This is a genomic window from Aquimarina hainanensis (assembly GCF_042684685.1).
Lineage (GTDB): Bacteria > Bacteroidota > Bacteroidia > Flavobacteriales > Flavobacteriaceae > Aquimarina > Aquimarina hainanensis.
Genome location: NZ_JBHULX010000004.1, coordinates 1 through 57,671 on the forward strand (window position 1 = coordinate 1; position 57,671 = coordinate 57,671).

General features: G+C 33.0%; 39 protein-coding genes (1 of these 39 running past the window's edge). 32 read left to right on the forward strand and 7 right to left on the reverse strand.

Features of this window, described 5'->3' with window-relative positions; translation table 11 throughout:
• Nucleotides 1–268: 268 nt before the first annotated feature.
• From ACFSTE_RS05465 to ACFSTE_RS05475, 3 genes are all read right to left on the reverse strand, one after another.
• Nucleotides 269–1,231 carry an SPFH domain-containing protein gene (locus tag ACFSTE_RS05465; RefSeq protein WP_176028183.1) on the reverse strand — a complete coding sequence of 321 codons (963 nt, stop codon included), beginning with the start codon at nt 1,229–1,231 and terminating at the stop codon, nt 269–271.
• A 155-nt stretch (nt 1,232–1,386) separates the two neighbouring features.
• Nucleotides 1,387–2,901: a glutamate--tRNA ligase gene (gene gltX / locus ACFSTE_RS05470; RefSeq protein ID WP_378257793.1), complete on the reverse strand. Its 1,515-nt coding sequence runs from the start codon at nt 2,899–2,901 to the stop codon at nt 1,387–1,389.
• Between the two features lie 80 nt (nt 2,902–2,981).
• Nucleotides 2,982–4,037, reverse strand: coding sequence for an alkane 1-monooxygenase (locus ACFSTE_RS05475; RefSeq protein WP_378257791.1), 1,056 nt, complete (start codon nt 4,035–4,037; stop codon nt 2,982–2,984).
• 101 nt (nt 4,038–4,138) lie between these two features.
• Between ACFSTE_RS05475 and ACFSTE_RS05480 the strand changes: the two genes are divergently transcribed.
• From ACFSTE_RS05480 to ACFSTE_RS05520, 9 genes are all read left to right on the forward strand, one after another.
• Nucleotides 4,139–7,534, forward strand: a complete 3,396-nt coding sequence (locus ACFSTE_RS05480; protein ID WP_378257790.1) for a hypothetical protein — start codon at nt 4,139–4,141, stop codon at nt 7,532–7,534.
• Nucleotides 7,527–7,946: an rRNA maturation RNase YbeY gene (gene ybeY / locus ACFSTE_RS05485; protein WP_176028187.1), complete on the forward strand. Its 420-nt coding sequence runs from the start codon at nt 7,527–7,529 to the stop codon at nt 7,944–7,946. The genes ACFSTE_RS05480 and ybeY overlap by 8 nt, the downstream gene beginning before the upstream one ends.
• A gap of 120 nt (nt 7,947–8,066) precedes the next feature.
• Nucleotides 8,067–9,938 carry a tRNA uridine-5-carboxymethylaminomethyl(34) synthesis enzyme MnmG gene (gene mnmG, locus ACFSTE_RS05490; protein WP_378257787.1) on the forward strand — a complete coding sequence of 624 codons (1,872 nt, stop codon included), beginning with the start codon at nt 8,067–8,069 and terminating at the stop codon, nt 9,936–9,938.
• A gap of 156 nt (nt 9,939–10,094) precedes the next feature.
• A complete protein-coding gene (locus ACFSTE_RS05495) occupies nt 10,095–10,949 on the forward strand; it encodes a class I SAM-dependent methyltransferase (protein ID WP_378257785.1) in 855 nt (284 codons plus the stop codon).
• 175 nt (nt 10,950–11,124) lie between these two features.
• Nucleotides 11,125–11,655 carry an OmpH family outer membrane protein gene (locus ACFSTE_RS05500; protein ID WP_176028189.1) on the forward strand — a complete coding sequence of 177 codons (531 nt, stop codon included), beginning with the start codon at nt 11,125–11,127 and terminating at the stop codon, nt 11,653–11,655.
• A 542-nt stretch (nt 11,656–12,197) separates the two neighbouring features.
• Nucleotides 12,198–14,234, forward strand: a complete 2,037-nt coding sequence (locus tag ACFSTE_RS05505; RefSeq protein WP_378257783.1) for a T9SS type B sorting domain-containing protein — start codon at nt 12,198–12,200, stop codon at nt 14,232–14,234.
• Between the two features lie 30 nt (nt 14,235–14,264).
• The gene (locus tag ACFSTE_RS05510; protein ID WP_378298025.1) at nt 14,265–17,717 is read left to right on the forward strand and encodes a PorP/SprF family type IX secretion system membrane protein; all 3,453 of its coding nucleotides are present in this window, start codon (nt 14,265–14,267) and stop codon (nt 17,715–17,717) included.
• A 51-nt stretch (nt 17,718–17,768) separates the two neighbouring features.
• Nucleotides 17,769–28,286, forward strand: coding sequence for a T9SS type B sorting domain-containing protein (locus ACFSTE_RS05515; RefSeq protein ID WP_378257779.1), 10,518 nt, complete (start codon nt 17,769–17,771; stop codon nt 28,284–28,286).
• A gap of 5 nt (nt 28,287–28,291) precedes the next feature.
• Nucleotides 28,292–29,251: a PorP/SprF family type IX secretion system membrane protein gene (locus ACFSTE_RS05520; RefSeq protein ID WP_176028194.1), complete on the forward strand. Its 960-nt coding sequence runs from the start codon at nt 28,292–28,294 to the stop codon at nt 29,249–29,251.
• Between the two features lie 159 nt (nt 29,252–29,410).
• Here the strand turns inward: ACFSTE_RS05520 and ACFSTE_RS05525 are convergent, their stop codons facing one another.
• From ACFSTE_RS05525 to ACFSTE_RS05535, 3 genes are all read right to left on the reverse strand, one after another.
• Entirely contained in the window at nt 29,411–30,295 is an 885-nt protein-coding gene (locus ACFSTE_RS05525) for an alpha/beta hydrolase (protein ID WP_378257777.1), read from the reverse strand.
• Nucleotides 30,296–30,554: 259 nt separating this feature from the next.
• Nucleotides 30,555–30,953, reverse strand: coding sequence for a DoxX family protein (locus tag ACFSTE_RS05530; RefSeq protein ID WP_378257775.1), 399 nt, complete (start codon nt 30,951–30,953; stop codon nt 30,555–30,557).
• Nucleotides 30,954–30,966: 13 nt separating this feature from the next.
• Complete coding sequence (locus tag ACFSTE_RS05535) at nt 30,967–32,121, reverse strand: DNA polymerase III subunit (RefSeq protein ID WP_176028197.1); 1,155 nt, start codon at nt 32,119–32,121, stop codon at nt 30,967–30,969.
• Nucleotides 32,122–32,566: 445 nt separating this feature from the next.
• Here ACFSTE_RS05535 and ACFSTE_RS05540 point away from each other — a divergent pair, with 445 nt between their 5' ends.
• The 4 genes from ACFSTE_RS05540 to ACFSTE_RS05555 all read left to right on the forward strand — a co-directional run bounded on the left by ACFSTE_RS05540 (nt 32,567) and on the right by ACFSTE_RS05555 (nt 38,953).
• Nucleotides 32,567–33,754 carry a phosphoglycerate kinase gene (locus ACFSTE_RS05540; protein WP_378257773.1) on the forward strand — a complete coding sequence of 396 codons (1,188 nt, stop codon included), beginning with the start codon at nt 32,567–32,569 and terminating at the stop codon, nt 33,752–33,754.
• A 415-nt stretch (nt 33,755–34,169) separates the two neighbouring features.
• Entirely contained in the window at nt 34,170–35,732 is a 1,563-nt protein-coding gene (locus tag ACFSTE_RS05545; protein ID WP_176028199.1) for a LysM peptidoglycan-binding domain-containing protein, read from the forward strand.
• Nucleotides 35,729–36,736 carry a DUF4837 family protein gene (locus ACFSTE_RS05550; RefSeq protein ID WP_378257771.1) on the forward strand — a complete coding sequence of 336 codons (1,008 nt, stop codon included), beginning with the start codon at nt 35,729–35,731 and terminating at the stop codon, nt 36,734–36,736. The genes ACFSTE_RS05545 and ACFSTE_RS05550 overlap by 4 nt, the downstream gene beginning before the upstream one ends.
• A gap of 90 nt (nt 36,737–36,826) precedes the next feature.
• Nucleotides 36,827–38,953, forward strand: a complete 2,127-nt coding sequence (locus ACFSTE_RS05555; RefSeq protein ID WP_378257769.1) for a Tex family protein — start codon at nt 36,827–36,829, stop codon at nt 38,951–38,953.
• 448 nt (nt 38,954–39,401) lie between these two features.
• On the opposite strand, the gene ACFSTE_RS05560 is transcribed toward ACFSTE_RS05555, so the two are convergent.
• Nucleotides 39,402–39,593: a twin-arginine translocase TatA/TatE family subunit gene (locus ACFSTE_RS05560; protein ID WP_176028202.1), complete on the reverse strand. Its 192-nt coding sequence runs from the start codon at nt 39,591–39,593 to the stop codon at nt 39,402–39,404.
• A 251-nt stretch (nt 39,594–39,844) separates the two neighbouring features.
• Here ACFSTE_RS05560 and ACFSTE_RS05565 point away from each other — a divergent pair, with 251 nt between their 5' ends.
• The 19 genes from ACFSTE_RS05565 to ACFSTE_RS05655 form a co-directional block, all read left to right on the forward strand.
• On the forward strand, nt 39,845–40,714 hold the full coding sequence (locus ACFSTE_RS05565) for a M23 family metallopeptidase (protein ID WP_176028203.1): 870 nt from the start codon (nt 39,845–39,847) through the stop codon (nt 40,712–40,714).
• Nucleotides 40,715–40,716: 2 nt separating this feature from the next.
• Nucleotides 40,717–42,219 carry a GH3 auxin-responsive promoter family protein gene (locus tag ACFSTE_RS05570; protein WP_378257766.1) on the forward strand — a complete coding sequence of 501 codons (1,503 nt, stop codon included), beginning with the start codon at nt 40,717–40,719 and terminating at the stop codon, nt 42,217–42,219.
• 25 nt (nt 42,220–42,244) lie between these two features.
• On the forward strand, nt 42,245–43,936 hold the full coding sequence (locus tag ACFSTE_RS05575; protein ID WP_378257764.1) for a DUF6909 family protein: 1,692 nt from the start codon (nt 42,245–42,247) through the stop codon (nt 43,934–43,936).
• Nucleotides 43,937–43,966: 30 nt separating this feature from the next.
• Nucleotides 43,967–44,992, forward strand: a complete 1,026-nt coding sequence (rfbB, locus tag ACFSTE_RS05580; protein WP_378257762.1) for a dTDP-glucose 4,6-dehydratase — start codon at nt 43,967–43,969, stop codon at nt 44,990–44,992.
• 117 nt (nt 44,993–45,109) lie between these two features.
• Complete coding sequence (rfbA, locus tag ACFSTE_RS05585) at nt 45,110–45,967, forward strand: glucose-1-phosphate thymidylyltransferase RfbA (RefSeq protein WP_176028206.1); 858 nt, start codon at nt 45,110–45,112, stop codon at nt 45,965–45,967.
• A gap of 10 nt (nt 45,968–45,977) precedes the next feature.
• The gene (gene rfbC, locus ACFSTE_RS05590; protein ID WP_378257760.1) at nt 45,978–46,532 is read left to right on the forward strand and encodes a dTDP-4-dehydrorhamnose 3,5-epimerase; all 555 of its coding nucleotides are present in this window, start codon (nt 45,978–45,980) and stop codon (nt 46,530–46,532) included.
• A gap of 67 nt (nt 46,533–46,599) precedes the next feature.
• Nucleotides 46,600–47,637, forward strand: coding sequence for a hypothetical protein (locus tag ACFSTE_RS05595; protein ID WP_378257758.1), 1,038 nt, complete (start codon nt 46,600–46,602; stop codon nt 47,635–47,637).
• A gap of 6 nt (nt 47,638–47,643) precedes the next feature.
• Nucleotides 47,644–48,504: a dTDP-4-dehydrorhamnose reductase gene (rfbD, locus tag ACFSTE_RS05600; RefSeq protein ID WP_378257756.1), complete on the forward strand. Its 861-nt coding sequence runs from the start codon at nt 47,644–47,646 to the stop codon at nt 48,502–48,504.
• A 10-nt stretch (nt 48,505–48,514) separates the two neighbouring features.
• On the forward strand, nt 48,515–49,180 hold the full coding sequence (locus ACFSTE_RS05605; protein WP_378257754.1) for an acylneuraminate cytidylyltransferase family protein: 666 nt from the start codon (nt 48,515–48,517) through the stop codon (nt 49,178–49,180).
• Nucleotides 49,177–49,641: a YhcH/YjgK/YiaL family protein gene (locus tag ACFSTE_RS05610; RefSeq protein ID WP_378257752.1), complete on the forward strand. Its 465-nt coding sequence runs from the start codon at nt 49,177–49,179 to the stop codon at nt 49,639–49,641. The genes ACFSTE_RS05605 and ACFSTE_RS05610 overlap by 4 nt, the downstream gene beginning before the upstream one ends.
• Nucleotides 49,619–50,404, forward strand: coding sequence for an HpcH/HpaI aldolase family protein (locus ACFSTE_RS05615; protein ID WP_378257750.1), 786 nt, complete (start codon nt 49,619–49,621; stop codon nt 50,402–50,404). Before ACFSTE_RS05610 ends, ACFSTE_RS05615 begins: the two co-directional genes overlap by 23 nt.
• Before the next feature lies 1 nt (nt 50,405).
• Nucleotides 50,406–51,284, forward strand: coding sequence for an NAD-dependent epimerase/dehydratase family protein (locus tag ACFSTE_RS05620; protein WP_378257748.1), 879 nt, complete (start codon nt 50,406–50,408; stop codon nt 51,282–51,284).
• A gap of 3 nt (nt 51,285–51,287) precedes the next feature.
• Nucleotides 51,288–51,971, forward strand: coding sequence for a 6-phosphogluconolactonase (gene pgl, locus ACFSTE_RS05625; protein WP_378257746.1), 684 nt, complete (start codon nt 51,288–51,290; stop codon nt 51,969–51,971).
• A complete protein-coding gene (locus tag ACFSTE_RS05630) occupies nt 51,958–52,641 on the forward strand; it encodes an HAD family hydrolase (RefSeq protein ID WP_378298027.1) in 684 nt (227 codons plus the stop codon). The genes pgl and ACFSTE_RS05630 overlap by 14 nt, the downstream gene beginning before the upstream one ends.
• A gap of 135 nt (nt 52,642–52,776) precedes the next feature.
• Complete coding sequence (locus ACFSTE_RS05635) at nt 52,777–53,712, forward strand: phosphoglycerate dehydrogenase (protein WP_378257742.1); 936 nt, start codon at nt 52,777–52,779, stop codon at nt 53,710–53,712.
• Nucleotides 53,713–53,746: 34 nt separating this feature from the next.
• Entirely contained in the window at nt 53,747–55,072 is a 1,326-nt protein-coding gene (locus ACFSTE_RS05640; protein WP_378257740.1) for a hypothetical protein, read from the forward strand.
• Nucleotides 55,069–56,208 (forward strand): hypothetical protein, encoded by a 1,140-nt coding sequence (locus tag ACFSTE_RS05645; protein ID WP_378257738.1) that lies wholly within the window; start codon nt 55,069–55,071, stop codon nt 56,206–56,208. The genes ACFSTE_RS05640 and ACFSTE_RS05645 overlap by 4 nt, the downstream gene beginning before the upstream one ends.
• A complete protein-coding gene (locus tag ACFSTE_RS05650) occupies nt 56,208–57,293 on the forward strand; it encodes an EpsG family protein (protein ID WP_378257737.1) in 1,086 nt (361 codons plus the stop codon). Before ACFSTE_RS05645 ends, ACFSTE_RS05650 begins: the two co-directional genes overlap by 1 nt.
• A 14-nt stretch (nt 57,294–57,307) precedes the next feature.
• Nucleotides 57,308–57,671 carry the 5' end (the start) of a hypothetical protein gene (locus ACFSTE_RS05655; protein ID WP_378257735.1) on the forward strand. Its footprint extends 941 nt past the window's final position, so 364 of the gene's 1,305 nt are visible here — the first part of the coding sequence; its start codon is at nt 57,308–57,310; the stop codon falls past the right edge of the window.

Below are 57,671 nucleotides of genomic sequence, written 5' to 3' on the forward strand. Positions count from 1 at the left end.
ATTATAGGTCTTTATTTTTAGTATACGTAATAATTTTAAGTATTTATTATTATTAATTATTATTTTGTGTTTTATAATAGATTTTACTTATTAATTATAACCTATTTTAATAAGATATAAACGTTTATTTTTTTTAAGTAAGGTATTTATATGTAAATAGAATTTAAATACAAATACAATATGTTTCTGATGATTTTTATTAAGTAGGCGTAAAAAAAATCCTGTTTCATAAGAAAACAGGATTTTGTATACACGTGGAACAATTTTATTATTCATTAGAAGAATCACCATTCTTTTTTTTGTTGATGATTCCTTTTTTAGCATTTTGTTTTTTTATTTCCTCTCCAATTTGATTTGAAGCAGTAAAAGATGCAATCATATTATTAAGCATATCACTACCGGCTTGTGGAGAATTAGGTAATAAAATTAAATTACTATTTGTTTCTTCTCCGATAGATTGCAATGTATCGTAATGTTGAGTTACTACTATAAGGGCAGAGGCTTCTTGAGAATTGATTCCGACATTGTTTAATACATCAACACTTTCTTCCAGACCTCTGGCAATTTCTCTTCTTTGATCAGCAATACCTTGTCCTTGTAATCTTTTACTTTCTGCTTCTGCTCTTGCTTTGGCTACAATTTTAATCCTTTCTGCTTCTGCTTCGTATTCAGCAGCTATTTTTTCTCTTTCTGCTGCATTAATTCTATTCATAGCCTCTTTTACTTGTAAGTCAGGATCGATATCAGTTACCAAGGTTTTAATTATATCATATCCATAATTAAGCATTGCTTCGTTTAATTCACTTTTTACAGCGATAGCAATATCATCTTTTCTTTCGAAAACATCATCTAATTTCATTTTAGGTACTTCGGCACGAACGACATCAAATACATAAGATGTAATCTGATCATGAGGATTCTCTAATCGATAGAATGCATCATATACTTTATTTTTAATTACTTGAAATTGTACTGAAATTTTTAAACGTACAAAAACATCATCTTTGGTTTTGGTTTCGACGATTACATCTAATTGTTGAATCTTTAAAGTTATCTTTCCTGCTATTCGATCAATTAATGGAATTTTGAAATGTAAACCAGAATTTCTGGTGCTTAAATATTTTCCAAATCTTTCTATGATTATAGCGGTTTGTTGCTTGACGGTGAATATTCCTGTGAAGAGTATAATGACTCCTAAAAATATTAAAAAGTAAAATAAGATTGATCCCATAGTTTTGTTTAATTATTAGATTAAAATTTACAAATTTTTAATTAGACACTTGTCAGTTTGATATATAAATTAGTAGGGGAGGGCTATATATTGGTATATATAAATATAGAATTGTTACAATAAAAAGAAAGCCATCAGTATTGATGGCTTCTTTATTAAGATAATACGGTTTGTAATTGTTGTATTCGTCGTACTGTTTCTTCTTTACCCAAAATAGAAATAATCTCGAAAACATCGGGTCCTTGTAGAGATCCAACCAGGGATAATCGAAGTGGCATCATGATTTTTCCAAATCCTATTTCAGAAGAAGTAATCCATTGCTTTATACTGGTAGTTACCGTTTCTGTATCAAATTGTTTGATATTATTTATTTCATTAATCAGAGAACTCATGAGACTATTAGTATCTTCTTTCCATGCTTTTTTAGATGCTTTAGGATCATAGTTTTTAGGAGCCTGGAAGTAAAATTCAGAAAGATTCCAAAGATCTGTACTAAAAGTAGCTCTTTCTTTTACACTTTGTACAATTCGTGAAAGATCTAAATTTGTAGTGATTTCATGATCTTCTAATTGATTTTTGAAATTAGAAGTTAAAACTTGAAGGCTCAGATTTTGTAAATGCTGTTGTTGAAACCATTTGGTTTTTTCAGGATCAAATTTTGCACCTGCTTTATTTACTTTCTTTAAATCAAATTGCTGAATTAATTCTTCTAATGAGAAAATTTCTTGTTCAGTACCAGGATTCCATCCAAGAAAAGCAAGCATGTTTACAACGGCTTCTGGTAAATAACCATCTTGTTTGTAACCAGAAGAAGTTTCACTATTTTTTGGATCAACCCATTCTAAAGGAAAAACAGGAAAACCTAATTTATCTCCATCTCGTTTGCTGAGTTTTCCTTTTCCTATTGGTTTTAGGATAAGAGGAAGATGAGCAAAGGTTGGAGCTTCCCATCCCAATGATTGATATAGCAATACATGCAAAGCAAGCGAAGGCAACCATTCTTCTCCGCGAATTACATGTGTTATTTCCATAAGATGATCATCAACAATATTGGCTAAATGATAAGTAGGCATTCCATCACTTTTGAACAAAATTTTATCATCTAGTGTTTTGGTTTGTATAGTGATACTTCCTCTTATTTCATCGTGTAGTGATAGTATTTCATCTGCAGGAGTTTTGAATCTGATAACATAAGGTTCTCCAGAAGCTAGTTTTTTATTTATTTGATCTTGTGTTAATGAAAGCGAATTTTGAAGATGTTCTCTATTTGACCAATTGTAAATAAAAGTTTTTTTCTCAGATTCATATTGTTTTCTCAATGTATCAAGATCCTCAGCTGTATCAAAAGCATAATAAGCTTTTCCTTCATTGATCAATTGATCAGCATATTGTTTATATAAGTGTTTTCTTTCACTTTGTCTGTATGGACCATATTTTCCTTCTTTACCAGGACCTTCATCAAATGGAATATTACACCAGTTTAATGATTCTGTAATATAATCTTCCGCTCCGGGAACATATCTTTTTTGATCTGTATCTTCTATACGAAGAATAAAAGTTCCATTATTTTGTTTAGCGAATAAATAATTAAATAAAGCAGTTCGTACACCACCAATGTGTAATGGACCTGTAGGACTAGGAGCAAATCGAACCCTAATATTTTTTGTCATGGTAATTAGTTTTGCCTTTTATAACAATTAAAATAGGATCAAAGATACAATGTAATTATTGTAATAAAATGGTTTCTTAATTATTCCATGTTTTTTTTATCTATAGGTTTCATAGAATTCGGTACATGTTTGTTCATTATATGAAACCATAAAGGAGGAATTAGTGCAATAAGCATACTGGTTGGATATCCATAAGGGAGTTGTGGACTACTATCGTGGTGTTCCAATACTTGATATTTTTTAGAAGTGCGATGATGGTGATCACTATGCCGGGTGATTTCATAAAGCATAATACGACCTAGTAAGTGATTCGAATTCCATGAATGGATTGGTAGTATTCGTTCATATCTACCATTTTTCTTTTTGATACGTACAAGAGCATAATGTTCTACATAATTGATAGTCTCTAAGAGTAGAATAGAAATAATTGCTGCAATAAATACCACAAGTATTCCAGAGATAGTATAGCGATGGTAAATGAAGAAGAGATATAAAGATTGAAGTAATAGATAACACAACATATCATTGTGTATGGATATAAATTTTTTTCCTTTTTGTCGAAGAAGTTTTTTTTGTATTTGCCAGGCACTGATGTATTGACCATAAATAGAGGAAAACCAAAATTGATATATAGGTTGATTGTATTGTGCAGTGACTGGATCTTCTTTGGTAGCGACCCTGTTGTGATGCCCGTAATTGTGTTCGATAAAAAAATGCATATATAGGGTAGGAAGGAGCAGAAGTTTTCCTAAATATTTTTCTGTTCCTTTTCTATGACCTAATTCATGACCTACATTAATGGCATTAGAACTTAATACAATTCCTAATGAAATGGTTAGTCCGATACTTTCTGAAAGGGATAGATTATTTTTCGATGCTTCCAATACAGAGAATAGAATGTATATGATCAGTGGGATATTAATCCATAATAAGATATCAAAAAAAGAATCTTTGCTGTAATCAATAGATCCTTTTTTCATAGAAGATTGTTCTTCTGAATGTGTAAATAATTCAAGAACTGGTATAAGAATGAAACTAAATATAGGTGTTATGTATACAAAATAAGAGAGTTTATGTATTCCAATAAGTAAGGTAGCAGGGACGATAAAGGTCGCGAGGTATTGAAATTTTTTCATCGTTATATAATTTGTGGAAGTGTATTTTAGGAAATATAAGGATTCTATTAAAAATAAAAATGGTAGTTTTAAAGGTTAAAGTGTATAGATAGCTAGTAGACATGAGTAATTTTGAAATTATAAAGAGTAAATTAGAAGCTTTTATTAGAAAATTTTATGTCAATGAATTAATAAAAGGAAGTATTTTATTCGTTTCGATTGGTGTATTATATCTGATCGTTACATTGTTGATTGAATATTTTTTGTGGTTGCCTTCTATTGGTAGAAGTCTATTGTTTTGGTTATTTATTCTTGTAGCTATAGGATTACTGGTTAAGTTTATAATCATACCATTATTCAGATTATTTAGACTTACCAAAGGACTGAATTTTTTGAATGCTTCAAAGATGATAGGGAATCATTTTCCGGAAGTAAATGATAAACTAATTAATTTATTACAATTAAATGATGATGGTAATAAATCAGATTTATTAGCAGCGAGTATAGAACAAAAATCTTTAGAGTTAAAACCAATTCCTTTTAAAGTAGCAGTTGATCTTAAGAAAAATGTGTCTTATGCTAAGTATTTATTGATTCCACTTGCTCTTTTTTTACTAGTATCTTTTTTTGGAGGAATTCATTGGTTTTCGGATAGCTATACTAGAGTTGTTAATTATCAAACTGCTTATGTACCTCCGGCACCTTTCGAATTTTTTGTAGTTAATGAGGAATTGAATGCTTTAGAAAATCATGATTATGTATTAAAAGTAAAAACTGTAGGAGATGTTATTCCAGAAAATGCTAGTATACAATTTAATGATGAAAGTTATTTTTTGAAAAGTATAAGCGCAGGTTCTTTTGAATATAAGTTTACAAAACCTAAGAACGATATCACTTTTAGTATAGAAGCAAATGGTATTCATTCTAAAAAATATAAACTACAAGTAGTTCCTGTTCCTGTGTTATTGAGTTTTGATATGGTATTAGATTACCCTTCATATACAAAAAAGAAAGACGAGGTTATTAAGAGTTCAGGTAGTGCAGTGATCCCAGAAGGGACGAATGTAACTTGGAAGATTAATACAAGAAATGTAGAAAAGGTAAACTTAAAAACAATAGATACTGTAATATCTTTTAAGCAAAATAGAGAACAATTTGAATATACATCAAGAGTGTTTAATAATCTTGACTATTTACTTTCTACCTCTAATGCTAATGTGAGTGATTATGATAATTTATCTTTTTTATTGAAAGTAATAAAAGATCAATATCCGGAGATTAAATTACAAGCAAAAAGAGATTCATTGGGTTCTGAGAAAATGTTTTTTAAAGGAACACTTAATGATGATTATGGATTGCATCAATTAAATTTAGTGTATTATAACACAAAGAAACCAGACAGTAAAAATCGTATACGGATTCCTATTTCTAAAAATGTATACGAGGAATTCATTTATGTATTTCCTTATAATATCGAACTTACGGATGGAATAGATTATGAGTTTTTCTTTGAGGTTTCCGATAACGATGTATTGCATGGATATAAGAAAACAAAGAGTAAAGTATTTAATTATCGTGCATTGACAGAAGATGAAAGGAAAAATAAAGTATTGCAAGAGCAGAACAAAGCGATTTCAGGATTAAATAAATCTTTAAAGGAATTCAAAAACCAGGAGAATGAATTAAAAGAGCTTAGTAAATTACAAAAAGAGAAGAAGAAATTAGACTTTAACGATCAGAAAAAATTAGAGAATTTTTTAGAAAGACAAAAGAAAGAGGAGGAACTGATGATGAATTTTTCTAAGAAATTAAAAGAAAGTTTAGAAAAACATACATCAAAAAAAGAAGAACCTTTTAAAGATGCTTTAAAAGAACGCTTGGAAAGAAATGAACAACGGTTAAAGAAGAATGAAGAGCTTATAAAAAAGATTAATGAGTTATCAGATAAAATAGATAAAGAAAAACTAACCGAAAAGTTAGAGGATCTTGCTAAGGAAAATAAGAATATAAAAAGAAATTTAGAACAATTATTAGAGCTTACAAAACGGTTTTACGTAAAAGAAAAACAGGAAAAGATAGCAGATGACCTACAGAAGTTAGCAGAGAAACAAGAAAAATTGGCTACTAAAAATGAAGATGAAAACACTAAAGAGAAACAGGAAGAAATAAATAAGGAATTTAATGAAATAGAAAAAGAGCTGAAAGATCTTAAAGAACAAAATGAAGATTTGAAAAAACCTATGGATGTGGGAGCAAATGAAAAGGATAAGCAAGATATAAAAGAACAACAAAAGCAAGCTTCTGACAATTTAGAAAAAGAGAAAACTTCTGATGCAAAGAAAAATCAAAAATCTGCTGCTCAAAAGATGAAAGAAATGAGTGATAAAATGAAGATGCAGATGAGTGCAAATGGAGAAATAGAGATGATGGAAGATGAAGAAATGTTGCGTCAGATTCTTGATAACCTCGTTGATTTTTCAATAGAGCAAGAAGATCTGATGAACGATTTTAAAAATATTAAAATTGATAATCCTATATATTCAAGTAATCTTAAATATCAGAGTGTTTTGAGAGAAAACTTTTTACATATAGATGATAGTATTTATGCCTTAGCTTTGAGAACACCTAAAATTACAGAAGATATAACCGATAAATTGACAGAGATAGAATATAATATAGAAAATGCCTTAAAGAAATTATCCGATAATCAATTATTTCCTGCAACTTCTAATCAGCAATACACAGTAAAAGGAGCTAATGATTTAGCATATCAATTAAGTAGAATTTTAGGACAAATGCAAAATGCTACACCTTCTAGTGGAAGTGGTAAAAGCGGAAAGAATGAATTTCAATTACCAGATATTATAAAGAAACAAGGAGAGCTGAATCAAAAGATGGAAGAAGGAATGAAAAAAGGGGAAAGCCAAGGAAAAGGAAGTAAAGGAGAAAAAGAAAATGGTGAAAAGAAAAATACAAGTAAAGAAGGTGAGAAGAAAGGAGAGAATGATAACGGCAAAAAGAAATGGAAAGGAAAGAAAGATGGTAATAATAATGAAGGAGGAAATGGAGATGAACAAAGAAACGAGCAATTGCAAAGAGAAGAATTAGATGGAGAATTGTTTGAAATTTATAAACAACAATTAGAGTTAAGAAATAAATTACAGGATAAGATTGAAGAGATCGGCTTAGGAAATAAGAAGTCTAAAAATTTGCTTAATAGAATGAAACAAGTAGAAAGGGATCTTTTAGACAAAGGTTTCGATAAAGAGACATTAAAGAGAATGGTAAACTTAAAACATGAACTGTTTAAATTAAAAGAAGCAAGTTTTCAGCAAGGAGAAGATTCTAAAAGACAAAGTGAAACAAACAAAAAAGAATTCGATCAAGATAATCCGAGTATATTAAACGATGCAAAACAATATTTTAATACTACTGAAATTTTAAACAGACAAGTATTACCTTTGCGGCAAAAATACAAAGGAAAAGTTCAGCAATATTTTAAAGAGAAGAATGATTAATTTTTATTACGAAACTAGATATAATCTAGAGAATGAAGAACGTTTGAAAGAATGGATTAAAGATGTGATAATATCAGAAGAAAAAAGTATTGGTGAAATATCTTATATTTTATGTAATGATGAATATCTATTAGATATTAATCAACGTTTTTTAGAACATGATACGTATACGGATATTATTAGTTTTGATAACTCTTTAGGAAATCAACTAAGTGGAGATATTTTTATATCTACAGAAAGGGTAGAAGAAAATGCTAAATTATTTAAAGTATCTAATGAAGAAGAGATGCGTCGGGTATTGATTCATGGGGTGTTACATTTCTGTGGATACAAAGATAAAACGACAAAAGAAGAAGAACTAATGAGAAAGAAAGAAGATGAAAAACTTAAAATGTTCCACGTGGAACGTTGAGTAAAACATACAGTATGTTCCACGTGGAACAAATAAAATAAATCAAAATTAAGTGTTCCACGTGGAACATGTAACGAATAAAAAAACAGATGTTCCACGTGGAACAGATTATATAAAGTTATGTTTGAAAGAGAATATGATGTTATTGTAGTAGGAGGAGGGCATGCAGGTAGTGAAGCTGCGGCAGCTGCTGCGAATATGGGATGCAAAACATTGTTGATCACAATGAATTTGCAGAACATTGCTCAGATGAGTTGTAATCCAGCAATGGGTGGAATTGCAAAAGGACAAATAGTAAGAGAGATTGATGCTTTGGGTGGATATAGTGGAATTGTGAGTGACCGAACGGCCATTCAATTCAAAATGTTGAATAAATCAAAAGGACCTGCAATGTGGAGTCCAAGAGTTCAAAGCGATCGTATGAGGTTTGCCGAAGAATGGAGAAATCTTTTGGAACAAACAGAAAATCTTGATTTTTATCAAGAAATGGTAGGAGGATTGGTGATAGAAGGAAATAAAATTAAGGGAGTAAAAACATCATTGGGTGTTGAGATTAAAAGTAAGTCTGTTGTTTTGACTAATGGAACTTTTTTAAATGGTTTAATACATATTGGAGAAAAACAATTTGGAGGAGGAAGAGCAGGTGAAAAAGCAGCTACAGGAATAACAGAAGAATTGGTAACTCTTGGTTTTGAATCTGGAAGAATGAAAACAGGAACACCACCTCGTGTAGATGGACGTTCTTTGGACTTTTCTAAAATGATAGAACAACCCGGAGATGAACAACCCGAAAAATTTAGTTATTCGAATATGACATCCCCTTTGAAAAAACAAAGGTCTTGTCATATGACGTATACATCTCCTTTAGTTCATGACTTATTAAGAGAAGGGTTCGATAGGTCTCCTATGTTTAATGGAAGAATAAAAAGTATAGGACCAAGATACTGTCCGTCGATAGAAGATAAAATTAATAGATTTGCAGATAAAGATCGTCATCAGATTTTTGTGGAACCGGAAGGATGGAATACAGTAGAAATGTATATTAATGGATTTTCTACCTCTTTACCAGAAGATGTTCAGTTTAAAGCACTACGTTCTGTAGAAGGTTTTGAAAAAGTAAAATTCTTTCGCCCTGGATATGCAATAGAATACGATTATTTTCCACCCACACAGTTAAAACATACACTTGAGACTAAAATTATAGACGGATTATATTTTGCGGGACAAATTAATGGTACTACAGGATATGAAGAAGCTGCTTCTCAAGGATTGATGGCTGGAGTTAATGCCGCATTACAAGTTAAAGAAAAGGAACCTTTTATTTTAAAAAGAAGCGAAGCTTATATTGGTGTACTGATAGATGATCTAATTACAAAAGGAACAGAAGAACCTTATAGAATGTTTACCTCTAGAGCAGAATATAGAACATTACTACGACAAGATAATGCTGATTTTAGATTAACACCAAAATCTTATGATATAGGATTAGCTACAGAGCAGCGATTAAAAAGAATGGAGAAAAAAGAAAAAGAATCTTCTAATCTTGTTTCCTTTTTTAAAGAAACAAGTATTTCTCCAAAAGAAGCAAATCCTGTATTAGAGAAAAAAGGATCTTCTCCGATGAGTCAAAGTGGTAAACTTTTTAAATTGTTTGCCAGACCACAAATTACTTTAGAGGATGTGATTACTTTTGAGAAAGTGAAAGAGTATATAAATGAAAATAATCTAGAACAAGAAATTTTAGAACAAGCAGAGATTCAGGTAAAATATGCGGGATATATTGAAAAAGAAAAAAATAATGCAGATAAATTGAATCGTTTAGAAGATGTTCGTATTCCAGAAAATTTTGATTATTCTAAGTTGAAGTCATTATCTTTTGAAGCGAGAGAAAAAATGTCGAAAATTAAACCTAGAACGGTATCTCAAGCATCGAGAATTAGTGGAGTCTCTCCTAATGATATTTCGGTATTATTAGTATATATGGGAAGGTAATAAAAGATGTTCCACGTGGAACTTGATACTAAAAACACAAAAAACTATTAAAAATGATAGTTTTTTGTGTTTTTAGCATTTAAAAAGGAGTTTTTTGTTCAAAAAAGTATTTTTTATTCGTTGTATATATCAATATATACAGTAATTTTTTACATAATGATGAGTAATATAGATAAAAATAGTTTTCATATCCGTTGTATAGATCATACCATAACAAAAGAGGAATTTGAATTACATTTTTATAAAAAATATGAAATATTAGAAACCAGACCCAAATCTTGTATAGAGGAATTGGATAAATATTATGAAAGTGAAGATTATATTTCTCATACCGATTCAAAACGATCTGTTTTTGAAAAAATATATCAGGTAGTAAAGAAATATGCTATTAATAAGAAAGTATCCCTTATTACTAGTTTACATAAGGGAACTGGAAACCTTTTGGATATAGGAGCAGGAACTGGGGATTTTTTATTCCATGCAAAGAAAAACTCTTGGAAGATAAGTGGAGTAGAGCCTAATGATAATGCACGAAAATTAGCAGCATCAAAAAACATAGATCTAGATACTAATACAAGTATATATAATGATCATAGTTTTGATGTAATAACAATGTGGCATGTTTTGGAACATGTACCGGATATAGAAAAACAAATAAAAGAATTAAAGCGATTGCTTACTCATACAGGTAAATTAGTAATCGCAGTACCGAATTTTAAATCATATGATGCACAATTTTATAAAGAGTTTTGGGCAGCATATGATGTTCCAAGACATTTATGGCATTTTTCAAAAAATGGAATAAAAAATATTTTTGAGGAACAGGCTTTTGTTTTGGAACAAATCTTACCTATGAAATTTGATGCATATTATGTTTCCCTTTTATCAGAGAAATATAAGAATCAAAAAATGAATTTTTTTAGAGCTTTTTGGATTGGTTTTCTTTCGAATATAAAAGGAAGACGTTCTCAGGAGTTTTCTTCCCATATATATGTGTTTTCTAAAAAGTAAATAACAATCTATGCAATGTTAGTGTTGTATGATTTTAGAATAAATAATCTATAATTAATATTTATACAAATAGTATTAATTATTGTTTTTTATTATATTATAATAATTTGATAGACAATCGCTATTACATCACATTAACTTTGATATTTTTGTGCTGAAATTAATCTTTATTAAAATGAAAAAGTGTATATGGATTGCAGCTGCTTTTCTTACGTTAGCATCATGTAATCAGCCAGCTGAGAAAACAGGATATGTAAATAACACAAAAGTAGTTTCTGATTACAAAGAAATGAAAGAAGCTCAGGATAAGTGGACAAAAAAGAATGATGAAGTAAGAGCTGAGCTAGAAGCTAAAGCAAAGCAATTTCAAACAGAAGTTCAAGGTTATCAAAACATAATGAAGTCTATGTCTGCTGCGAATAGACAAAAGAAAGAGCAGGAGCTGATGACAAAACAGCAACAACTTCAGCAAGAACAACAATTGAAGATGCAGGAAATTCAAAAAGGAAGTCAGGCAGAAATTGATTCTATTATCACCAAGGTAAAAGGTTTTATCAAGGAGTATGGAAAGAAGAATCAATACACCTACATTTATGGTGATACAGAAGGGGCTAATATTTTATATGCCAAAGAAGCATTAGATATTACAGACGATATCCTGAAAGAACTTAATGGAGAAGAGAAAACATCTGATTCTAAAGAATAAAATTGATTAAAACTTGACAGCCTCATTAAATAAAATTAATGAGGCTTTTTTTTATGATAAATAAATGACTTTTAGGTAGAAAAAAAATAATTTTTATACACTTAAATGAAAAAAAAGAGATTACTATATCGTTATTTTTTTTCAGTTTGTCGTATAAATTTGTCGTTTTTAGCTATTTGAAATTGAAAATTTGTGTAGATAAAAGCACTATTTTTATAGCACATCTAGATGTTCTTTAAAGAAAATTATTATAATTCATAGTCGATATTATAGGATAATTTTTCTTTTTTTTATCTATAACATACTGATTTACTTTTTTTTATGTATATTATAAAGCTTTAAAAGTAATTAGTTGTATAAAGAAATTAGTATAAATAAATAGAGTAGGAATATTATTACAAAAAAAAATTAAAATAAAGTTTGATATAAATAATTAATTTATAAATTTAGGACTTTACTAAAATTATATTAACAATATTATCAACAAGCGCCCCAAATCGCTGAAGTAATATTCCCTTCACCTTTTTAATAAGTGTGATGTTATGAAAAAAAAACTTAACCTGTCGTCCCTAGCATTCGTGCTACTATTTTGTATGTTATCATATAAAATGGTAGCTCAGACTATATCTAAACCTCAGTTTTATATTAATGATATTTCAAACACAGCAGAAATTGCCTGTGTTAATCAAAATACACCCAATCGATCTGCCGTTGCAGAATACAATGGTCCTTCAGGTTTTTTTGGTATTGGAACCAGTTTTATGCTGGAGTTATCTGATGCAGATGGTGTTTTTTCTGATACGACTACCACAGAATTAGCAAGCTTTACGGCTGAATTTCCTATTACACCAGCATTCAAATTAGACTTTGGTCCTTTTACAATTCCAATTGAATTAAGAGGTGAAAATTTTAGTTTACGTGTTAGAGCGGTAAAAACAGACAGTTCTGAATTTATAGGTGATATCAATACAAACATACCTATTTATTATTTCGATACTAGTGTAGGAGTAACTCTATCAGGGCCTAATCCAGATGCTAACAATGTTGCGATATGTCAGGGAGAGTCTGTTACATTGACTGCGCGTCCAGAAGGGTTTGCTGAATATATATGGAAATTTAATGGAAATATATTAGCAGGTGAAACAGGATCTACATTAGAAAATGTTACGCAAGAGGGAAATTATGAGGTACAGATTGATTTTGGTTCCTGTAATTTGCGTTATGATTTTAGTCGTGCAAGTATAGATGTTTTTTATTTAAATAAAACCACTGCCTTTATTGATACCGGAGGAATAACTCCTCCTTTGGAATTTTGTCCGCAACAGGTTAATAAACTATTGAGTTGTAATATTAAAGATGAAGCCTATACGTATCAATGGTTCTTAGACGGTGTTGCAATAGAAGGCGCAAATAGTTCTATTTATCTCTTGCCAGACAGCAATTTCGCAGGGAACTATACCGTACAAGTGGATGCTTCAGATCTTTGTACTGAAATATCAAACCCTGTAGAGGTTATTAATTTAGGTTCTGATATTTTGACGAGACCACCTCCGGAGATGATCCTGATGCCGACAGAAATAATAACACTCGCTATTACTACAAATGCACCTGACGGAAGTACCATTCAATGGTTTGAAAATGGAAATCCGATCACAGGTGCAACTGGTCTTTCTATAACGACCTCAAGTCCTGGTGTATATAGAGTAGATGTTACTACTAATGATGTTTGTAATAGTGTATTACAGTCAGAAACTGAAATTTTTATTCCTACAGACTTTAAACCTGTTATTGCATCAGTTATTGATTGTGATGCCAGTGTTGCTACAATTGCCTTAGAAAACTTATTCGGAATAACACCGGGAAATGTAGAGGTTCCGTTAACACCTGAGCAATATGATTTCTTCTCTTTTGAATGGTTTAAATCAGGTCAGACTACAGGAGAAACAGGAACTACTTATGCTGTAAATGGAATAGATGAAAATGACGTCTATACACTAGAAGTAAGTGTAAAATCAGGTGGATTTCAACCGGATGTATCTAATGAGCTTACTATAGAAATCCTAGAAGATTCAATCGAAATAACAGCTGATCCGGAAACAATCCCTTTTAATGGAAGTGTTACCCTTTCTGTACCACAAAATGCCAATTATATTTATGAATGGTTTAGAGTAGTGGATGGAGAAAATACAAGTATTGAAGGAGAAACAACAAATCAGTTAGTAGTACAGGAAGCAGGAGATTATTTTGTAAGAATAACTTCTGGAGAATGTGTATACGATACTCCTATAAAAGAAATAAGAAATGAAATAGCGTTATCAAGTTTTATCCCAAACGTGGTAACGATCGATGGAAATGGGGTTAATGATTCTTGGAATTTACCAGATGAATTAACGAACAGTCAAGAGGTAGAGATAACGATATATGATTCAAGAGGGAAAGTAGATCTACAGAAAACCAATTTTCAGAATGGAGATTGGCCAGAAAATTCTGGATCATCTGCTAAAGATGGAATATATTACTTTGTGATAACAAAAAACAATTCCGTAATACGAAAAGGTTCAATTACGGTAATGAGATAATCTATGATCAGAAAACTATTTTTGTTTGGTATGTTTTGCACAGTTTTCAATATAACGAAAGCACAGGAAGAGAGTACAAATTTTGGTGTACTTCCTTCGGATATACCTACCCATAATTTGGTAAAGTACAATCGTTTTTACTTTAACCCTACCTTTTCTTTAGTAAGAGAAAATAAGAAATCTATTAACGTTTACAATAAAGTTCAATGGGCTTCTTTCAATGATAATCCGCAGACTTTTTTGATAAACTATACTTCTAATTTTGATGAAAGAATGGGAGTAAGTATTGGTCTGCACCAACAAAACGAAGGAATTTACCGGTATTTTGGAGGGGTTGCTAATTATGCATATCGAGTAGAAATAGACAGAGACATGAATCTTACTTTTGGTATGAACCTAGGGTTTTCTCAAAGTGGTATAAAATCAAATATAGATGCGGCAACCATCGATGATGGCTTTACTCTTAATAATGGATTACAAGTAAACGATCCGCTCATTATTAATTATGAGAAGAGTTCGGTTTTCTTGTTATCACCGGGAATTAATTTTAATTACGATCAATTTGATGTAGGGGTTGCGGTAAGCAACCTTGTTGCGTATAATTTAACTTCTAGTGAATTAGCCACAGATAATATGACTATTTCAGGGCATGCGATGTATACGACTAGTCTTGAGAGAAGATCAGATAAAACAGTTAGAGCAATGGTATATGCCAGTATGCCATCAGAAGGAGATTTGAGATATGGAGCGAATGGAATTGTCGAATTACCAAAATTAGGGTGGGCTCAATTAGGATATAATAGTTTTTATGGAGCTTCGCTGGGAGTAGGAGCTAATATTTCGCCAAAAGTTTCTATTGGATATACCTATGAAACAGGCTTTGGGGACACTAGCAATTTTGGTGCAACTCATGAAGTGGGGTTAGCATATAACTTTAATGTAGATGATAGAAAAGGAAGAAGTAGAAAATCATCCTCTCAAAAAGCATATGAAGCTAGAGATTCAGAAATAAGAAGATTAAAGAAAGAAATATTACAGCAAAATAAGCTAATTCAGGAATTAAGAGAAAAGAATGGAGACTCTTTATCCGAAGCGCGTAGAGCTATGAGTAGGTTAGAAAGATCTATTCAGGAAGCCAAAGAGGAAGAAGCAAGACGAGCAAAAGAATTGGCAGAGCAAAGAAAAGAAGAAGTAGAATTGCTCAATAGAAGGTCACAACTGGAGAGAGAAATGACCGAACAGCAACGTGCAGAAGAAGAACGTTTACGATCCAGAAGTCGATTATCTGTTGATATGACAGCTGAGGAGCGAGCAGCGGAAGAGGAGCGATTAAGAGCAAGAAGAAAACTAACAGCAGAAATGACAGAGCAGGAAATTGCTGAAGAAGAAGAGCGATTGAGAGCGAGTCGAAAGCTAACTGCTGAAATGACAGAGCAAGAACGAGAAGAAGAGGAAAGAAGATTACGTGCAAGTAGAAAGCTAACAGCAGAAATGACAGAAATTGAAATTGCTGAACAAAAAGCTAAGGAAGAAGAAGAAAATTTATCAGAAGAAGAGAAAGAAGTAATTAAAGAAATAGAAAAAGAAGAAGCTGCCAGAGAAGCAATTGCAGCAAAACAACAAGCGGAAGAAGATGCTAGAATAGAAAGAGAAAAAGAAGAAGCAGAGGCTACTAAGAAAAAAGAAGAAGAAGCAAAAGCTGAAGCTGCTCGTGTGGCTGAAGCTACTAAAAAGCAAGAAGAGGCTGCAAAAGCTGCTGCGGAGGAAGAAGAACGCCTAAGAGCACAGCGTAAATTAGAAATGGAGATGCAGGAACAGCAGCTTCAGGAAGAGAAAGAAGAAGAAGAACGTCTAAGAGCTAAGCGTCAGCTAGAAATGGAAATGCGAGAGCAAGAGCTTCAGGAGGAAAAGGCAGCAGAAGAGGAACGATTAAGAGCAAAACGTCAATTAGAGATGGAAATGCGAGAGCAAGAGCTTCAAGAAGAGAAGGCGGCAGAAGAGGAGCGATTACGTCAGGAAGCAGAGGCAGCTCGATTAGCAGAAGAGGAGCGATTACGTCAGGAAGCAGAAGCAGCTCGATTAGCAGAAGAGGAGCGATTACGTCAGGAAGCAGAGGCAGCTCGATTAGCAGAAGAGGAGCGATTGCGTCAGGAAGCAGAAGCAGCCCGATTAGCAGAAGAGGAGCGATTACGTCAGGAAGCAGAGGCAGCCCGATTAGCAGAAGAGGAGCGATTACGTCAGGAAGCAGAGGCAGCCCGATTAGCGGAAGAGGAGCGATTACGTCAGGAAGCGGAAGCAGCTCGACTAGCAGAAGAGGAGCGATTACGTCAGGAAGCGGAAGAAAAAGCAGCAGAAGAGGAGCGATTGAGAGCGCAACGACAACTGGAAATGGAAATGCGTGAGCAACAGCGATTGGAAGAGGAAGCAAGACAAAAAGCAGCAGAAGAAGAACGTTTAAGAGCACAACGACAGTTGGAGATGGAAATGCGCGAACAAAGAAGATTAGAAGAAGAAGCGAAGCAAAAAGCAGAAGAGGAGCGATTACGTCAGGAAGCAGAAGCAGCTCGATTAGCGGAAGAAGAACGAAAAAGACAGGAAGAAAAAGAACCTGAGAATATTCAGGATATCCAAAAAGAATTAGATAACAGTAGTCGTATTACTGATAAGTTAATTGCGAGTAGAGACTCATTACTAACTTCTGGATTAAATGTAGACAAACGTGAATTTAATAAACTTCTGGAATCTCTTGTTAATATGAACCAGGATGCAGATGAAGTAAGAAAAGAAAGAAATCCAATTAGTTCTAAGCGATTAGTTGCTAAAAATAGATTTGTAAAATTTGCTGAAACTTCCAGACCGGAAGCGAGAATCGCTACAAAATACATTGCAGGATATCCAGAAGGATACTACCTGATCGGAAATGTATTTAAAGGAGGAGAATATGCAGAACGATTTAAGTCAGCATTACAAAACGATTTAGGATTTAATAATACACAAGTGATTGTAAATCCAGAAAATGATTTCCAATATGTAGCAATTGAATCATATCGAAGTAAAGATGAAGCGATAGAAAAATACATGAGCAGTATTGATAACAGGTATTTAGGAGATATGTGGATTCTGAATATTGCTAGAAATAGAGTAGAATCATTTAAGCGATTATTACAAGAAACAAGAATTATAAAGGCTACCGTAAAAGAAGATAATGTATTAACAGAAAATTTATCCTTTATCGGAGGTCATAATATAGAAAATGGATATTATTTAATAACAAACATTTTTAAACGAGAAAATTATTTCGAACAAGGAATGGCTAAGTTAAGAAGTCAGGGATTAGAGCCTCAGCACTTTAGAAACCCTAAAGATAATTACATCTATGTGTATCTTAAGAGGTTTGATTCTCTTGACGAAGCTAAACAAAGCTTATTCTCTAATGTCGATAATACATATGACGGTGAACTATATATTTTAAAAGTACAATAGTAGCTTAACTAACACACAAAAAATGAAATTCAACCCCAAAACTAACAGCTTATGAGAACAAAGATATACGTAAAGATAGCTGTAACACTGTTGCTAGTGTCCATTTTCACGATGGAATTTACTACAGCGCAGGTCGCTTTTAGAAAACCGCTAAATAACGCCAGTGATATCACGATTAAAGGAAATATGCAGATGATCGGTAATGCGGTTACCGGACTAAGTGGTTTTCATCATGGAGTAAACTATAATCCAAACGATGATTTTGATTTAGGTTGGTCGAATGACCGTAGAAATGTGGGTTATATTGATATTGATTCGGATCCGACCACCTTTAGTTCGAGTAGTGCTGACCTTCATATTACAAATACAGCCTGTGCTAAAATTGCCTATGTTGGATTGTATTGGGCAGCTACGTACTTTACACAAAAACTAGCAAATGGAAAACCAGTAACAGTTGGTTTACCTCTGCCAGATCCAAGACCTGACTTTAGAACGATAAAACTACGAACTCCGGGAGCTGCAGCTTATGTAGATGTAACTGCTGAAGCGGGTGATGAAGGGGTAATATATGATGGATATAGAAATACATCGACCAACCCTGGAAACGTAGGAGCGAATGATTTGACTTATGTTTGTTATGCGGATCTTACAGAAGACTTTAAAAAATTAAAAGAAGCAGGTGCAAGTATTAATGGAACCTATACTGTAGCCAATGTTAGATCAGCAACAGGGAATAGTGATTCTCCTGGAATTTCTAATGGATGGACATTGGTGATTATCTATGAAGACCCCGCCTTACCCGAACGATATTTTAGTACACGTCATGGGTTTTTAGCAATATCTAATGCGGATAGAAATTTTGTATATGATGGGTTCCAAACCTTACCGCCTCCTAATGATGTAAGAGCGAGATTTGGAGTAGCTACTTTAGAGGGGGATTATGGTATTCCTGGGGATAGATTATCGATTTTACGAGAGCCTTTAGGAGGGTCTGCTTTGAGTTTATTTTCTAATCCTGCTAATGGAGAAGACAATTTTTTTAATTGCTCGATTACTGTTGATGGAAATTATAATACTGCCAGAAACCCAGCTTCGGAGAATACCTTGGGGTTTGATGCAGATATTTTTGATATCCCAAACCCTAAAACTGCACCGGGAGGAGAACCTTCTTCTATTGGCTGGAACCAAACAGAAGTTGAGTTTACTGCAGGAACCACCGGGGATTGGTATCGTATTTTCCTCAATATGTTTAGTGTAGATATTATTGAGCCAGAACTAAAGGTATTTAAACGAGTATTAGATGAAGATTTAAATGACATTACTGGAGGAGGCGTAACATTAGGGCAAAGTTTATACTATGAGCTCACAATTCAAAATCAGGGAAATGAAGATATTATCAATGCTTTCATCAACGATGAATTGCCTGCTAATATTGATTTAAATGAAATGCTCATAACTGTTCCGACAGGAGTAACTTATACTATTGATGATGTTAATAGGTCAATCCGTTTTGATATTGCGGATAACATTGTCGAACGTTTTGATCCTTCATTTACCATTCGATTTGGCGTAAATGTAGTTAATACTTGTCAGGATTTAAGAGACGCCTGTAGTAAGGATATTCAAAATATAGCAAAAGCCACCTACACAGGAGAAATTTCCGGAACAACTAATTCAGGGGAAGATAGTGTCCTTGGACAAGATTCTTGTCAGGCAGATATTGCAGGAGCGTCTAATTTCTTGATTAATCCTGGAGACTGTAATGGAGATTTTGAAGACTTCTTTTGTCAGGGAACACATACATTAACTGCCGGAGGTGGTTTCCCTACCTATGTTTGGACTAATTTAGATAGTGGTGCGGTTGTCGGGAATGCGCAATCATTAACTATCACATCAGGAGGACGATATAGAGTTGATAAAACTGGAAATCCGGATTGTAATGATATGTTCGAAACTTGGACAGTAGATTCATTTACGGATGTAGTAAACCCAATAATTGCTATTGCTAATGACCCTGCAGTAAATGGAAATATCAGGACGTGTGCAGCGGATGGACGAGAAATGCCGGAGTTGTTCCTGTGTGGAGCCAATGATGAAATTGTTTTAGATTCTGGGTTTGCGGCAGCTACCAGTATTCTATGGCAGCGTTTAGATCCGCTTAGTTGTCCAACTGTAGATAGAGATCCAAACTGTCCTACTTTAGATTCTGAATGTAGTGGATTTTGGACTAATGTGGGAAATGCTAATGATCAGGTATATACGGTAACAGAGGCAGGAGAATATAGAATTAGAGCGACTTTTGATAATACTTGTGACATTGACTTCTATTTTAATGTATTTAAAAATAGCTTTGAACCTAATTTAGTTATTGTAAAAGATATTATTTGTGGAAATCCGGGAACGTTAAATGTACAGAATTCTTCAGATCAATATGAATATCAATTAATCACTCCCGAAACCAATACGACTATTGGGTATCAAGATTCTGCTACGTTTAGCGGATTAACAGAAGAAGGAACATACCAATTAAATGTCCGTCAAAAAACAGGAGCCAATGCATGTATTTTTACGGCATCCAGATTGATGGAAGAATTAGAATCAGATGTAGAAATTACCGTGAACAGTCCAGATTGTCCTACCGATCAGGGAAATGTGGTGATTACAGTAACGAACAGTCAGGCAAATTATTTATATACGATTACGAATACAGCAGGAACCTATACAGTCACCACTGGAAATGTAACAAATACGAGTCATACATTTAATAACCTTAATCCAGATGATTACCAGGTAGAAGTAGAATCTTATGATGGAGATTGTATTGAAACCAGAAGTATTACTGTACTAGATGCACCTGATTTTACAGCGACTGCTGCTGTAACAAGTGATCTTAGATGTAATCCGGGCTATCAGCCGGATCCGACACTGAATGATGAAAATCACCCTAATTTTGATCCAACGGCTCCACCTTTTGATGATAGAGAATTTATCGCAGAGATTACAATTACGACGAATGGAGGATCAGGTAATTTTACATATTCTCGAGTAGGAACTACAGAGACGACAGGAGATAACCCTATTGAGGTAACAGTTGCAGGAAATTATACCTATATTGTTTCTGATATAGATACTGGATGTACGGCTACCACAAATGAAGTTACTGTGAATCCGTATGTTCCCGTAACAGGAACTATTGCAGGAACAAATCCTGTGTGTGCCGGAGAAACAGGATCTATTACTGTTACTGTAACAGCAGGAGAAGCTCCCTATACATATGAATTAAAAAATATAACCGATTTAGCCGTTGCCTTACAAACTGAAACTACCAGTAATACGACACATACGTTTGTAAATGTGGCTACAGGAACATATCTGGTAACAATGTCAGACCGTTTTGGATGTCCGGTGGATTCTAATCAGGTAACAATTTCTGAACCAACAGCTATAACAGCAACAGTAGCGCATACTCAAATCTCTTGTGATGTGCCACAGGGTACGATTACGGTTACAAGCCCGACTAATGGTACTCCTCCATATTTTTATAGCATAGATGGTACAGATTATACTAATACTACGGGTTCTTTTACAGGGCTGGCGAGTGGCGATTATAATGTGTATATAAGAGATGGAAATACAACCGCTTGTCCGGTTTTATTATCAACAGTGACAATTGATCCTTTGCAGGAAGTAACAGATATAGATTTTGATATTGATAATATAAATTGTACCACAGGAACAAATCAAGAAGGAACGATAACGGTATCTGCTACTGGAACAAATGGAGTGACAGCCGCTGATTTTGAATATAGAATTACATTACCGCTAGCAAATGCAACTGCCTTTGCTGCTACGACAATTTATACATTACCTGTTGGGACATATACTTTCGAAGCAAGAACAACTTCGGATAATTGTATACGATCAGAACAGATTACGATTAACCCGGTAGATAATATAGCCGTAACAGCTAATAAATTAAGGGATGTTACTTGTGTTGATGATACTGATGGAGAATTTACATTTACGACTACCGATTTTGCAACGACCTATAGTTATACTGTGACAGGACCCCCTACATTTACACCAATATCTGTAAATAATACTTCAGCAGCTTCTCCGGCAACTGCAATTACAGGTGGAGCAGGAACATATACTATCACAGTAACAGATGATTCTACTAGTTGTAGCCAGACAGCAACTGTAGAAATTAATGAACCGGCAGATCCTTTGACATTTACTTTTAATGTCGATGATACAGATTGTGGAGCCTCGAATGGAATTATTACTGTGACAGCTACAGGAGGAAGAGGAGGGTATCAATATGAATTAAGAGATGCTACTAATACGACAGTTATAGAAAACTTTTCTACGTCGAATATATTTTCTCCTTTAGCAGCAGCTACCTATACAATTAATGTTAGAGATGGTAATGATACAACAGCTTGTTTGGCAGTTCCACAACAGGCTACAGTAGATACATCTTCACCTCCGACAATAGCAAGGACAGATGCAGATTGGTGTTATACCAGTGCTGATCCGGCTAGTTTGGAAATTACAATAACAAATGGAGTAGCTCCATATACTTATACAGTAAATGGAGGAGGTGATCAAAATGCAGTGACGAACCCATTTACGATCTCAAACCTTTCACCGGGAATTCAGAATATTATAGTAAAGGATGTTAATGGGTGTACCTCAAATACCATTACCGAAACGATTCAACCACAAATAGCAATTTCTGCTGCTTTGGATAAAAACCTAGACTGTACACCGGGTAATAATAATGCGTCTATTAGTGTTACTCCTACAGGAGGAAACGGAGGGGATGTGATTACAGTTGAGATTGACGGAACTGGTGGTTTTGTGGCAATTCCAGGTACTTGGGGAACCTCTCCTTTTAGTATCGATACAGCAGGAACATATCAATTCCAGGTAACAGATAGTGAATCATGTACAGCAGTTTCTAATATTATAACTGTTACTGATAATCCGTTACCAGTAGCTACAGCTACAGCTAATCACGTAACCTGTAATGGACTATCTAATGGATCAGTTGAAATTACAGTTGACACTTCTGTCGGAACTCCTCCGTATCAGATTAATTTTAATGGTCTAGGAAATAGTAATAATACTTCTTATGGAGGATTAGCTGCAGGACCTTATAATTATGTAGTAACAGATGGTAAAGGATGTAGTGAGACATTTAGTATTACAGTAAATGAACCGGCGGCTATTGGTGCCACCATTAGCAGTACACCATTGGAATGTGATCCAACACCACCACCAACATTAGGTACAATCACTGCAAGTGCGGTAACAGGAGGAACTATTTCTACAACAGGGTATATATATACGATTCATGATAGTTCAGGAGCTTTGGTTACTGATCCTTCATTAACTCCAGGAAATACGATCACAACTACAGCTACTTCAGTTACTTTTGGAGGATTAGATTTTGGTTCATATTATATTCAGATAGTGGATGAAAATGGATGTGAATTTAGATCTCCATTAGAAGAAATATCATCTCCACCAGATGATTTAGATTTTGTAGCAGTTGCTGTGGCTTCTGATTGTAATACAAACGGAGCAGTGTATGATGTGTTCATTACTAATGGAGCAAGAGATTATGAAATACGAATAGTAAACCACCCGGATCCTATTCTAAGTACGTTTAGCCTTACTAACGGGAATGTAGATCCAAGTTCTCCGGTACCACCTGCACCATTTGTGTTAGATGCGACTCCAGGAGGAAATGTACACCAATTTACAGGACTGACATTTTCGATTCCCTATATTATAGAAGTTAGAGATAATGGAGGATGTGTATATCAAGAGCGATTAGTGCCGACCAACGGTCCTTCTGCAATTTCTTCTGTAGAAGTAGCTACTAGAGATATTACATGTAATGGTTTAACTGATGGAGAGTTTGAATATACAGTTAATAATTACACAGGAACTGATATTGAGTGGGAAGTATACAGAAACCCTGGAATATTAGTACCTATATTAAGTGGTTCGAATTCTTCTGCAGGAGCACCGTTTACAAATACAATAACGGGAATTCCTCAAGGAAACTATTATGTAATCACTTTTACCCCTACAGAAGAATTCTGTGGTACAAGGTTAGATTTTACTATAGAAGAACCTCCTTTATTACAATTTAGTCTAGGAACACCGACTGTGGGTAATTGTAATCAGGATTCGCAAATTGTAGTGACAGCACAAGGGGGGAGACCTCCATATCAATATGCTGCTGTATTAGATGGAGTAACTCCGGTAGCAGCTGATTTTGGAGCTGATAATGTATTGGTTTTAGATCCAAATGCAGGAGCTGACTTAGATTGGGATATTTATGTGACGGACGCGTCTAATTGTACCATTGCACATCAAGATGTGACAATTACATACACAGCTGATCCGGCATTTAATTTACCATTACCTACTCATGTAGATGATGCTTGTAATTTTGATGGAAGTTATGAGTTTACTGTGACGGCTACTGGAACAGGTCAGCTGGAATATGGGATTGATGATGGAGATCCAGCGACAACAGATACCCCATCTTTTGTGACAGACACTCCAAATGATGGATCATTTACTTTTACCGTTACAGGACCAGGAACATATAATTATTTTGTAAGAGATCCGAATGGATGTTCGGATACAGGACAAATCATAGTTCATCCAGAATTATTGATTGATGCAGTGCCTGGTGTTATACCTACATGTACCGCAGCAGATGGAACGATTATAGCTACGGTAAGCGGTGGATCTGCAATGGCGAATTGGACTTTTACGCTAATTGATCTTGCTACTGGATCTGCGGCCGTGGGAGTGACACAAGCGCCTGGACCTAATGTAGCAACTCAGGTTACCTTTAGTAATGTACAACCAGGTAATTATAGAGCAGAAGTTGTTGATGCTGTTATAGGGCCTGCGCCAGGCGGTTGTACCGAGACAGATACAATTACTATTGATGACCCTGTACAACCAACTTTATCTCCGGCAACAACTGCTAATGTTAGTTGTAATGGAGGAAATGATGGTAGCATTTTAGTGAATTTAGATGCTGCAACAGCAACGGAAGGACCGTATACGTATCAGTTGTTCGAAACAGCAACTAATACGCAGGTAGGAGTAGACCAGATAGACAATCCATTGTTTGCAATAACAGGAACTCCTTCTACACCAATTACAGCTAGAGAATATAGAGTAGTTGTGACATCTTCTAAAGGGTGTCAGGTAGTAGAACAACCAATTACTATATTAGAACCTTCTCAGGTAACAGCTTCTTCTGCACGGACAAACTATGCTTGTGGAGGGGATAACATACCGAATTATCCGACAATTACTATTACAATCGCAAATGGAACACCTCCGTATTATGTTTCATATACAGGACCGGGAGGGTTGAATGTTTCTGATATTGAAGCGACGGATACAGGAGGAACTTCTCATTCATTTGAGGCAACTGTTAGCGGAACCTATGATATTACAGTAAAAGACAGTAATGGATGTAGTATTTTGACACCATTACAAGAAATTATACCAACATTCCCGATTATTACTAATGAAATGGTAGTAAGGGATGCTACGGCAGTGAATGCAGGAGAAATTTCCTGCGATAACCCAGAAACGGTTATTGTTTCAGTTGCTGATGATGGTTTAGGAACAGGTGATTTCCAATTTGAAGTTGTAGAGACTGGGGCAACCATTAATACTCCAGCATTAGATTTTGATGCACAGTTTACATTACCGGATTCTGGAGAATATACTTTTATTATCACGGATGATAGAACTGGATGTACAGAAACAGTAAAGTATACGGTTGATCTATTTGATACAATAACAGTAACAGCGACTCAGGTAGACCCTGTAAGTTGTTTTGGAGATCTAACGGGCTCTATAAATATAAATGTATCTGATTATACAGGAGCATATAATTATACTATTGTAAATACGGTATCAGGAGCACCAGTTACCAATGGAGTAGGAAACACGTCTACTAATCCTTTATTGGTAGGGAGTCTTCCTTCAGGAGTATTTAGAGTAGATATAGAAGCATTAGATCATCCTTTCTGTGATGAGTCATTTAGTACGGTTACTATAACCAGTCCGGACTCTGCAGTAGGTGTTACCTTAGAGAGTAGCAGGGTTACTTGTAACCCGGGAAGTGATGGAAAAATTCAGGCTGTTGCTAGTGGAGGAGCAGGTTCTTTCCAGTATCAATTAGAAAAACCAGCAGGAAATATATTGGTTCCTTATGGAACAAATACTACGGGAATATTCGAAGATTTAGATCCGGATGCTGCGAATGATTATACAGTACGTGTACGTGATGCGAATGGATGTGAAGCTTCTGAAACAATTAACATCCCAGCTCCGGTAGCTACGGGTGTAACGACTTCTTCTACAGATGTTACCTGTTTTGAAGGTACCGATGGTACAATTACAGCAGTAGCAAACGGAGGTCAGGGACCAGGAACCTACTTGTTTAGATTAGAATTCCCAGGAGGTGTTATTTCAGATGCGGTGACTAGTACTACAGATACACATGTGTTTACTGATTTACCTGCCGGAAATTATACGGTGTTGGTTAGTGATGATCTTACTTGTGAAAGTTCAGAAGCTAGAGCTGTTATAGGACCAGCAGAAGTAGAAGTAGAGATTGCAGTAACAGAGATTACATGTGCTGATATGGCACCAGATGTGACTGTGACAGGTATTGGTGGTACAGGTTCGTATACTTTTAGTATGGACGGAATTAATTTTGTAGGAAGTGGAACAACCCATACGTTTGCAGATTTAGCTCCGGGAACGTATCAGTTCTATGTAAGAGATACAAATGGTTGTGAGGCTGCTCCTCCTTCTAATGAGGTAGTAGTAATCTTACCAGATCCTTTACAGCTTAATTTAGATGAAAATAATACAGCAATTGTATGTTTTAGTGAACGTACAGGGTCTATTGATTCACAAGTAAGTGGAAGCCTGGGAGACTATCAATATGAAATTACAGGAACGGATTATCTGGGAGCAACAGTTAACATTGGTCCCCAATCAGAAAGTTTCTTTGGAGAGTTACTTGCAGGAACCTATACGTATACAGTGATGACAGATCCAGGTTGTCCAACGGTAACATTGCCGTTTAACATAACACAACCAGAAGAATTTGTAGTTACTGCAGTACCACAAGATATTAGCTGTAATGGAGAAACAGATGGTAGAATTGAAATTACAGCAACAGGTGGAAATCAGACGGATTCTTCAGGTTCAGGAGAAGTAATAGGATATGTGTATACCTTATATGCGAGTAACGGAGAACCTGTATATAGATTGGTTAGTGATGAAATAGATCAAACGATAGGAATTCATGTTTTTGAAGACCTTCCTGCTGATACATATACTGCAGAGGTAACAGATGCTAGAGGATGTCCTTTTTCTATAAGTGATTTAATAATAGAAGAACCAGCTGCAATTACAGCGGATATTATTGCTACAACACCAGAGCAGTGTGCAGGAGATATGAATGGAACAGCGAATGTGTCAATTACTGGAGGAGTGCCTGGATATTTTTGGAGTATAACAGGAGAAGATGCTAGTTTTGTTCCTGTACCAGATCCTACTAATCTTGAATTGACAAATCTTCCGGGAGGAATTACCACATTATTTTTAAGAGATTCTAATAATAGCAGTGGATGTCAGATCGCATTGAATATTGATATTATACCTGGAGTAGAGCTTAGTGCAGTATTAGAAGATAAATTAGATTGTCCGGTAAGAGATGAAGAAACTGCACAAGTAATACAAGATGAAGTATATCGAGTAGAGTTTAATGTAGCAGATGATTTCTTCGATGTTTTCGGAAACCGTGCTGTATTATTTAGTCTGAGAGGTGTTAACGGAACAGCAGATCCAATGCCTAATAATAATTATACAGGAGAGTTTGTAGTTGCTCCGGGAGAATATGAAGGAACGATGCTTCATGAGGTATCAGGGTGTCAGCAAGTAATAGGAGTTATTCAGGTAGAAGAATATACACCGCTTTCGATCCCTGTTGCACAAATGACAAACAACCCTCAAGATCCTAACGAATATGAAATTATTGTTACAGGAGGAGTAGAAGAATATACGTACTATGTAACATTCGAAGATGAAGAACAAGAGCTGACGGATAATATCTTTACGGTTAGAAAAACCGGAGATTATAAACTAAGAGTGGAAGATTCTAAAGGATGTAGCGTGGAGATATATCAGTTTATTACCTATATCAACATCCGTATTCCTAACTATTTTACACCAGATGATCCTAATATTACAGAGGAAGAACGATTCTGGTATCCAAGACAGATAACCCCAAATTCTGATGATCCTTTCTACTTTGATAATATGGAAGTAAAAGTATTTGATCGATACGGACGATTATTGAAGCAATTTTTAGGAGATCAAAAAGGATGGGATGGATTATATCAAGGAAAAGAACTTCCGTCAGGAGACTATTGGTTCACCATTATTCTTAATGATATTGACAACAGAGAGTTTACAGGTCACTTTACATTATATAGATAATTAGTATGAAGAAATATTTAGCCCCATTATTGATCTTAACTATAAGTTATTTAGGAACCGCGCAGGAGTTTTTTCCTCCTGTGCAGAACCAGTACATAGCAGATAACCCATATTTAATATCCTCTGCCTATGCCGGTATTGGGGATTGTTGGCAAGCCCGTGCTACTGGTTTTGAACAATGGGTGAGTATAGAGAACTCACCAGGGACACAATCACTATCGATTGATGGTCGTATTTCTGATAGATCAGGTATTGGAGCAGTATTGTTTAATGACAAAAATGGTTTTACCAGTCAGAAGGGGGTACAACTTTCTTTTGCGCATCATTTGACATTAAATGAGTATAATAATCAGTACTTGTCTTTTGGATTGAGTTATAAGTTTACCCAATTCGGAATTGATACTTCTGAGTTTAACAATGGAGATCCGGATAATCCGATTAACCCTTCGTTATCCAATGTGAGTGTTAATAATTCGAATTTTGATATTGGTTTTTTGTATCGATTAGGACGTTTCTTTTTAAGTGCTAATGCAGTGAACTTATTACAAAAACAAATAGACGATTTTAATCCTACAGAACCTTCAACAATTCAGAATTATTATGTGTATTCAGGATATACTTTTGAACATCGTTTTGCCGATCTGGAAATAGAACCTTCTGTATTGTATCAGAATTTTGCAGGAGATGGACGTTCTACAGCAGATCTCAATTTTAAAGTAAGAAAGATGAAGCGAGCAGACTACTATTGGGCAGGAATAAGTGTTCGGTCATTAGTTGATCAGGACTTTAAACCATTATCTGTATCTCCCATGGTAGGACTTAAAAAAGCAAATTTTTATGTAGCATATGGATATCAGGTCAATGTGAATGAGGTATATCAGCCGAGTTCTGCTGCCGGATCTCATATGATTACGTTAGGAATTGATTTCGGATGTAGACAAAGTAAATGTGGATGTACATACTAAAAAAATAAAAAACAACGCAAAAAGCTGCCTTTTAAGGCAGCTTTTTTTTATAAGATTGTTATTGTCTTTTTATTGTAGAAAAATCTCTTTTATCAGGTTAAAATAGCTATTATACTGTAGGCTATGGTGACTTAATTTAAGCAGCTCTACAAAAAATAATTATTTCAAAAAACAGATTATTTGCTGTAATGCTTGTTTTGCTTCTTTCATTACAGGTAATAATGGCCAGATATGAGGCATGTCTTTCCCGGTAATTACCTCATGGTCTACATCAGCTTCAACTATTTTTTGCAAGCTAATTAATTGATCGGGATAAGTGATATCTCGTTCTGCTATAAATAGAATTGTTTTGGGAAATCCAATAAAAGATCCGTGAACAGGAGAAAGCATTGGGTTTTTTAAATCATCATTTTCTGCACACATTTTTTTAGCACTTAATGCCCCGGAAACGGATAACATAGGGTCGACATGGTCAACTTCGGCAATTTTAGGGGTAGAAAAAGAAGCGTCCATAACAGGGGAAATAAGAATCAAGGTTTTTGGTAATACTATTTTTTCCGAAATAAGACGTTGTGTAAGTGCAGTAGCTAATGTACCTCCGGCAGAATCTCCCATAAGAACTATAGAAGAAGGAGGGTATTTTGAAATGGCATATTGATAAACAGCGTCAATATTCTGAGAGATCTCGGTAATGGTATGCTCTGGTGCTTTAGGATAAGCACACATCCATAGTGTTAAATCTGTTTGTTTACATATTCGAAGAAGACTGTCCCAATGATGTTTTGAAGGACCAGCGACAAAAGCCCCTCCATGTATAAATAATAACAAACCATCAGAAACTTTAGCCGGAGCAATTTCTGTAAGTATTGTTTTTTCAATTTTGAATTGGGTCGTTTTATGTGATGTTAATCGGGTTGTTTTGGGAACCAAAACATCTTCTTTTCGAAGTTTTTTATAATTGATGGGAGATGTCTTAAATAGTTTTTTCACCCCTTTTAATTGTAATACCCATATCGTTAGGTAATATGTGAAGCTTTTTTTCATTTTTTAAGGTGCTTTAGGAAATGCTTTCTTAATGATACCATTTGTAGTTTGAATTTACGGGCAAAGAACATTTTATTCCAGTAGATATAAAGTGTAAAATGGTATGAGAGGGATATAAAGATACACAATGTCAATAAAACAACACTGAAACGAAAGAAGTCTACACTTTTCGAATTTGATTTTTATAAGACAGCTTTCAGAGATAGTTCTGAGGAAATAAGAGAAGTTATATTGGTTTTTCTTCAAATAAGAATACAGGTTATATAGAGGAAATATAAAGTCCAAATATAGCTACCATAAAATAACAGCTAATAGTTAATGCTCCTGGATAATCCTTTGCAACTCGCTGTCCGATAAGCATGAGTAATAAAGTGATACAACAGATAAAAAAAGTATAGACAGTACTTTCTTTTTCTCCATAGAGAATCAGCTGATAACCGGAGATCAGACAACCGATTGTAATCGCAACATCTAATATAATAAGTAACATAAGAGAGAAAGGGATCATTTTACTGAGAAATGTACCAGAGAAATGTGTTTTCAAAAAAGTACAGTTTCCTTTCCAGTCAAAAATCTTTTCCATACCTGAAATAAAAAAAGTAATCAGCATAAAAATCAAAATGGTGATAGGTACAATATGGACGATAAAATTATTCATTCGTACGATCAGTTTATGCAGATTTCTTATGTAAGAGTCTTGTCAGTTTGATAGATAAGTCAGTCAGAATGATTTTTGCATTTCCATTACGCTCTATATGATAGATAGCATCTTGTAGCTCTGTACTGATATCCATGATATTGCTTCCATGAATAAATGGTGCAAATTTTTCAATTTTAAACCCTGCGGTTTTTGGCTCTAAAAAGACTAAGTCTTTAGCCCCGTAATTATATAACATTGCCTGTCGGAAGAAGTCTAGGCAATAAGATAGAAACCGTTTTTGAGTTTCCCTACCAGTTCCGGCAATGGTTTCACTCCATTTGATGAGTTCATTTACAGCACCCTTGTTTCCTTTAGCCCTAAAAGCTGTTCGTACCCACTGTATGAACCAATCTTCAAAGGTTTCATCACCTCCATCCTGATGATGAATATGCAGGGCTTTATTATAGTTCCCATTCGCCTGGTGAGCAATTTTTAAAGCTTCTTTTTCAGTGATTCCTTCTTTACGAAGCAAAGCTTCCTGAATAACTTTTTCTCCTAATGGAGGAAAATGAAGCACCTGACATCGGGATCTAATGGTCTGAATTAATTGTTCTTCTTCTTCAGTGATAAGAAGAAATACTGTTTTTTCAGGAGGTTCCTCAATGAGTTTTAGCAATTTATTAGAAGCGGCAATATTCATTTTATCTGCCATCCAGATAAGCATAACTTTATAGCCACCCTCATAACTTTTTAAGGATAATTTTTTTACAATATCAAGAGCCTCGTCAACTCCGATTTGACCTTGTTTGTTTTCTATACCCAAAGACTGATACCAGTCAAAAATACTACCGTAGGATTGTTCTTTGATAAAAGCACGCCATTCTTCGGCAAAATGATCTGCTGTAGGGTGTTTTTTTACTTTGTCATTGGTAGCAACAGGATATGCAAAATGTAAATCAGGATGTGACAAATGATCAAATTTTATATTACAGGAAGCATTTCCTCCCGTATTTTCTCCTTCTTGATTCTGGCATAGAATATACTGTGCATAGGCAATTGCCATTGGTAAGGTCCCACTACCGTTGGAACCTACAAAAAGCTGTGCATGAGGAATTCGCCCGCGATCTACACTGGTGGTCAGATAACTTTTGATATGATCCAGCCCTAATATTTCTGAAAAAAGCATGAGCAAATATACTTTATTCTCCCCGTATTTATAAAGATCAATCTTCTTTTTGCCAATATGCACAACCAGGTATTAATACTATTTTTAGTGAAACAAGGAAATGAAACTAACGCGATTAAAAAGTAGTATTGGGGAAGAACGTTTTATGTGTCGGAAATATCTATAATTTTTAGTCTTTAGTCGATAATTAAGGCGTAAATGTTCCACAGCTTGTCGTCAAGTTAACATTCATTTCTTTTTAAAGAAAGCCTTTTGTATCTCTTTAGAAGTTGTTCCTGCAATAAAAAGTAGAAAATCAACCATTTATTTAAAGGTTCTAAGAGATACCGGAGCTTATTTTATAAACCTGATAAAAATAAAGTTATTAAAGAAAAGGAAACTCATTAATGCATAGTTTTAGTTATTTTTGGGATCTAAATACAGATCAAAATAATATACTACTGTGATGAAAACCATTAATGACATAAATTTTGAAGATAAGAAAGCGTTAATTCGTGTAGATTTTAATGTACCGCTAAATGATCAGTTCGAAGTAACGGACGATACACGAATCCGTGCTGCTAAGCCGACAATCATTAAAGTTTTGGAAGATGGTGGAAGCGCAGTATTAATGTCTCATCTGGGAAGACCAAAAGGAATACAGGAAGAATTTTCTCTTAAGCATATTGTAGCAGCTGTTTCTGAAGTGATTGGAGTACAGGTTAAATTTGTTCCTGCATGTATTGGAGCAGAGGCGGAAGAAGTTGTTGCCGGGTTAAATCCAGGAGAGGTTGTCTTATTAGAAAACCTGAGATTTCATGGAGAAGAGACCAAAGGAGATACTGCTTTTGCAGAGGCATTGTCTAAAATGGGAGATGTATATGTTAATGATGCTTTTGGAACAGCACACAGAGCACATGCTTCTACCGCAATTATCGCTCAGTTTTTTGAAGAGAATAAATGTTTTGGAAGTCTCTTGGCCAAAGAAATTGAAAATATTGACAAGGTGCTGAAAACAGGAGAGAAACCTATTACAGCTGTTTTAGGAGGAGCAAAAGTATCTTCAAAAATTACAATCATAGAAAACATTCTGGATAAGGTAGACCATTTGATTATTGGTGGAGGAATGACCTACACATTTATCAAAGCTAAAGGAGGAGAGATAGGAAATTCAATCTGTGAGGATGATAAGCAGGAAATGGCATTAGATATCTTAAAAAAAGCGGCGGAAAAAGGCGTTCAGATTCATTTACCAGTAGACGTAATTGGAGCTGATGCTTTTGATAATGGGGCTAACACTAAAGCCATGGAAGTAAATGCAATACCATCAGGATGGCAGGGACTGGATGTAGGACCGGAAACATTAAAAGGGTTTCATCAGGTAATTATGGATTCTAAAACTATTTTGTGGAATGGTCCTTTAGGAGTTTTTGAAATGGAAAACTTTGCAAATGGAACGATAGCCCTGGGTAATTCTATTGCCGAAGCTACTAAAAATGGAGCTTTTTCACTCGTAGGAGGAGGAGATTCAGTAGCTGCAGTAAAACAGTTCGGATTTGGAGATAAAGTGAGCTATGTGTCTACAGGAGGAGGAGCAATGTTAGAAAGCCTGGAAGGGAAGAAACTACCAGGGATTCTGGCTATGGAAAATTAGGAATAGTAAATTACCTTGTCAAAACAGACGAAACAGGTACAATCTCGACACCCGAGTAAAATATAGTTTAAAAAAATCATACGATCTTATGATTAGATACCTCCTAAAAAAACAGGTATATGTAGTCATAAGGTCGTGTGATTTCCTTTTTTTAAGCCTTAAAGGCTTTTTTTAAAGCTTTTGAAGGCTTGTTTTTTGCTTTTTAGAAAAAATATGCGATTTTCGCAAGAACCATCATGTTTTTATAGTAGAAATATTTCCTAAATGAATAAAATCAAATAGGAAAAACAGCCATTTCCATACATAAGAACAACAACATTGTATTGATAATGTTATAAATTGGTATAAACTTAAACTTTGTCGTGTGAAAAACTGCCGCTTGCTATTATTTCTTTTTCTTACTGGGAACGCGTTTATGTCTGGACAAGACACTACCAAAACTAAAATAGGCGTATTAAAAGAAAAAGACCCCATACAAAAGGAGAAAATTAAAATTGTCGATACTACTGAAGTTACCTATTCAATAGGAGAGTTAAAAACAGCATCTTTAACTTCCGTAAAAGAAAAAGATACGATTATTTATCATGCCACGGATCATCCAGAAATTGCTAAGTTAGATGCAATGTGGAGAGAAGAATTATACAATTCTCATTTGTTCGATACTATTTATAAATCCGTTAGAGAATTAGAATACGATCCGGTAGAATATGCGGCATTACCTACAGATACATTAAAAGCGAGGTTGGAACGATTAAATGCACGAACTCCTTTTAATGTAGAGTATAACCCTTCCTTGGAAAGTGTAATAAAAAGCTACCTGAAACACAGAAGAAAACACCTGGAGCGGCTTATGTCATTAAGCCACTTTTATTTTCCTCTTTTCGAAAAAGAATTAGATAACCAAAACATCCCTTTAGAGATAAAGTACTTAGCCATTGTAGAGTCTGCATTAAAACCAAGGGCAAAATCCAGAGTTGGTGCTACTGGTTTATGGCAATTTATGTTTGGAACAGGAAAAATGTTTGGATTAGAAGTTAGTTCTTATGTAGATGAACGAATGGATCCTATTATGGCGACAAAGGCAGCATGTAAGTATTTAGCGAGTCTGTATAGAATTTTTGGCGATTGGGATTTGGCGCTGGCATCTTATAATTCGGGACCAGGGAATGTAAATAAAGCGATCAGAAGAAGCGGTGGCTATACCAATTATTGGAATATCAGAAATAACCTGCCGAGAGAAACTGCAGGTTATCTGCCAGCTTTTTTGGCTACTATGTATATTTTTGAGTATGCAGAAGAACATGGATTTCGACCTAAAAAACCAAACTTGGCATACTTTGAAACAGATACAGTAAAAGTAAAACAAATGATCACTTTAGATCAGGTGTCAGAGTATATCGATGTGAAAATGGAAGAATTACAGTTTTTGAATCCTTCATATAAACTAGATATAATACCACATATTAAAGATGAGGATTATGTTTTGCGATTGCCTTTAGATAAAGTAGGCACTTTTGTAGCGAATGAAAAAGAAATATATACATTGGCAAAAGCGGAGCTCGATAAAAGAGAGAAACCGTTGCCGAAGTTCTTTGAAGCTAATGATAAGATACGCTATAGAGTACGTAGTGGAGATTATTTAGGAAAGATAGCCAGAAGGTATGGAGTGAGAGTAAGTCAAATTAAACGATGGAATGGGTTGAGGAGTAATAACCTTAGAGTAGGGCAGCGATTGACTATTTATCCCAGAAAACCAGTGACAAATGTTGCCACTAAGAAAAAAACAACTACTAAAACGACTCCTAAAAAAGCAGTAGCATTAAAAAATTATTCAGTATATGAAGTAAAATCTGGAGATACTTTATGGAGCATTTCTAAAAAATTTAACGGAGTTTCTATTGACGATATCAAAAAATGGAATGGTATTAGTGGGAATGCTATTAAACCAGGTATGAAACTTAAAATTTCTAAATCATGATCTCATCGTTATCAATAAGAAACATTGTCGTAGCAATTATTTGCTCTTTTTGCGTTTTTAGCTGTTCAGAAGAACCAAAAAAGAAGAAAAATAAAGAAACTCAGGGAGCTATGGCAAGTTCTGTAGGAAATATCAATAACCTATCAGTAGTTATAGATAATGAACTTTGGAAAGGGAATTTAGGAGATACTATCAGAAAATATTTTGGAGCAGAAGTTCCTGGTCTTCCTCAAGAAGAACCTCTATTCTCAATGCGACAAATGCCACCACAGGCATTTTCAGGCTTTGCTACTAAAAACAGAACATTCCTGAAGATCGAAAAAGGAGGAAAAGCAAATTTTGTTTTGTTTAAAAATAAGTTTGCTACTCCACAACGAGGAGCTGTTTTTGTTGGTAAAACAGATGATGAGATTGCCGAGCAAATACGCATACATGCAGAAGAGGTGATTAAAATATTCAAAAAAACTGAGACGTTAGAAAAACAAAAAAGAATCCGAAAGTCGCTCGAAAAAATACCAAGTTTAAAAGAAAAATTCGGAATTACATTAGACATACCTACTGCTTATAGAATCGCAAAAGAAGAAGATAAATTTTTCTGGATTCGAAAGGATATCCAAAACGGAAGTGCTAATATCATGATTTACGAAATGCCGTTAAGCGCAGTCAAAAAAGATTCGAATACAATCTCTCATATCATAAAGATGAGAGACTCTATAGGTGCCAGTAAAATCCCAACAGATGAAGGAGGGAAATTTATTACAGAAATGGCATATGCTCCTTACTTGTTTGAAACAGAATTGGATAAAAGATTTGCTTTCGAAACAAAAGGAATCTGGGAAATTAAGAATAAATACATGTCAGGTCCTTTTGTGAATTATAGTATTAAGGACGAGAAAAACAATCGTTTATTAGTAATAGAAGGGTTTATCTTTGCTCCTTCTATCTATAAGAGAAATAATATGTTTGAACTAGAAGCGATCATAAAATCGATTAAGTTTCGATAAGACATAAGAATATTATTCCTCCAATTTATAAAAGGGGATGAATAGCATGTAGAAAAACCTTTTTATCTTTATCGATTAAAAGTAATATACATGCATATAGTTTCTTTTATCGCTAAACAGCTACCAATAGCTGAAAAACAAATTGCTAATACCATAAAATTATTAGAAGAAGGGGCTACGATTCCCTTTATCTCCAGATACCGAAAAGAAATGACAGGTGATTTGGATGAGGTAGCAATTGGTGAAATTGTAAAGCGAAAAGAGTCCTTTGAAACCATTGAAAAAAGGAAAGAGAGTATTATTGGAGCTATCGGCGAACAAGGAGCCTTAACTCCTGATTTAGAGACCAGAATTCGTGCTTCTTTTTCTCTGACAGAGATAGAAGATATATATCTTCCTTATAAAAAGAAAAGAAAAACAAAAGCAACTGTTGCAAAAGAAAATGGATTAGAACCATTGGCAAAAATACTAATGGAGCAACGAGAAGAAGAAATAGTATTTGTGGCCTCCAAGTATATAAATGAACAAGTTGCTACAGAAGAAGAAGCACTACAGGGAGCAAGAGATATTATTGCAGAATGGGTGAATGAAAATGAAGTAGTCAGAAATAAGCTTAGAAAGATTTATAAGCGAAAAGCAGCCATTACAGCCAAGGTGATTAAAACCAAAAAAGAGGAAGAAGACGCTCAGAAATACAAACAATATTTTGATTGGGAAGAACCATTGCACAAATGCCCTTCTCATCGCCTTTTAGCAATTTTGAGAGCAGAAAAAGAAAAAGTAGTACGAGTAAAAATTGGAATTCCCGAAGAAGAGGCTTTAGATTGTATTGATGATGTCGTTATAAAAACAAATGTAGAAGCCTGTACAGATCAAATATTTTTAGCTACAGAAGATGCCTATAAGAGATTATTAGCTCCTGCATTAGCTACAGAAGCTTTAAATGAAGCAAAGACAAGAGCAGATGATGATGCGATTAGTGTATTTGCTGAAAATTTAAAACAGCTTTTATTAGCATCTCCATTGGGTCAAAAAAGAATTTTAGCAATTGACCCAGGATTTAAATCGGGATGTAAAGTCGTTTGCCTGGATAAGCATGGAGATTTATTACACAATGAGAATATCTACCCACATCCTCCCCAGAGAGAGACTACGAATGCTATAAAAAAAATAAAATCCTTAGTAAATGCTTATAAAACAGAAGCAATTGCTATAGGTAATGGTACCGCTGCCAGAGAAACGGAGTTTTTTATCAAAAAAATTCCTTTTGATAAGTCGATCCAAGTCTTTATGGTTAATGAAAGTGGAGCTTCTGTATATTCAGCTTCTAAAATAGCCAGAGCAGAATTTCCTGATTATGATGTTACAGTACGAGGTTCTGTATCTATAGGTAGACGATTGGCAGATCCACTGGCAGAATTAGTAAAGATTGACCCAAAATCAATTGGTGTAGGGCAATATCAACACGATGTGGATCAGACAAAGCTCAAAAATGAGTTGGATAGTGTTGTCATGAGTTGCGTGAATAAAGTAGGAATTAATGTGAATACAGCAAGTGCTCCTTTACTTAGTTATGTCTCTGGTATTGGAGAGAAATTAGCAGAAAACATTGTTGCTTTCAGGTCAGAACATGGAGCGCTGACTTCCAGAAATGATTTAAAAAAGGTTCCCCGATTAGGGGGAAAAGCTTTTGAGCAGGCAGCAGCTTTTCTTAGAATAACAAATCCGGAGCATCCATTAGATAACTCTGCAGTCCATCCAGAGCGCTATGCTTTGGTCTCTAAAATGGCAAAAGATGTAGGAACACCGCTAAAGGACTTGATAGGAAATAAACAGGCAATAGCTGACATAAAACTAAAAAACTATATGTCAGATGATGTAGGTTTGCCCACATTGACAGATATTATAAAAGAACTTGAAAAACCAGGAGTAGATCCTCGTAAGACTGCTTCTGTCTTTGAGTTTGATCCTAATGTCAAGGAAATATCCGATATAAGCATTGGAATGAAACTCCCAGGGATCGTTAATAATATTACTAATTTTGGATGTTTCGTAGATATAGGAATTAAAGAAAGCGGATTGATTCATATTTCTAAACTGGCTAATGAATATATCAGTGATGTAAATAGTATTGTGAAACTAAATCAACAATTAATAGTAACAGTAATCGATGTTGATATGGAAAGAAAAAGAATACAATTGTCATTGATTGATTAAGCGGAGATTGAATAGAAACGCATACAGTTATAAATAATAAATCCCTTGTAAAATATTGTTTTACAAGGGATTTCTGTGTTTTATCTATACTCTTTAAACCAACTAACATGGTTAAGTAGTATTTATTTTATATGTTTTGTATATATAAAACATATTAAAACTCATTACTTTTAGAGAAACAAATAACTTATGTTTTTAAAAATAGTAAGAATTGAATTTTGATCTAGGCTTATTTAAAACCTGATTATTGAGTAAAAAGGGGATGATAAGAATTGGTTTATTTTTCTGAGAAAGGAAGAATAAATAATAAAGCCTGACAAAAAACTGTCAGGCTTTGTAAGTTTATAATAAACTGCCCTGAGCAAAAAGAACAAGGTAGTTATTTGTACCATTTTTTTTTGATTTCGAGACTTACCTTGAAATCACACTCCTTAGTATTGAGGTAGCACTATTTCTTATCGTCTATTTTAGAAGCTTCTTCATCTTCTTTAGAAGCTTCTTTAAATTCTTTTATCCCACTTCCCAATCCTTTCATTAATTCAGGGATTTTCTTACCACCAAACAAAAGAAGAACAATAATAACGATAAGGGCAATTTGCCATGGCCCAATCATTCCAAGAAACATATTTAATGACATCATGATCTATTCAATTAAAAAGCAAAGTTACTAAGAAAAGAACACAATAAAAATTTAATGTGATAGATAGATGTTAAATACAATTGATTTATATCCAAAAGAGGGTTGACAGTAAGAGAAGAAGGTGGTTTTTGTAATTTTAAGGATAAAAAAGAGTTATTTAGTTGTATAACTAACACAAAATATCCCTTTTTTACGAGGAAGATAACAAAGAATATTTATACATAGAATATGTATATTTGCGATTAGTATTTATGGCAACAAACACTAAAGAAAAAAAGAAATTTACCAAAAAGCTTTTAAATAAGTATCGATTGGTAATTCTCAATGAAGATACATTCGAAGAGCGAATTTCATTTAAGTTAAATCGACTGAATGTTTTTGTAATGGTTACATTAACTGGGATTCTGTTGATTTTTGGAACTACTTTTTTAATAGCATTCACTCCATTGAGAGAATATATTCCTGGATATTCTTCAACTTCTTTGGATTTGAAGGCGACTAGGCTTATTGCCAAGGTAGACTCATTAGAATCTGAAATCCATGTAAATCAGCAATACTTTAATTCCATAAAGAAAGTGCTTATGGGAGATGTTAAAACGGTGGATTTTGATAAAGACTCAGTACGGTTAACTCAGAAATTGGATCCTGAAAAGGTAGATTTAAGCCCTTCAGAAGCAGATATGCAATTGAGAGAAGAAGTTTCCAGGGAGGATAAATACAATGTTTTTGACACGGATAAAAACACTGTAGATTTTTCATTATTTCCTCCGGTAAAAGGAGCAATTACAGCCGCCTATGATGTAAATGAAAAACATTATGCAGTGGATATTGCCGTTACCAAAGACACTCCGGTAAAAGCAGCAGCTTCCGGAACAGTTATTTTTTCCGAATGGACTGCTGAAACAGGTCATGTTTTAATTTTAGATCACGGAAATGGTTTATTGACTGTTTATAAGCATAATGCATCTTTAATAAAGGAGCAGGGAGAAAAAGTAAAGGAAGGAGAAGTTATTGCAATAGCGGGTTCTACCGGAGAATTGAGTACAGGACCTCACTTACATTTTGAATTATGGAAGGATGGTTTCCCAACAGATCCATCCAATTTTATTGACTTTGAATAAATATGGCATCATTAAAAGCTGTAGGAGCAAAAGTTTTTGCAAAACGCATTCGTAAAAAAATAAATAACTGGTCTTCCAATCCTGTAGAAACACAGAAGAAAGTATTTGATCACCTGATCAAAAAAGGAAAGAAAACAGTATTTGGAAAAGATCACAATTTTGATGCAATTAAGTCCTATGAAGATTTTCGTCTTCAGGTTCCCATAAGAGATTATGAACAGCTACGAAGTTATGTAGATAGAATGGTCGATGGAGAAAAAGATATACTCTGGCCAGGAAAACCATTGTATTATGCTAAAACATCAGGAACGACCAGTGGCGCAAAATATATTCCTTTGACCAAAGAATCTATGCCTACTCATATTCGGGCAGCGAGAAATGCAATATTGTGCTATATAGCAGAAAGTGGTCGAGCAGATTTTGTCGACGGTAAAATGATTTTTCTACAGGGAAGTCCGGAGCTACAGGATAAAAATGGAGTAAAGTTAGGACGCTTATCAGGGATCGTAGCTCATTATGTACCCAAGTACCTTCAGAAAAATAGAATGCCGAGCTGGGAGACTAATTGTATAGAAGATTGGGAACAAAAAGTAGACGCTATTATAGAAGAAACAGTGAATGAAGATATGACTGTAATCAGCGGAATCCCCCCCTGGGTTCAGATGTATTTTGAAAAATTGCATCAAAAAACGAACCAATCAATAGGAACGCTTTTTAAGAATTTTGAACTCTTCATCTATGGAGGAGTTAATTATGAACCGTATCGGGCAACTTTCGAAAATTTGATAGGAAGAAGTGTTCCAAGTATAGAATTGTATCCGGCCTCTGAAGGTTTTTTTGCATTTCAGGATTCTCAACATGAAAAAGGAATGCTGTTGCAATTAGATTCCGGGATATTCTATGAATTTGTAAAAGCAGAAGAATTTTTTGAAGAAAACCCGAAACGAATAACAATTGCAGAGGTAGAAAAGGGTGTTAATTATGTAATGTTGATTTCTACTACAGCAGGGTTGTGGTCTTATAACATAGGAGATACTGTTATTTTTACAAATACATCCCCATACAGAGTGATTGTTTCAGGAAGAATCAAGCATTTTATTTCTGCATTTGGAGAACATGTAATTGGCAAAGAGGTAGAGCAAGCAATGAAAGAAGGAGCAGAAATGACTGGAGCAAGGATTAATGAATTTACAGTTGCTCCTCAGGTGAATACAGACTCAGGAGAACTCCCGTATCATCAGTGGTTTATAGAATTTAATGAGAGACCATCAGATCTGGAGGTATTTGCAGAAAAAATTGATGATGCACTTAGAAAACAAAATACTTACTATAATGATTTAATAGAAGGAAATATTCTGAGGAGATTAAAAATTACACCCGTTCCTAGAGATGGTTTTACCAAGTATATGAAATCTATAGGAAAATTAGGAGGACAGAATAAGCTTCCGAGATTATCTAATGATCGAAAGATCGCAGATGCATTGACTGCAATACTAGATAAATAAACCCTATATTTGTTATGAAAAACATATGACGAATAGCAAATTACAACCAAGAACCCGGGCACAAGAAAGCTCGAGTGCAATCGAAAGAATGTATATCACCATGCGCCACCTGTTTAACAGAGGGTTTTATAAGCCTATGGGAGTTTCTGGAGATACGCTGAGAGAAGGATTACTTACATTACGCCCAGAGATTTATGGGTCCATCGCAGAAGAGAAAGTAGAACTAAATGGGTTGTTGTATGTTATTGATAGGTTGCCTTTCGGGATAGAAGAGTGTCAGTATATTAACCTGACTAGTGATGAAGGGTATAAAAAATCCCACTTCAAAGTTATTGTTCCGCTAAAAAGAAGAAGAAACTGTTATCGAATTGATGAGGAGCAAATGAATATTGAAGTGACCAGGGGACGTTCTGAAATTTATGATATTCTGACCCATTTGACCTTCCTTTTTATAGAATCTCATAAGATTATGAGAAGAGTAGTAATCACCGAACAAGGAAACCTTACTCGTGATTGGAAGAAACTGGAAAATGCTGTATTAAACAAAAAAACACTCACCAAACAAGAAAAAGAAATTGCCTTAACACATACGGCTAATATTTTAGGGAGAACGTTTGAAGAAGTATTGTCTATTTATGATAAGTTTTCTTGCCCAGAAAACAAATCGAGATTCTTGCATATCATTTATTGGCTAGGAAAACTTGCTATAGAAGAATCGCTAAATGATAACAAAAGAATTGTAACATTTAGTCCGGTTCTTAGAGAACGTTTAGGACATCATATTCATGGCGAAATTTGGGCAAATACAATTAAAAGAACGTTAGAAGATAAAGGATTATTAGATCGCCCTATTCATGTTATTAGTGCTAATATGCATAGTGTAATGAATACTTTATATGCTCCAAAAGCACTGAAAAATGAAAAAGACAAAACAGTTTTCGAATTATATGAACTGTTAAGTGATGACAGGAACGAAAAGTCGAGAGAAAAGGTTAAAAAAGAAGCCCTCCAAAATGGAATGATCTATATAGAAGATCAAAGTGGTACGAATATTAATGTTCAGATTTTTGATACGGCAAAGCATAAAAATGGTCGTTATCATGAAGAACTAGAAAAAGTAGAAGGAGCGAAAAAACCTGTTATTATTGTTATGGATTACGCCTTTGGAGAACAGGCATATGAAACAATGGACGAACTGCTAAAACCATATATAACCAGTAAAAGAGTAAAAGGGTATTTAGATGTTCATTCTGTTTCTATTATGGGAAAAGCAGGTATTCTGGAAGGAGGTAAAGGAGATATTATGATCCCTTCTGCTCATGTTTTTGAAGGAACGGCAGATAATTATCCATTTAAAAACGAATTAGAAAAAGAAGATCTGGAAGGGCATGGAATTGAAGTATTTGATGGAGCTATGATAACCGTATTAGGAACTTCTTTACAAAACAGAGATGTTCTGAAGTTTTTTTATGAATCAACCTGGAGTGTTATAGGTCTGGAAATGGAAGGAGCACATTATCAAAAAGCAATTCAATCTGCCTCAAAACTTAGGGGGAGTATACGTGATGATGTAAAGGTTCGATATGCGTATTATGCTTCAGATAATCCATTGGAGACGGGTAGTACTTTAGCTTCTGGAGGTCTAGGAACCACAGGAGTAAAACCAACCTATGTAATTACAGAGAAAATCTTAGAGCAAATTTTTAAGAATAGTTAATAGCTATTCTAAGACATCAAATTTTTCATTTTGAAAGAAACAATATTAGTTACCGGAGGAGCAGGATTCATTGGTTCCAATTTTTTGAACTACAAAGCAAAAAAAGAAGGAGCGACATTAATTAATTTAGATAAACTTACATACGCAGCTGATACACGTAATATAGAAGCAGAGGGTGGAGATTACGTGTTTATAGAAGGAGACATCTGTGATTTAGAGTTGATCAAAAAGTTGTTTTCTACATATAAGATTAACAAAGTAGTACATTTTGCCGCGGAGTCTCATGTAGATAATTCTATTCATAGCCCGGGAGCTTTTATCGATACTAATATAGTAGGAACATTTAATTTGTTACAAGCAGCATATGAATACTGGATGGAGGGGCCAAATATGTATAAACCAGAATTTGCTACTGCCCGTTTTTTGCATGTTTCTACCGATGAGGTTTATGGAACCTTAGGAAAAGAAGGGCTGTTTACAGAAACAACTCCTTATGCGCCCAATAGTCCTTATAGTGCTTCAAAAGCCTCTTCAGATATGTTAGTGAGAAGTTATTTTCATACATATGGGCTCCCTGTAGTAACAACGAATTGTTCTAATAATTATGGACCGCGACAGCACGATGAAAAACTCATTCCTACAATTATCAGAAAAGCACTGGCGGAGGAACCAATTCCAATTTATGGAGATGGAAAAAATATTAGAGACTGGTTATATGTATTGGATCATTGCAAAGGAATTGAATTAGCCTTAGAAAAAGGAACACTTGGAGAGACATATAATATCGGAGGGAAAAATGAACGAGAAAATATCTATATCGCTACTAAGATATGCGATCTTTTAGATGAGATACGACCAAGGATCAATAAAGAGAAATATACTTCTTTGATTACGTATGTTTCTGATAGACCGGGTCATGATTTTAGATATGCTATAGATGCTTCAAAAATTGAACAAGAGTTAGGGTGGAATGCGGAAGAAAATTTTGAATCAGGTATTGAGAAAACAATTCATTGGTATATAAATAAATATACTATTCCAAATGAGCCGGTATAAGAAGTTTAAAAAAGATATGAAATAAGCCATGACAATTATGTGGGTGCCTAACGATATGATGATATGACGATCCCGTCTGACCATTAAAAAAAACAATAAATATAAACAGATGAAAAAATGAAAGGAATAGTTTTAGCTGGAGGGGCAGGAACAAGGTTGCATCCGCTAACATTAGCAATTAGTAAGCAGTTAATGCCTGTTTATGATAAACCAATGATCTATTATCCTATTGCTACATTGTTATCAGCTGGAATACGAGAAATTTTAATTATTTCTACACCACAAGATGTTCCATTATTTAAGAAACTGTTAGGTGATGGTAGTACCTATGGTTGTCGGTTTGAGTATGAAGTACAAGAAAAGCCAAATGGATTAGCAGAAGCCTTTATAATTGGTGAGGAATTTATTGGAAAAGATAAAGTAGCGTTGATTCTAGGAGATAACATTTTTTATGGATCAGGATTAGATAGGTTGTTAGAAAGCAATAATGATCCGGAAGGAGGTATTATTTATGCGTATCATGTCCAAGACCCTGAACGATACGGAGTGGTGGAATTCGATACGAATGGAAAAGCTATTTCCATTGAAGAGAAACCGTTAAAACCCAAATCAAATTATGCAGTTCCGGGTATTTATTTTTACGATAATGATGTTGTTCAAATAGCTAAGTCTATAAAACCGAGTAATAGAGGAGAGTTAGAAATAACAGATGTGAATAATGTGTACTTGGAGAAAGGGAAGTTACAGGTCAGTATTTTAGACAAGGGAACAGCCTGGTTAGATACAGGGACGTTTAATTCTCTAATGCAGGCATCGCAGTTTGTTCAAGTGATAGAAGAACGACAAGGGCTTAAAATTGGTGCGATAGAAGAAGAAGCCTATAAAAAAGGATTTATTAGCAAAAAACAACTCCATGAAATAGCTAATAAATTAATAAAGAGTGGATATGGAGAATATTTGTTGCAATTAGACTAAGAGAGAAAGGATGGAAATTGAAAAAACACCATTAGAAGGATGTTTTATTATAAAACCTCGAGTCTTTAAGGATGAAAGGGGAAGCTTTTTTGAGAGTTTTAATCAAGAAAAGTTTGAGAAATTGACCGGAAAGACGGTACGTTTTGTTCAGAATAATCAATCTATTTCGAGTAGAGGAGTATTGAGAGGATTACATTTTCAAAAAGGAAAGTTTGCACAAGCAAAACTGGTTCGGGTTATCTCTGGAGAGGTGTTAGATGTTGCAGTTGACTTGCGGAGAGATTCCAAGACATTTGGAGAACACTTTTCTATTGTTTTAAACGAAACAAATAATTATCAGCTCTTTGTACCAAGAGGGTTTGCTCATGGTTTTTCTACTTTGAGTGAAAGGGCTATTTTTAGTTATCAATGCGATAATTTTTATCACCAGGAATCAGAAAGCGGTGTTTTGTACAAAGATCCTCAACTTTCTATCGACTGGAAATTAAAGGATTCAGAAGTTTTATTATCTCAAAAAGATAAGGTATTGCCTTTGTTGAGTGATTTTACAGAAAACTATATGTAAAGTTTTCTAAAAGAAGGTACCTTTGCGGCAAAATTGACAGAACCAATTTATTATTCAATATACAAATATGAGTACTAAGGAAAATTCATCAGAAGAAATAGATTTAGGACAATTATTCACTCTTATAGGAAATGGTTTTCATAAACTTTTTCAATTCATTGGCAGTGTTTTTAAAAGCTTTTTTCATCTCATTATTTTATTTCTTCAATTTATAAGAGCTCACTTTTTAAAATTTGTAATAGCAATAATTATCGGAATTGTCGCTGGAAGTTATTGGGATTATAAGTCTGAAAAAGTGTATCGATCTTCTATGATTGTGGAACCTAACTTTAATAGTGCACAACAATTATATAATAATGTAGAGTTTTATGACGAATTAGCGAAGCAAGAAGAATTTGAAGCATTAGCAGGGGCTTTAAAAATTGAAGTTAAGTATGCAAAATCGATTCGAGAAGTTAAAATAGAATCTTTTTCGGATCAGGCTCAGAAAATATCACAGTTTAGTGAGTTTATTCAAGGGTTGGATTCTATTTCCCAAAAGTTAGTTGATTATGAAGATTACTTGGAAAACTTTAATAATATTAACTCTAAGTTTCATAGAATTCATATAAAATCAACGAACCCAAGAGTAGCTAAAAAATGTAGAAAACAAATTGTTCGCTCTATTGAAGAGAATGAGTATTTTAGATTACAAAAGAGAATAAACGAACAAAATATTACTTTATCAGATTCTATTATTGAAAGACAATTGTTAGAATTAGATTCTTTACAACGCTTTTATAGAAAAGTTAAAATGATAGAGGCAAGTAAAGATATTGGAGGTACCAATATCAATTTAGCACAATCAAAAACCGGAGAATTACCGGAAGTAGCGTTATTGAAAAAAGTAGAAGAATTACAGGAAGATAAGGTAGAACTAAATAATGAAAAAGCAAGTACTGATAATATTATAAATGTAATTTCAGATTTTCCGAATAAAGGAGTGCTAGTTAATGATTGGTTTACAAAAAAGAAGGTTCTTTTACCATTAGCTTGTTTAGGGTTGATATTAATTTTCTTGTTATTAATGGAATTAAATAGATACCTTAAACAATATCAAAATTAAGTTTTTGTGAAGAACAAAACAATACTAGTTACAGGGGCATCAGGTCAATTAGGGAATTGTATTCGGTTAATATCAGATAAATACAAGTTTAATTTTTTATTTAAAAATTCCAAAGAATTAGATATAACGAATAAGGAAAAAGTGGTAAACTTTTTTGAAGAACACCCTATTGATTTTGTAATAAACTGTGCAGCTTATACGAATGTAGAACAAGCAGAAAAAGAACCGGAAAAAGCATTTTTGATAAATGCTGAAGGAACAAGAAATATTGCTGAAAGCTGTAAAAAAAACAAGATTGTACTGATTCATATATCTACTGATTATGTATTTGGCGGTAAAGGAACAAAACCATATTTAGAAAATGATATTCCGAATCCCATTAATGAATATGGAAAATCTAAATTAAAAGGAGAAGAATATATTCGAGAATTAATGGATACGTATTTTATCATTCGAACCTCTTGGTTATACTCTCAATTTGGACATAATTTTTTTAAGACGATATTAAAAAAATCAGAAACGGAAAAAAAATTGACTATAACAACTGGAGAAATTGGAACTCCAACAAATGCGAATGATTTGGCAAATTTCATTTTAGCTATTATAAAAGAAAATAGAAAAGAATTTGGGATTTATCATTATAGTAATCAAGGACAAGCGTCTTGGTACGACTTTGCAAAAGAAATAATAAAGGTTTCAGGAAAACTTGATAATATAGTGTTAATAAAAACAGATAATTACCCTACTTTTGTTTCAAGACCAAAGTTTAGTGTTTTGAGCAAAGTAAAGTGTGAAAGAACTTTTATTTTAAAAATCGGAGAGTGGAAGGAGGCTCTTCAAGAAGTATATTTTAAGTATATGAATTAATAATTTTAATATGATAGTAGCTTTATTACCTATGAAAGGAAACTCAGAAAGGGTTCCAAATAAAAACTTGAAAAAACTTGATGGAAAACCACTTTTTCATAGGGTTTTGAATGTTCTTTTAGACTCAAAATATATTGATAAAGTAGTTATTAATACGGATAGTGAAAAGATAAAAAATCAAATAAAAAAAGATTATTCTTTAGATAAAATAATAATTTTAGATAGACCAGAATATATAATTGGTGACCTTGTGTCTATGAATAAGGTAATTAAGCATGACATAGAAAGTATTGAAGCCGATATATATGTGCAGACACATAGTACAAATCCCTTATTAAAAACAAAGTCTATAGATAATGCTATTGAAAAAATGTTGAATTCTGATGATTTTGACTCTATTTTTTCAGTTACTAAACTTCAGACTCGATTATATGAACTAGATGGAAAACCATTTAATCATGACCCTTCTGAATTGTTAAGAACTCAAGATTTACCTCCTTTGTTTGAAGAGAATTCTAACTTTTATATTTTCTCTAAAAAGTCATTTCAAGATGCTGGAGATAAAAGAATAGGATTAAAACCCTTTATGTTTGAAATAGATAAAACTGAAGCTATAGATATAGATGACCCAGAAGATTTTATAATTGCAGAATCTTTATATAAACTATTAAGATGATTTTTGATACTATAGAAAATAGAGAGTTGTATTTCGATACACCAATTTTTAAAGAAATTTTTAAAAAACTTAAAACATTGAATGCTAATACCCCAAACGGTATTTATTTTAAAGAAGATGATTATTATTTTAAGGTTGTAGGGTATGATACAAAACTACAACCATCAATTATTGAATCGCATCGTAGAGAAATAGATATACAAATAATGTTATCTGGAAAAGAACAAATTAAATTATATAATATAAAGGATGTAAATATTACTGTTCCTTACTCCGCTGAATCTGACTGTGAATTTTATAAAAGTGATAATGCATCTAACTTAGCTTTAAATTTGACTCCAGGCTATATGGCTATTTTTTTTCCTCAAGATATTCATGAGTGTCAGTATGCAGTTAATAATGAAGTAGAAAAAATAAAAAAAATAGTAATAAAAATAAATGAAAAACTTTTTACACACTAAAAGTAAGTTAAAGGAAAGATTGTCTAGTAAACAATTGACAATAGGATCTTGGTTGACAATACCACATCAATCAATCGTGGAAATACTTTCTTCTGCGGGGTTTGAATGGTTAACAATAGACATAGAACATTCTGCAATAAACATAGAAACGGTTCAAGGTTTAATAAGTCATATTCAAGCAAATGATATGGAAGCCTTGGTAAGGGTGAGTAAGAATGATGAAGTAATTATTAAAAGAGTTATGGATGCTGGAGCTAATGGCATTATTGTACCAATGATTAAATCAGCAGAAGAAGCAAAACAAGCTGTTTCTTGGGTTAAGTATCCTCCTAAAGGAACTAGAGGTGTTGGTTTATCTAGAGCTCAGCATTATGGAGTAGCATTTAAAGAATATACAAAATGGGTTCAAGAAGAATCAATTGTTATTGCTCAGATAGAACATATAGAAGGTGTTAAAAATTTATCTGAAATTTTAGATGTTGAAGGGATAGACGGAATAATTGTTGGTCCTTATGATTTATCTGCTTCTATGGGTAAGCCAGGAATGTTCTATGATGATGATGTAAAAGAAGTTCTTGCTGAAATTGATAGAATTACCACAGAGAAGTCGAAAAACTTAGGATTTCATGTTATTGAATCTAATCACCAAAAGGTATTAGATAAGGTTGCAAAAAATTATAATTTATTAGCATTTAGCTTGGATTTTTTCTTTTTAGGAGATACTGCAAGAGAACAAATGAAATTATTAAGATCTAAACTATAATATGAAACGTGTTTTAGTATTTGGAGGGTTTGGTTTTTTGGGATATTACTTAGTAAAAGAACTTTTACAAAAAGAGTATAATGTTACTGTAGCAGATATTGTTGAAGATGATGATTTGAAAAATAAAGTTAAATTTATTTACTGTGATATATCGAATGAAAATGAAGTAATATCCATTTTTGAAAATGACACATTTGATATTGTTTATAATTTGGCAGGATTTGCAAATTTAGATAATGCAATAAAATTTCCGTTAAAAACAATTAACCTTAATGTTATTGCAAATATGTATATTCTTGAGCAATGTATAAAAAATAAGATTAAAAAATATATATATGCAAGTAGTGCATATGCTATGAGTAATAAGGGTTCTTTTTATGGAATTAGTAAACTGGCTTCAGAAAAAATAATAGAGGAATATCATAAAAAATATGATTTGACTTTTATAATTTTAAGGTATGGATCAGTTTATTCAGAAAGAGAGTATAACAATAATTATATTTATAATCTAGTTAAAGCTGCTGTACTTAATAAAAAAATAGATCATAAAGGAGATGGTAATGAAATTAGAGAGTATATACATGCAGCAGATGCAGCAAAGTTGTCTGTAGATGTCATTGAATCGAATTCATATGAAAACCGCCACGTTATTCTAACGGGTACAGAAAGAATGAAAAGAATAGAGCTGTTTGAAATGATAAAAGAAATCCTTAATAATGATTTAGACATTAAATGCAATGACTCAGGATATAATAATCATTATAAGTTTACTCCTTACTCATTTGAGCCTAGTGTGAGTAAAAAATTAATAGCAAACCCTCATATTGATATGGGGCAAGGGTTATTAGAGTGTATCAGGGCGGTTTATAATAAAGGTTAATTTATGGAAATTCATAAAATTCCAAAATCTGATTATGACGCTGTTGCCGTTAGTTTATTAAAACATCAGTTTATTAAATTACAGCAGAAAAAGAATAAAATTACGGTAGCTTTGTCAGGAGGAAATACTCCTTTGCCTATTTTAGCTGAATTAGCAAAAGAAAACTTAAGTTGGGAGAAATTCCATTTTTTTATGGTAGACGAAAGATGTGTCTCAATAGATGATGCTCAAAGTAATTTTGGTAATATAAAAAAAATCTTTTTTGATAATGTTTCATCATCTTGTTATTCAATGGTAGATGAAAAATTTACTTTTGATGAATCAATTAAAGAATATGAAGATCTTTTATTAAAGGAAGTTGAATTAGATAAAGAAGTACCAGTATTCGATTTAATTGTTTTAGGAATGGGTGAAGATGGTCATGTAGCATCTTTATTCCCTGAAACAATTGCTCTTTCTGAACAAAAAAGAATTGTGGTTAGAAATAATGTTCCTCAATTGAATATGGATCGTATAACTTTAACATACCCTGTTTTATTAAATGCCAAGGAAACAATGATTATGATAAAAGGAAAGAAGAAAAGACAGGTTTTTGAACAGATGTATAAAAACGGAAAGACAAATTTTCCAATGCAAAGAATTGTAGATCAAAAAAGAAATATAAGTTGGATTATTGAAAGAGAATAAACATAACATGATAATAAAGAATATATTTTTTGATTTTGATGGAGTAATAGCTGAATCTGTTGCAGCAAAAACAGAAGCTTTTAGAGAAATGTATATGCCTTATGGAGAGGAAATCGCTAATAAAGTTGTGGAGTATCATATGAAACATGGAGGAGTTTCTAGGTATGAGAAATTTAGATATTGGGAGAAAAAGTTTTTTGGAAAAAACATTTCAAATGAAAGGACGCAGGAATTAGCACAAGAGTTTTCTGAGTTAGTATTAAAAAAAGTAATTTATGCTAATGAGGTTTCTGGAGTAAAAGCCTTTCTTGAAAAATATTATAAGAGATTAAATTTTTGGATAATAACAGGAACACCTACAACAGAAATAGAAATTATAGCTAGAGAAAGAGGTCTAACCAGTTACTTTTTAGGTATACATGGTTCTCCTGAAAGGAAAAGATATTGGACTGAATATTTAATTGAGAACTATAACTTAAAACGTGAAGAGACTTTTTTTTTAGGAGATGCAACAACAGATCAAGATGCAGCTTCCTTTTCTAAACTTCATTTTGCTCTAAAGGAGAATGAGGAAAATAAATGCATTTTTGAGGATTATAAAGGGATTCGTTTTAAAGATTTTGAAACCTTAGAAAAGCAGTTAAAAGAATATTTTGTGAAAAGGAAGTAATTTCTTTTTATAATTTATTGGCTTACTTTTTAATATTTGAAAAAATTGAATATACTATTAAATGATTAATTTTTGTGAATAAAGTACGCTTTAGAATAATTAATAATAATTGTTATAACCATTATTAAATAACAAATGAAAATACTTTTAACAACCACATCATTTCAAGATACACCCGGTGTACATCAAGATTTATTATATAGTCAAGGCTTTGAAATAGATACTTTGAGAGGTCCAATTTTAGAGAAGGAGTTATTGCCAATTATTCATAATTATGATGCGGTAATATGTGGGGATGATGAATATACAGAAGCTGTAATAAAAAAAGGAGTAGAAGGAAACTTAAAATATATTTCTAAATATGGAGTAGGTTTGGATCGTATAGACTTAGAAGCTGCTAAGAAATATGGGGTTCCTGTTACTAATTGTCCTGCTGTAAATCAAGTTTCTGTTTCGGAACATGTATTAGCTTTGTTATTAACTTTTGAAAGAAATGTACATCTTCAGTATAATTCTGTACAAAAAGGTAGCTGGAAACGATGGATTGGAAACGAAATAGAAGGAAAAACAATTGGAATTATTGGTCTAGGTTCTGTAGGAAAAGAATTAGCAAAAAAATCTAATGCACTAGGAATGAGTGTTATAGCGTTTGATTTGTATAAAGATGAAGATTTTTTATCTAATCATAAAGAGGTTTCTTTTGTTACATCTTTAGATGTAATATATGAACAAGCAGATGTGATTAGCTTGCATTTACCACATACTTCAGAAACTGAACATTTAATAAATAGAAAAGTTATTTTTAACAAAATCAAAAAGCAGCCAATTTTAATTAATACGGCAAGAGGAATGTTAGTCGATTCTACTGCCTTAATAGAAGGTTTAAAAGAAAAAAAATTAAGAGGATATCTTACTGATGTTTTGGCTAATGAACCAATACTTGATGATGAAATGTTAAAAGGGGTAGATAATGTAATTATTACACCACATGTGGGCTCAAGAACATATCAAAGTGTTCAAAAGCAAGGTTCTATGGCAGTAAATAATTTGCTAAAGTTAATAAATAGCTGAAACATTAAGTAGTTCTTAAGTTTTATTGATAAAAATGTCTGAAAATAATAGATATAAATCAAATAACGTGTTTAAAAAAGCAATATTTAATATTGCTTTTCAAATTATTCCTATTCTACTTGCACTTATTTTAACTCCTTTCCTTATTAATGGAATGGGAAAAGATTTTTGGGCAAAATATTCAACAGGAATAAGTCTTATTTTTTTATCAAACTATTTTTCATTTGGAATAGGACCTGCCCTAAATAGAAGAGTTTCAGAGGTAATAGGGCTTAAAAAGTATGATAAGATACTGTATGAGCTAAAAGAATGCGTTTCTTTTTCTTATTTTTTAGGAATAGTGTTTTTTATAATATTACAGATTGTTTTATTGCTCGCATACAAGTTAGGCAATTTCAGTATTTTAAAAACAGGAAGTGATTTTAGTTTTTATCAGATCACTATTTTTAACTTTTTTTTAGTTTTTATTATAATTCCATATAGGTCTATTTTAGAGTCATTTAGTGATTTTTATTTTTTAGCAATTGTAAGAGCTATAACAGCAGCAATGTTATTTTTAATCCCTTTTATTTATATACTGTTATTTGGGGTATCTCTAAAAGGGATTGCTATGATGTTATCTGTTTTTTATTGTATGCTTTATTCAGTGTATTACTTTAGAGTATTTCAATTCAAAAACAAATTTCATTTTAAATTACCTTCACCTATTGGAAAAGAATTTCTTGTAAGAATATTTAAATTTGATTTAAGCTTTTTAAAAGAAACTTTTTATTTCAGTTTGTTTTTTTTAACATCTGCAATAGTATTGTTTTTTGATCGTTTTTATTATGCTGTTTTTTTTAATACTATTATAATCTCGGATCAAGTTACTATGCTAGACCTTTTTAATAGGGTAGCTATTATCACAGGAACAATTTCAATAGTGTATTTTTCTGCAATTTCAGTGTGGTATCAAGAAAAAAACTTAGAAAAAATAAGAAAAAACTTACAAACTCAAATTATTGGGGTTTTTTGTATATTTTTTATAGTGGTAATTTTTAGCTATTTCTTTTTGAACAGTATTTTAGGATGGTGGTTAGGAGAGAGTTTTTCTTTATTTATAGAGAAAAATTCTTTTTCATTACTTTTTGCTACCATTTTAACCAACTTTGTTATATTACTTGTTCGCCCATTACAAGCTATAGGTTTAATCAAAGTAGTAAGCTTATTCCTTGTTTTTACTACGATTATTTATATTTGTATAGTAATTTTCTTAGGTTACTTAAAAGAAATAGAATATCATTATTTAGCATTAATTACTAAATCTGCCTTGGATATTATCATACTTATTTCATTATTAAAAAAGAAAAGAATTTTATGATTAGTAAAATCCTAATATATGAAGTACACTATTCGAATTTTAATCGTTATGTAATTCCTTTATCTAAGTACTTTGTTGAAAATGAAGTTTCTGAAAAAGTAGTAATGGTATATGATTCCTTTGTTGAAAAAGAGAAGATTAAAAAAAATTTAAATAAAAAAATAACGAATAGGAATATTTCAAAGGTTTATAAAGAGTTAAAAAAGAAAGATAATAATTCTGATATCATCTTTATTAATTATAGTTATAGAATTCCTGACCTATATTGGACTTATAAGCTAAAAAAAATAGGAGTAAGATGTTATCAACAGCAACATGGTATGTATGCTGAGTTTTTAGAAAGAAGTTTTTTAGGGTATTTTTCAGCAATAAATAGAAAGATTACCTATTTTAAATATTTGTTTTATTTTCTACTTAAGTTAAAAGCAAGTGTATTTTTGTATTTAATTAATAAAGATTTTGTAAAATCTGAGAATGTAAATAATCTTATAAGTGAAAAATTCAAGAAAAAAATAGAACTTATCCAATCTGACCATATCTTTGTTTGGGGAGATTATTGGAAAAAGTGGTTTATGAAAAATCATTTTTACAAGTCAGTTGATCAATTTACGACAATAGGAAATCCTGACTATCATGTGTTTATTAAGAATAGAGTTCAAAATGTAGAGAAAGATAAAGTTTGTTATATAGCACAGACTTTTGTTGAAGATGGAAGAATGGATAGAGTAGATTATAAAAAAATAATAGATAAAATTTCTGAAACATTTAAAGAACAGCTACTGATAAAACTTCACCCTAGATCAGACAAAACTATTTTTGAAAGTGTAATTAATAATGGAGGAGAATTATTATATGATTTCCCTATTACAGGCTATTATATAGGTCATTATTCATCTTTATTGGCACTGGCAATTAATGAAGATGCAAATGTTTTTTTATTAGAAATTAACAATGAAAAAATACCACACTATTTTTTAAACTCTGCTAATAAGGTTTTTTATAATATAGAAGAATTATGCCATACAATTATAAGAAAGGACCGGTTAGAATCTTCACAAGAAATTTCTTATTTTTTTGAAAACAAGGAAACCCATCCATTTGAAATAATAACTAATTTTTTAATAAATATTATTTAATGGAAATATATAAACCAATTGTATTACAGGTTATTTCTGTATTATTTTTAGTTGTGTATTTTCTTTTTTCAAAACTGCAAAAGACAAACTTATTTAAGTTTGTTTTTATGTTATTACTATTATTATTATTATTAATTGTTTTTATAAATAGAGACTATACTGCAAATATTGATCTACCTAACTATATGAAATTTTATGATTTTAATAAAAATTTCGTAGATATTTTCACCTCACAAACAGCTTGGAAAGGAGACTTCTTATTTTTTGCTATCATGCCATTATCACATCTAATAGGATTTGACAATGAAAATTATATTACTTTTCAATTAATAATAAGTATTTCTTTAACTTTTTTGGCTTATTTCTATTTTTTTAAAGAGTATAAATCGTTGATGTTTCTTGGTTTGTTTTTTATGGTAAATAGTTCGTCTTTCTATTTAATACATGGGAATGTTATAAGACAAGGCTTAGCTTCTTCACTTTTATTGATGAGCTTAAGCTCTAATACGAACACTAGAATTAATTTATTTAAGATTTCAGCTTTTTTTAGTCATAAAGGAAGTCTTTTTTCATTTTTTACAAGATTTTTTGATACGACTAATAAAACAAAACTATTAATTATGGTTTTAGCTTTTTTAATAGGTTATTTTTCGGTTTTTATACATTTATTAAATATATTCCCTCTTCCTGTTTTTATAAAGCAAAAAATTGATTTTTATAGTAATTTCCAAAGGGCTTCTACAAATTCTCAGATTAAATTAAGTATACTACTTATTTTTAATTTCTTGTTTTTGTATTTGAGGAGCAAGGAAAATAAATATGAACATGCCTATAGATTTTTCTTTGCTTTTTCGATAGCTTCTTTTTTACTTTTTAGGTTTGATGGGATGTTTTCAAGATTAATATTATACACAGATATATTTATACCAATAATAGTAATTGGAAGTATACAAAATTTGAAATCTATTAGAAATAAAATTATAGTAAGTTATATTACAATAATTATAAGTATTGCATATTCTTTATATGTATTTAATCATAAGTCTATAATTTTTAATATGGGAGAAAAGTTGGTTTTATTTTAAAAAAAGAAGTTAAAGTGAAAAAGTTAGTTTTTGGAATAGTTTTATTTTCGTTGTTTTCTATTTCATGTAAAAAAAAGGATTTAAATCAGGAAAAGAGCAGTACTGTTGCTACATATAAATTTATAAGAAACTTTCTAGATAGAAACTCAATTAGAATTTACAACAGTGAAATTCAAAGGACGAGAGTCAATTTTTTTCCTAAAACGAATACGTTAATTTATCATTTTTGGAAAAAAGAGAAATTAGAAAATAACGGAAGTTTTTTTTTGCACTTGTTTCCTTCAGATAAAACAGATCTACCAGAAAAAAGAATCAAAACTGGTTTTATAAATTTGCCTCTAAAAAAAAATGAACTTATAAATAGTGAGTCTAGAAACT

Coding starts and splice junctions, on each gene's coding strand:
- ACFSTE_RS05465 (WP_176028183.1), bottom strand. CDS start 1,231: ATGGGATCAATCTTATTTTACTTTTTAATATTTTTAGGAGTCATTATA.
- gltX (WP_378257793.1), bottom strand. CDS start 2,901: ATGACAAAAAATATTAGGGTTCGATTTGCTCCTAGTCCTACAGGTCCA.
- ACFSTE_RS05475 (WP_378257791.1), bottom strand. CDS start 4,037: ATGAAAAAATTTCAATACCTCGCGACCTTTATCGTCCCTGCTACCTTA.
- ACFSTE_RS05480 (WP_378257790.1), top strand. CDS start 4,139: ATGAGTAATTTTGAAATTATAAAGAGTAAATTAGAAGCTTTTATTAGA.
- ybeY (WP_176028187.1), top strand. CDS start 7,527: ATGATTAATTTTTATTACGAAACTAGATATAATCTAGAGAATGAAGAA.
- mnmG (WP_378257787.1), top strand. CDS start 8,067: ATGTTTGAAAGAGAATATGATGTTATTGTAGTAGGAGGAGGGCATGCA.
- ACFSTE_RS05495 (WP_378257785.1), top strand. CDS start 10,095: ATGATGAGTAATATAGATAAAAATAGTTTTCATATCCGTTGTATAGAT.
- ACFSTE_RS05500 (WP_176028189.1), top strand. CDS start 11,125: ATGAAAAAGTGTATATGGATTGCAGCTGCTTTTCTTACGTTAGCATCA.
- ACFSTE_RS05505 (WP_378257783.1), top strand. CDS start 12,198: ATGAAAAAAAAACTTAACCTGTCGTCCCTAGCATTCGTGCTACTATTT.
- ACFSTE_RS05510 (WP_378298025.1), top strand. CDS start 14,265: ATGTTTTGCACAGTTTTCAATATAACGAAAGCACAGGAAGAGAGTACA.
- ACFSTE_RS05515 (WP_378257779.1), top strand. CDS start 17,769: ATGAGAACAAAGATATACGTAAAGATAGCTGTAACACTGTTGCTAGTG.
- ACFSTE_RS05520 (WP_176028194.1), top strand. CDS start 28,292: ATGAAGAAATATTTAGCCCCATTATTGATCTTAACTATAAGTTATTTA.
- ACFSTE_RS05525 (WP_378257777.1), bottom strand. CDS start 30,295: ATGAAAAAAAGCTTCACATATTACCTAACGATATGGGTATTACAATTA.
- ACFSTE_RS05530 (WP_378257775.1), bottom strand. CDS start 30,953: ATGAATAATTTTATCGTCCATATTGTACCTATCACCATTTTGATTTTT.
- ACFSTE_RS05535 (WP_176028197.1), bottom strand. CDS start 32,121: ATGCTTTTTTCAGAAATATTAGGGCTGGATCATATCAAAAGTTATCTG.
- ACFSTE_RS05540 (WP_378257773.1), top strand. CDS start 32,567: ATGAAAACCATTAATGACATAAATTTTGAAGATAAGAAAGCGTTAATT.
- ACFSTE_RS05545 (WP_176028199.1), top strand. CDS start 34,170: ATGTCTGGACAAGACACTACCAAAACTAAAATAGGCGTATTAAAAGAA.
- ACFSTE_RS05550 (WP_378257771.1), top strand. CDS start 35,729: ATGATCTCATCGTTATCAATAAGAAACATTGTCGTAGCAATTATTTGC.
- ACFSTE_RS05555 (WP_378257769.1), top strand. CDS start 36,827: ATGCATATAGTTTCTTTTATCGCTAAACAGCTACCAATAGCTGAAAAA.
- ACFSTE_RS05560 (WP_176028202.1), bottom strand. CDS start 39,593: ATGATGTCATTAAATATGTTTCTTGGAATGATTGGGCCATGGCAAATT.
- ACFSTE_RS05565 (WP_176028203.1), top strand. CDS start 39,845: ATGGCAACAAACACTAAAGAAAAAAAGAAATTTACCAAAAAGCTTTTA.
- ACFSTE_RS05570 (WP_378257766.1), top strand. CDS start 40,717: ATGGCATCATTAAAAGCTGTAGGAGCAAAAGTTTTTGCAAAACGCATT.
- ACFSTE_RS05575 (WP_378257764.1), top strand. CDS start 42,245: ATGACGAATAGCAAATTACAACCAAGAACCCGGGCACAAGAAAGCTCG.
- rfbA (WP_176028206.1), top strand. CDS start 45,110: ATGAAAGGAATAGTTTTAGCTGGAGGGGCAGGAACAAGGTTGCATCCG.
- rfbC (WP_378257760.1), top strand. CDS start 45,978: ATGGAAATTGAAAAAACACCATTAGAAGGATGTTTTATTATAAAACCT.
- ACFSTE_RS05595 (WP_378257758.1), top strand. CDS start 46,600: ATGAGTACTAAGGAAAATTCATCAGAAGAAATAGATTTAGGACAATTA.
- ACFSTE_RS05605 (WP_378257754.1), top strand. CDS start 48,515: ATGATAGTAGCTTTATTACCTATGAAAGGAAACTCAGAAAGGGTTCCA.
- ACFSTE_RS05610 (WP_378257752.1), top strand. CDS start 49,177: ATGATTTTTGATACTATAGAAAATAGAGAGTTGTATTTCGATACACCA.
- ACFSTE_RS05615 (WP_378257750.1), top strand. CDS start 49,619: ATGAAAAACTTTTTACACACTAAAAGTAAGTTAAAGGAAAGATTGTCT.
- ACFSTE_RS05620 (WP_378257748.1), top strand. CDS start 50,406: ATGAAACGTGTTTTAGTATTTGGAGGGTTTGGTTTTTTGGGATATTAC.
- pgl (WP_378257746.1), top strand. CDS start 51,288: ATGGAAATTCATAAAATTCCAAAATCTGATTATGACGCTGTTGCCGTT.
- ACFSTE_RS05635 (WP_378257742.1), top strand. CDS start 52,777: ATGAAAATACTTTTAACAACCACATCATTTCAAGATACACCCGGTGTA.
- ACFSTE_RS05640 (WP_378257740.1), top strand. CDS start 53,747: ATGTCTGAAAATAATAGATATAAATCAAATAACGTGTTTAAAAAAGCA.
- ACFSTE_RS05645 (WP_378257738.1), top strand. CDS start 55,069: ATGATTAGTAAAATCCTAATATATGAAGTACACTATTCGAATTTTAAT.
- ACFSTE_RS05650 (WP_378257737.1), top strand. CDS start 56,208: ATGGAAATATATAAACCAATTGTATTACAGGTTATTTCTGTATTATTT.